This window comes from Candidatus Kapaibacterium sp. (genome assembly GCA_023957315.1).
GTDB lineage: Bacteria > Bacteroidota > Ignavibacteria > Kapaibacteriales > UBA2268 > PGYU01.
Genome location: JAMLHE010000008.1, coordinates 57,672 through 115,342, shown reverse-complemented (window position 1 = coordinate 115,342; position 57,671 = coordinate 57,672). Strand labels below are relative to the sequence as shown.

The 57,671-nt window shown below is 38.1% G+C and carries 47 protein-coding genes and 1 tRNA gene (2 of these 48 cut by a window edge); 38 read left to right on the top strand and 10 right to left on the bottom strand.

All coding sequences use genetic code 11. From position 1 onward, the window contains the following. Window positions 1-416, top strand: partial view of a phospho-N-acetylmuramoyl-pentapeptide-transferase gene (gene mraY, locus M9949_10030; GenBank protein ID MCO5251742.1) — the end only. It extends 715 nt beyond the left edge of the window; only the last 416 of its 1,131 coding nucleotides appear in the window; its start codon lies beyond the left edge, outside the window; the stop codon is at window positions 414-416. 17 nt (window positions 417-433) lie between these two features. On the opposite strand, the gene M9949_10025 is transcribed toward mraY, so the two are convergent. After that, on the bottom strand, window positions 434-1,267 hold the full coding sequence (locus M9949_10025) for an NlpC/P60 family protein (protein MCO5251741.1): 834 nt from the start codon (window positions 1,265-1,267) through the stop codon (window positions 434-436). 254 nt (window positions 1,268-1,521) lie between these two features. Between M9949_10025 and M9949_10020 the strand changes: the two genes are divergently transcribed. The 7 genes from M9949_10020 (at window position 1,522) to M9949_09990 (ending at window position 9,490) form a co-directional block, all read left to right on the top strand. Next, on the top strand, window positions 1,522-2,313 hold the full coding sequence (locus tag M9949_10020) for a carbon-nitrogen hydrolase (GenBank protein MCO5251740.1): 792 nt from the start codon (window positions 1,522-1,524) through the stop codon (window positions 2,311-2,313). Between the two features lie 15 nt (window positions 2,314-2,328). Further along, window positions 2,329-3,054 carry an ATP-binding cassette domain-containing protein gene (locus tag M9949_10015; protein ID MCO5251739.1) on the top strand — a complete coding sequence of 242 codons (726 nt, stop codon included), beginning with the start codon at window positions 2,329-2,331 and terminating at the stop codon, window positions 3,052-3,054. Next, the gene (locus tag M9949_10010; GenBank protein ID MCO5251738.1) at window positions 3,051-3,833 is read left to right on the top strand and encodes a hypothetical protein; all 783 of its coding nucleotides are present in this window, start codon (window positions 3,051-3,053) and stop codon (window positions 3,831-3,833) included. The genes M9949_10015 and M9949_10010 overlap by 4 nt, the downstream gene beginning before the upstream one ends. Beyond that, window positions 3,826-4,698 carry a hypothetical protein gene (locus tag M9949_10005; GenBank protein MCO5251737.1) on the top strand — a complete coding sequence of 291 codons (873 nt, stop codon included), beginning with the start codon at window positions 3,826-3,828 and terminating at the stop codon, window positions 4,696-4,698. The genes M9949_10010 and M9949_10005 overlap by 8 nt, the downstream gene beginning before the upstream one ends. Window positions 4,699-4,703: 5 nt before the next feature. Then, window positions 4,704-6,065, top strand: coding sequence for a UDP-N-acetylmuramate--L-alanine ligase (gene murC / locus M9949_10000; protein ID MCO5251736.1), 1,362 nt, complete (start codon window positions 4,704-4,706; stop codon window positions 6,063-6,065). Between the two features lie 93 nt (window positions 6,066-6,158). Next, the gene (locus M9949_09995) at window positions 6,159-8,198 is read left to right on the top strand and encodes a peptidylprolyl isomerase (protein MCO5251735.1); all 2,040 of its coding nucleotides are present in this window, start codon (window positions 6,159-6,161) and stop codon (window positions 8,196-8,198) included. Further along, on the top strand, window positions 8,195-9,490 hold the full coding sequence (locus tag M9949_09990; GenBank protein MCO5251734.1) for a peptidylprolyl isomerase: 1,296 nt from the start codon (window positions 8,195-8,197) through the stop codon (window positions 9,488-9,490). Before M9949_09995 ends, M9949_09990 begins: the two co-directional genes overlap by 4 nt. On the opposite strand, the gene M9949_09985 is transcribed toward M9949_09990, so the two are convergent. Beyond that, window positions 9,487-10,200, bottom strand: coding sequence for a hypothetical protein (locus M9949_09985; GenBank protein MCO5251733.1), 714 nt, complete (start codon window positions 10,198-10,200; stop codon window positions 9,487-9,489). The two genes, M9949_09990 and M9949_09985, sit on opposite strands and share 4 nt — an antisense overlap. Before the next feature lie 14 nt (window positions 10,201-10,214). Continuing rightward, a complete protein-coding gene (locus M9949_09980) occupies window positions 10,215-10,658 on the bottom strand; it encodes a DoxX family membrane protein (GenBank protein ID MCO5251732.1) in 444 nt (147 codons plus the stop codon). A gap of 132 nt (window positions 10,659-10,790) precedes the next feature. Here M9949_09980 and glmM point away from each other — a divergent pair, with 132 nt between their 5' ends. The 26 genes from glmM to M9949_09850 all read left to right on the top strand — a co-directional run bounded on the left by glmM (window position 10,791) and on the right by M9949_09850 (window position 36,451). After that, complete coding sequence (gene glmM, locus M9949_09975; GenBank protein ID MCO5251731.1) at window positions 10,791-12,155, top strand: phosphoglucosamine mutase; 1,365 nt, start codon at window positions 10,791-10,793, stop codon at window positions 12,153-12,155. Beyond that, window positions 12,152-14,569: a heavy metal translocating P-type ATPase metal-binding domain-containing protein gene (locus M9949_09970; protein MCO5251730.1), complete on the top strand. Its 2,418-nt coding sequence runs from the start codon at window positions 12,152-12,154 to the stop codon at window positions 14,567-14,569. The genes glmM and M9949_09970 overlap by 4 nt, the downstream gene beginning before the upstream one ends. 156 nt (window positions 14,570-14,725) lie before the next feature. Then, window positions 14,726-14,902, top strand: a complete 177-nt coding sequence (gene ccoS, locus M9949_09965; protein MCO5251729.1) for a cbb3-type cytochrome oxidase assembly protein CcoS — start codon at window positions 14,726-14,728, stop codon at window positions 14,900-14,902. Further along, the gene (gene ccoN / locus M9949_09960) at window positions 14,899-17,070 is read left to right on the top strand and encodes a cytochrome-c oxidase, cbb3-type subunit I (GenBank protein MCO5251728.1); all 2,172 of its coding nucleotides are present in this window, start codon (window positions 14,899-14,901) and stop codon (window positions 17,068-17,070) included. Before ccoS ends, ccoN begins: the two co-directional genes overlap by 4 nt. A 10-nt stretch (window positions 17,071-17,080) precedes the next feature. Beyond that, complete coding sequence (locus M9949_09955) at window positions 17,081-17,287, top strand: cytochrome C oxidase Cbb3 (GenBank protein MCO5251727.1); 207 nt, start codon at window positions 17,081-17,083, stop codon at window positions 17,285-17,287. Continuing rightward, a complete protein-coding gene (locus tag M9949_09950; protein ID MCO5251726.1) occupies window positions 17,274-17,840 on the top strand; it encodes a c-type cytochrome in 567 nt (188 codons plus the stop codon). The genes M9949_09955 and M9949_09950 overlap by 14 nt, the downstream gene beginning before the upstream one ends. A 25-nt stretch (window positions 17,841-17,865) precedes the next feature. Beyond that, window positions 17,866-19,332, top strand: coding sequence for a cytochrome c oxidase accessory protein CcoG (gene ccoG, locus M9949_09945; GenBank protein ID MCO5251725.1), 1,467 nt, complete (start codon window positions 17,866-17,868; stop codon window positions 19,330-19,332). A gap of 13 nt (window positions 19,333-19,345) precedes the next feature. Beyond that, a complete protein-coding gene (locus M9949_09940) occupies window positions 19,346-19,792 on the top strand; it encodes a FixH family protein (protein MCO5251724.1) in 447 nt (148 codons plus the stop codon). A 6-nt stretch (window positions 19,793-19,798) separates the two neighbouring features. Continuing rightward, entirely contained in the window at window positions 19,799-20,515 is a 717-nt protein-coding gene (locus tag M9949_09935) for a sulfite exporter TauE/SafE family protein (GenBank protein MCO5251723.1), read from the top strand. A gap of 309 nt (window positions 20,516-20,824) precedes the next feature. After that, on the top strand, window positions 20,825-21,397 hold the full coding sequence (locus tag M9949_09930) for a cytochrome c family protein (GenBank protein ID MCO5251722.1): 573 nt from the start codon (window positions 20,825-20,827) through the stop codon (window positions 21,395-21,397). Between the two features lie 31 nt (window positions 21,398-21,428). Next, a complete protein-coding gene (locus tag M9949_09925) occupies window positions 21,429-21,605 on the top strand; it encodes a hypothetical protein (protein ID MCO5251721.1) in 177 nt (58 codons plus the stop codon). After that, complete coding sequence (locus tag M9949_09920; protein MCO5251720.1) at window positions 21,605-22,267, top strand: TAT-variant-translocated molybdopterin oxidoreductase; 663 nt, start codon at window positions 21,605-21,607, stop codon at window positions 22,265-22,267. Before M9949_09925 ends, M9949_09920 begins: the two co-directional genes overlap by 1 nt. 100 nt (window positions 22,268-22,367) lie before the next feature. Further along, entirely contained in the window at window positions 22,368-24,815 is a 2,448-nt protein-coding gene (locus M9949_09915) for a 4Fe-4S dicluster domain-containing protein (protein MCO5251719.1), read from the top strand. 49 nt (window positions 24,816-24,864) lie between these two features. After that, entirely contained in the window at window positions 24,865-26,214 is a 1,350-nt protein-coding gene (gene nrfD, locus M9949_09910) for a polysulfide reductase NrfD (protein MCO5251718.1), read from the top strand. Beyond that, complete coding sequence (locus tag M9949_09905) at window positions 26,207-27,346, top strand: DUF3341 domain-containing protein (GenBank protein ID MCO5251717.1); 1,140 nt, start codon at window positions 26,207-26,209, stop codon at window positions 27,344-27,346. Before nrfD ends, M9949_09905 begins: the two co-directional genes overlap by 8 nt. Then, window positions 27,343-28,194: a hypothetical protein gene (locus tag M9949_09900; protein ID MCO5251716.1), complete on the top strand. Its 852-nt coding sequence runs from the start codon at window positions 27,343-27,345 to the stop codon at window positions 28,192-28,194. The genes M9949_09905 and M9949_09900 overlap by 4 nt, the downstream gene beginning before the upstream one ends. 15 nt (window positions 28,195-28,209) lie before the next feature. Beyond that, window positions 28,210-28,539, top strand: coding sequence for a hypothetical protein (locus tag M9949_09895; protein MCO5251715.1), 330 nt, complete (start codon window positions 28,210-28,212; stop codon window positions 28,537-28,539). 18 nt (window positions 28,540-28,557) lie between these two features. Continuing rightward, window positions 28,558-29,514 (top strand): cytochrome c, encoded by a 957-nt coding sequence (locus M9949_09890; protein MCO5251714.1) that lies wholly within the window; start codon window positions 28,558-28,560, stop codon window positions 29,512-29,514. After that, the gene (locus M9949_09885) at window positions 29,511-30,302 is read left to right on the top strand and encodes an SCO family protein (GenBank protein ID MCO5251713.1); all 792 of its coding nucleotides are present in this window, start codon (window positions 29,511-29,513) and stop codon (window positions 30,300-30,302) included. Before M9949_09890 ends, M9949_09885 begins: the two co-directional genes overlap by 4 nt. Beyond that, the gene (gene ctaD, locus M9949_09880; GenBank protein MCO5251712.1) at window positions 30,295-31,941 is read left to right on the top strand and encodes a cytochrome c oxidase subunit I; all 1,647 of its coding nucleotides are present in this window, start codon (window positions 30,295-30,297) and stop codon (window positions 31,939-31,941) included. Before M9949_09885 ends, ctaD begins: the two co-directional genes overlap by 8 nt. Continuing rightward, window positions 31,931-32,584 (top strand): cytochrome c oxidase subunit 3 family protein, encoded by a 654-nt coding sequence (locus tag M9949_09875; protein MCO5251711.1) that lies wholly within the window; start codon window positions 31,931-31,933, stop codon window positions 32,582-32,584. Before ctaD ends, M9949_09875 begins: the two co-directional genes overlap by 11 nt. Before the next feature lie 9 nt (window positions 32,585-32,593). Further along, a complete protein-coding gene (locus M9949_09870) occupies window positions 32,594-32,902 on the top strand; it encodes a cytochrome C oxidase subunit IV family protein (GenBank protein ID MCO5251710.1) in 309 nt (102 codons plus the stop codon). Window positions 32,903-32,912: 10 nt separating this feature from the next. After that, a complete protein-coding gene (coxB, locus tag M9949_09865) occupies window positions 32,913-33,599 on the top strand; it encodes a cytochrome c oxidase subunit II (protein MCO5251709.1) in 687 nt (228 codons plus the stop codon). Window positions 33,600-33,623: 24 nt separating this feature from the next. After that, complete coding sequence (locus M9949_09860) at window positions 33,624-34,523, top strand: protoheme IX farnesyltransferase (GenBank protein MCO5251708.1); 900 nt, start codon at window positions 33,624-33,626, stop codon at window positions 34,521-34,523. A 23-nt stretch (window positions 34,524-34,546) separates the two neighbouring features. After that, window positions 34,547-35,899, top strand: a complete 1,353-nt coding sequence (locus tag M9949_09855; GenBank protein MCO5251707.1) for a c-type cytochrome — start codon at window positions 34,547-34,549, stop codon at window positions 35,897-35,899. Between the two features lie 93 nt (window positions 35,900-35,992). Further along, window positions 35,993-36,451, top strand: a complete 459-nt coding sequence (locus M9949_09850) for a hypothetical protein (protein ID MCO5251706.1) — start codon at window positions 35,993-35,995, stop codon at window positions 36,449-36,451. Between the two features lie 72 nt (window positions 36,452-36,523). On the opposite strand, the gene M9949_09845 is transcribed toward M9949_09850, so the two are convergent. Beyond that, complete coding sequence (locus tag M9949_09845; GenBank protein ID MCO5251705.1) at window positions 36,524-37,642, bottom strand: isocitrate/isopropylmalate dehydrogenase family protein; 1,119 nt, start codon at window positions 37,640-37,642, stop codon at window positions 36,524-36,526. 165 nt (window positions 37,643-37,807) lie between these two features. Between M9949_09845 and M9949_09840 the strand changes: the two genes are divergently transcribed. Continuing rightward, a complete protein-coding gene (locus M9949_09840) occupies window positions 37,808-38,602 on the top strand; it encodes a DNA/RNA non-specific endonuclease (GenBank protein MCO5251704.1) in 795 nt (264 codons plus the stop codon). A 1-nt stretch (window position 38,603) separates the two neighbouring features. On the opposite strand, the gene M9949_09835 is transcribed toward M9949_09840, so the two are convergent. The 5 genes from M9949_09835 to recJ all read right to left on the bottom strand — a co-directional run bounded on the left by M9949_09835 (window position 38,604) and on the right by recJ (window position 51,638). Continuing rightward, entirely contained in the window at window positions 38,604-43,205 is a 4,602-nt protein-coding gene (locus M9949_09835) for a translocation/assembly module TamB domain-containing protein (GenBank protein ID MCO5251703.1), read from the bottom strand. 6 nt (window positions 43,206-43,211) lie between these two features. After that, entirely contained in the window at window positions 43,212-43,931 is a 720-nt protein-coding gene (locus M9949_09830) for a hypothetical protein (protein MCO5251702.1), read from the bottom strand. A gap of 96 nt (window positions 43,932-44,027) precedes the next feature. Then, window positions 44,028-46,520, bottom strand: coding sequence for a DNA gyrase subunit A (gene gyrA, locus M9949_09825; GenBank protein MCO5251701.1), 2,493 nt, complete (start codon window positions 46,518-46,520; stop codon window positions 44,028-44,030). A gap of 106 nt (window positions 46,521-46,626) precedes the next feature. Beyond that, the gene (locus M9949_09820) at window positions 46,627-49,929 is read right to left on the bottom strand and encodes an AAA domain-containing protein (protein ID MCO5251700.1); all 3,303 of its coding nucleotides are present in this window, start codon (window positions 49,927-49,929) and stop codon (window positions 46,627-46,629) included. A gap of 2 nt (window positions 49,930-49,931) precedes the next feature. Beyond that, window positions 49,932-51,638, bottom strand: a complete 1,707-nt coding sequence (recJ, locus tag M9949_09815) for a single-stranded-DNA-specific exonuclease RecJ (protein MCO5251699.1) — start codon at window positions 51,636-51,638, stop codon at window positions 49,932-49,934. 191 nt (window positions 51,639-51,829) lie between these two features. On the opposite strand from recJ, the gene rsgA reads away from it, so the two are divergent. Beyond that, on the top strand, window positions 51,830-52,798 hold the full coding sequence (gene rsgA / locus M9949_09810) for a ribosome small subunit-dependent GTPase A (GenBank protein ID MCO5251698.1): 969 nt from the start codon (window positions 51,830-51,832) through the stop codon (window positions 52,796-52,798). A 45-nt stretch (window positions 52,799-52,843) separates the two neighbouring features. Further along, window positions 52,844-52,930: transfer RNA gene (locus tag M9949_09805), tRNA-Ser, on the top strand. A gap of 75 nt (window positions 52,931-53,005) precedes the next feature. Here the strand turns inward: M9949_09805 and M9949_09800 are convergent. After that, complete coding sequence (locus M9949_09800; protein MCO5251697.1) at window positions 53,006-57,091, bottom strand: choice-of-anchor D domain-containing protein; 4,086 nt, start codon at window positions 57,089-57,091, stop codon at window positions 53,006-53,008. A 277-nt stretch (window positions 57,092-57,368) separates the two neighbouring features. Here M9949_09800 and M9949_09795 point away from each other — a divergent pair, with 277 nt between their 5' ends. Further along, window positions 57,369-57,671, top strand: partial view of a hypothetical protein gene (locus M9949_09795; protein MCO5251696.1) — the 5' portion only. Its footprint extends 117 nt past the window's final position; only the first 303 of its 420 coding nucleotides appear in the window; it begins with the start codon at window positions 57,369-57,371; its stop codon lies off the right edge, out of view.

Below are 57,671 nucleotides of genomic sequence, written 5' to 3'. Positions count from 1 at the left end.
ATGTAGTATATTTGCGAGAAACAGGGGAATTGACTGTTTTTGCAGTTGCATTAGTTGGGGCAGCACTCGGATTTCTTTGGTATAATTCATATCCGGCGCAAGTTTTTATGGGCGATACGGGTTCTTTGGCTCTTGGCGGAGCAATTGGTGGTCTTGCGATATTGATTAAGAAAGAATTTTTACTACCAATTATTGGCGGTATTTTCTTTGCTGAAGCCGTATCGGTAATTATCCAAGTTACTTATTTCAAATATACTAAGAAGAAATATGGTAAAGGGAAGCGACTATTTAAGATGGCACCGATTCATCATCATTTTGAAAAGAGTGGATGGCACGAATCAAAGATTGTAACAAGATTCTACATAATTGCGGTAATGCTCGCAATTATAACTCTTACAACATTTAAAGTGAGATAATAAGACGATTCTTAATCTTAAGGATTAACTTCTGCGTTGAGTACATCGGGTTTGTTTATGCTCAAATTCGCAACGTCTTTGGCTGTAATTCTTCTTCCACCGATGAAATTCTTCTTATAATAAGAAGATTCTAAAGATGATACAGTCACACCAAATCTTGAACTTGCATGAGCGAAAAGATTATCACCTAAGTAAATGCCAACGTGTGAAGCAAATTTGCGTGAGTAAGTATGGAAAAATACCATGTCGCCGAATTCAAGTTGATTTCTGGGGATTTTTCTGCCAATTTTGACTTGTTCACGGGCAACTCTAGGAATCAAAATGCTTGCTGAAGATAGGAATATTTTTTGTGTGAATGCCGAGCAATCAATGGCGCGTGTAGTTGTGCCGCCAAATCTGTAGGGAGTACCAAGCCATTCCATGATTTCGTCCATCAATTCATCTTTTCTGATACCGGATTCGATGTATGGCGATTGAATATGGTCGTCAATATACGATAACCAAAGCATTTTGAAAGAATCTATATCAACGATTACATCATCTTCATTTTGCAATTCATCAATGTCTTCGCCAAAATCACCAATTTCTTCACCCGAATCAAGGTCTTCGGCATGTTCCATTAGTTCGTTTTGGAGCTCTTCGTTGGCTTCTTCGACAATCGGGTCGAGTCCTGCTATTTCGCAGAGATGTTCTGAGCTTGACCTGATTATTTGAATCGCTTGTTCGCGTGTTTGCTTGGGGTTGTACTTTCGCCTTTTGCGTGCGGAAGCTTCATCTGTAAGACTTATAAATGTTATTAATGCTATTATAGTAAGAACAATTGATTTATTAATCAGTGTTTTCAATCTCATATTTCACCTATTTAATTCTCATTTTGAAACTTTTTAAGTTTTAGTGTGTTTATACTTAATTACAAATATAATTCTAAAATTATTACCAGTTTTCAAAAGTGTGTAAAAAATTTTACACTTTTAACAACTACAATTTAACACTTTTTTTCCAAATACACAAAATTATATAAAGTTTTTGCATTTTTTTATAACGTCTTTGCTCTTTCAATATTTTTTGTCATTTTTGTTTCTTGATTAATCAAAAAAGTACAAAAATGTTTATTTCAGTAGTACAATTCGAGCCTAAGTTTGGCGAAATCGAAGCAAATTTTTCAAGAGTTTTGGGTGCTGTCAAATCAGTCAAATCTGATGTAATCGTATTCCCGGAGCTTTGTCTGACCGGTTACGACTTCGTTTCGAGAGATGAGGCAATGGCGATGGCTTTGGCAGTTCAAGATTTAGTTTTCACCGAATTGAAAAATCTTGCAATCACGGTAAAGAAGATTATCGTAATCGGTTTCCCGGAAATCAGTAGTAATAAATTGTATAACTCCGCCGCAATACTGCTCCCAAATCCGCAATTGAACAATGTCTATCGTAAAACGCACTTGTTTTTCAGAGAAAGATTCATCTTCGACGAAGGAGACAAGGGCTTTTTTGTGATTGAAAGCATTGAGCCGGAAATCAAGATTGGCACTATGATTTGCTATGATTGGCGATTCCCGGAAGCCTCCCGAACTTTAGCTTTGAATGGTGCAGACCTCATCGTTTGCCCTTCAAATTTGGTTACCAATGTTTGGCATATCGCAACTCCTGCCAGAGCCTTAGAAAACAAAGTCTATTTGGCGGTAGCAAATCGGATTGGTACTGAAAACAGGAACGGACAGGAACTTTTATTCAACGGTAGCAGCCAAATTTACTCTTATAATGGTAGTGTTTTAAGCAAAGCACAGCCCGATACCGAAGAGATTATTTCTGCCGAAATTGACCCAATCATGACAAGAAACAAATCTTTTAACGAATTTAATGATATTTTTGCAGACCGACGTTCTCAATATTATTTATAAACACAAATTTTGAAAATGAAAGCAATTGAAATCACTAAATTAAACAAGACATTCAATAAAAAATCGAAAATGCCGACACGTGCTTTAATTGATTTTGACGTAGAAATTAATCCCGGCGAAGTTGTTGGGCTGATAGGTCCAAACGGAGCCGGCAAAACAACGCTAATCAGAATACTCATGGGATTTGATTTTGCTGATAGCGGGTCGGTATCTGTTTTCGGTATTGATAACCAAGATTTTAGATTCAAGCAACTTGTCGGATTTCAATCCGATAATCAATATCGCTCAAAGACTATGAAAACATTCGATTTTTTGATTTTGAATTCGATTTTAGCAGGATTCACAAATAACGATGAGCAAATCTATACTATGTTGGAGTATTTCAAACTTTCTCAAGCCGCAGATAAATCTCTCGTTAGTTTATCAAAGGGTATGAGGCAAAAAGTTGAATTGATTTCCTCGTTCATTGGCAATCCCAAATTAGTAGTTCTCGATGAACCAACTGCAGCACTTGACCCACCCTCTGTTTTTGAATTGCGGGATTTTATTTCCGAGCAAAAAAAATCAGGCATGACGATATTATTTAGTTCTCACCATTTGACCGAAGTAGAAAAGGTCTCAGACCGAATACTCTTTATTGATTCCGGCGAACTGAAAGGCAACGTATTGACATCTGAAGCAGGTCCGGGTTTTATCGAAGAAGCATTCCGAAGATACGAATCCGAAAGGAGATTTTTATGAAAACTCAACTACAAGCAATTCTCAAAGCTGAATTGCAAAGATACTTTACATTGCCCAAAATAATCATTCTTTCGCTTGTAACCGTATTTGGAGTTGTGATTGCAATGTTGCCCTCGTGGCTTGGCTTTTTTGATAGCGAAGCAGCAGGTTTTTTTGCGATTAAAGATGTTTTCACTTATGCTTTGAAAATAGTGATACCGTTTTCGATTTTCTTCATCACTCCCGGTATCATCGCAAATGATGTCAACAACTTTTGGTTCAGAACTGTTTTTTCACGACCAGTTCAACGTCAAACAGTTCTGGCATCAAAATATATTTACGCTGCACTATTACTATTGCTGTTCACTATTGCCTTTTGCTTGATTCCGTTGATTGTGTTTTCGTTTACTGCTACGGGAATTGAGTTTAACGTATTTTCCGTTTTGTCAATTTGGTTCTTTGCATATATGGAAGGCTTGCTATTCATAAGCATTGCGATTTGGTTTTCATGCTTCTTGAGCAAATTTTTCAATGTGCTATTGCTCGCAATATGGATGTTTGCCGATAGTGTAATTATCAATGGCGTGATTGCAAATTTCTTTTGGGATTCGCCAATTATGGGTGTTATCACCGAATTTTTCTTTCCAAATGGCTTTGCCAACGCAGCAAGTTACTACAGTTTGAAGGATTCTTTCCCCATCGAGCATTTTTTCTGGGGAATGGCAGCTCTAACATTTTTTGGTGCATTATCCTACTTGCATTTCAGTCTAATAAATATTGACAGGTCCGGCAATGATTAATCAACTTAAAGATAAAAACTTTCTTATTATATTATCAATCTCTCTTGTGTCGTTCATTATAGCAATGTTTTTCTATGTTCGCGAAATGAAAAGCGATATTGAATGGTTGACTTTTGAGAAAGCAAAGGTGCAAGCTGCTGCAACAGGTAAATTCATTTATGTCAACGTTTATTCGAGATGGGACGCAAATTCGAGGCTACGATATACAACTTTATTCAATAATGAGAATGTAACTGATTATCTCCAAAAAGATTTTATCCCTGTCAGATTCAATCTTGGCGATTTAAACGAGAAAGCCTCTTTATTGAATGATTTCGGCATCAGCACATCAAGATTCGATTTTGTGGCAGATAATCAAGGTAGAATATTGTCATTCATGTCCACAAGCACTTCGTATGAAAATTTCATATCAATGCTCGAAAATTTGGAGAAACTGAAAATAAACAAACTTCAAAGTTTAGAAAATGCCCTATCGGCATCAAAGCAAACCGGAAAATATGTTATGCTATTAGTCAGTAATTATCTGAATGACAATTTCTTTATACACGAATTGATGGACAATGACACGAATTTCAATTTTGCGAAGGCTAATCATGAAGTAGCGGTCGCAATGTCATACGATAAAAGTGATTTTGAGAAAATTAATTTTTTAGCTGATGCAACTAACGAAAATGACCCTTTGAAAGAATATCAGCCGCTTTCAGACAATATGTTTTCCGATAAGCGAACATTTTCAACACGTCCGGTATTATACATTCTCAATCCCGATGGGCAACTTGTCGGTAAGTTTGTCATGGAATATGACGTACTGAAACCGGATATTTTCATGGAAAAAGTAGAACAAATCACAAAAAAATCAAATTAGAAATCATGTTTAAAAGCGTAAATCGAATTCATTTTGTAGGAATTGGCGGTATTGGCATGAGCGGTATCGCAGAAATATTATTGCAACAGGGCTTTTCAATTAGTGGCTCGGATATGAACGAATCAGATAATGTTCGCGAACTTCGTTCCAAAGGTGCTGAAATTTATATCGGACATAAATCGGAAAATATTCAAAACTCTGAAGTAGTGGTATATTCGAGCGCTGTGAATCCATTTACAAATCCTGAAACTGTTCATGCTACCGATATGGGCATACCTATTATCAGACGTGCCGAAATGCTTGCTGAAGTTTCCAGATTGAACTACTGCGTAGCTGTCGCCGGAACTCACGGCAAAACTACGACTACATCAATGATTGCGTTAATTGCTATCAATGCAGGTATTGACCCGACTGTAATTGTAGGTGGCAGATTGCGAGACTTCGGCGGTACAAATGCTCGACTCGGAAAAGGAGAATGGACAATCGTTGAAGCCGATGAATACGACAGGTCTTTTTTGCAATTACAACCGACAATTGCTATTATCAACAACATCGAAGCGGAACATCTTGACATCTACGCCGATATTGAAGACATAAGAAAAACTTTTACAGAGTTTGCTAATAAAGTTCCATTTTATGGTCTTGTCGTGCTTGGTTGTGATGATATTGGAGTACAAAAAATAACGGATGATTTGAAACGCAAAGCTGTTACTTTCGGAATAGGCGAGGACTCGTATTATCGTGCGACAAACATAGTTGAAAGCCCAAGTGGTGCACGATTCGACCTTATTTGCAATGAAACCGAGATTTGTAATATCCATCTGAAGGTTCCCGGAATTCACAACATAAAAAACGCACTTGCTGCAATTACAGTTACTAATAAGATGGGAATTGATTTCGAGATTATCAAGCAATCACTCGAGGCATTCAATGGTGTTTACCGAAGATTTGATATACGAGGTGAATTTGGTGGAGTACTTGTCATTGATGATTATGCCCATCACCCAACGGAAGTGAGAGCAACACTGAATGCTGCCAAATCTTATGGCAGACGCGTTGTAGCGGCTTTCCAACCACATACTTACACCAGAACTCAAGCAATGTATCGCGAATTTGCCGAATCCTTTGATGATGCAGATGTAGTGATTATAACTGAAATTTATCCTGCTCGAGAACAGCCCATAGAAGGTGTTACGGGTAAATTGATTGCTGATAAACTGATAGAAAGCGGGAAGAAAAATGTCCGGTTCGTACAAACTTTGGACGAAGTAAGAGCCGAAATTTTCGAAATTCTTCAGCCCGGTGACGTTTTTCTGACTATTGGCGCCGGCAATGTTTGCGATTTGATAGATTGTTTCGATGCTTAACGTCTTACAATTTTATTCGTCTTATGTGAAATAACAATTTGTTTTTTTTGTCTTATTGTCAATATGTATGTTCAACTTAACATAAATTATATCATGAAATTTACTTTTTTACTGACAACAGTTTTTTTTCTAACATTTCAAGCCATTCTATCATCTCCGAATGAAGCATATTTAAAAAGCCGAATAGTTGCCGAAGTAGGCAAAGAAAAGCTCAGTGCCTTCGATATAGACAAAGCATACCGCAAAAGCATTAACCGTAGCGATAAACCGATTTTCGATTCCGGTCGTGATAGTGTTATGGATTTCCTGAATTTATACACCGGTTTCAGACTCAAAGTAAACGATGCATACAGTCGTGGCTTCGACAAAGATTCTTCAGTTGTGGCAGACATCAACCAAAACCGCAAAATATTAGCTGAATCATTCTATTATGACCAAATGCTTATCAATCCTGCCATAGACCGATTTCTTGAAATGAGAAAAAAGGAATATCAAGTGGGAATTATTCTTATCAGACATATCCCCGAGGATGACACCCAAACTCTAACTCCAGAGAGAAAAGTGGAAATAGTAACCCAAAAACTAAGAGCCGGAGAAAGTTTTGAAGAATTAGCCAAAACTTATTCAGACGATAAAAGAACTGGTAACTTAGGCGGATTAATCCAAAATTATGTCACTTCGGGCAAGGTTCAACGTCCAATCGAAAATGCAATTTACAAAACCGGCAAAGGTCAGGTATATCCCGAACCTGTTGTAACAGATTTCGGTTATTTCTTTATAAAAGTTTTCGATGTTGCTGATAGAATCATCACCAAACCACGTCATCTTTTAATTACAGTCAATGATAATCGAACTGATGAAGAAGCTCGCAAAAAAGCAGACAGCCTTTATAAATTGCTTCAAAAAGGTGCCGATTTCGACAAATTGGTTTTAGAAAATTCTGATGATATTGCTTCTGCCGAAAAAGGCGGTGATTTGGGTGGTTACTATTCACGTTCTACAGGATTGCAAGAAAGTGAATTGCCATTAGTTGCCGAATTCGAGAATGCAGTTTACAAAATGAAAAAAGGCGAAATTTCAGAACCTGTCAAAACTGCTTTCGGTTATCATATTATTTATCTTGAAGATGCAATAGAGCCAATATTTGAAGCCGAAATTGACGGTTTGAAAAATTTGTACAAAACTTTGTACTACACACCCGATAAAAATGATTTGATGGATTCACTCAAATTAGCTTATGGTTATAAGTTATATGATGACGTTCTAATTGAAATGCTCAATTATCTTGATACAAACAAGACCAATATGGAACGTGAATGGGACAAGAATATACCGCAAAATATTCAAAAAAAGACTTTATATGAGATTTTGAAAAAGAAGACAACGGTTGCTGATTTTATTTATATATTGAACAATGACGGTTCGATGCGTGGCGCTGCACTAAATGAAGCCGGAATCAGGAAAGCGATAGTCTATAAAGCCGACAATGCTGCATTTGACGAAGCTACCAAAAATCTTGAGAAAGATTACCCCGAATTTGCTTCACTGATGAAAGAATTTCGTGATGGAATTATGCTTTTTAAAGTTGAAGCTATTGAAGTTTGGGATAAATTAAACAGCGAAGATTTGGCATTAGCACGTGCTTATTATGATTCGACAAAAACCAATTATTTCACAGACCTTTCCTACGACATATCTGAAATTTACGTGATGAAAGAAGATGATGCTAATGCTATTTATCAAAGGGCTAAAAGCGGGGAAGATTTCGGGCAAATTGCAAGTGTCGAAACCCAAAGAGCCGGTTATAGAGAAAGAAATGGAAATTGGGGAATAGTGACAACCGCTAACAATCTATTTGCTCAAAAAGCAAATGAGTTGAACGTTCAATCAGGTGGTTTAATTCCACCATTCCAGAATGAACGCGGTTATTCGATAGTGAAAGTTAATGAAGTATTTCTGCCACGTCAAATGACATTCGAAGAAGCCAAAAGCAGATTCGCTCCAAGAATTCAAGAGATTCGCCAAAAAAATCTGAACTCTGAATGGTTAGCAAAGCTTAGTAAGAAATTCAACGTAAAAATTCACGACAAAGTAATTGAAGAAGTAATAAACCAATATAAAAGCGGAAAATGAGATTAATTGTCCTAAACATTGTTTTTCTGACGTTGATGATGAATGTCGCTAACGCCCAACCCAAAGCAGGCGAAAGCCTTGACCGTATCGTCGCCATAGTTGGTGATGATGTTGTGATGAAATCCGACATTGACGGTCAGATTGGCGCTCTTATGCAGTATGACAAGAATCTTGACGTCAACGATAAAGCACTCAGAAAGCAAATTCTTGATGGGCTGATAGACCAATTCCTAATGGTTTATAAAGCCAAGCAAGATTCAATCGTTATTTCCGACGAGGAAGTTACGCAAAGGATGGAAATGCATCTCCAGACGGAAGTCCGAAGATTTGGCTCCGAGCAGCGTGTAGAGCAAGTTTATGGTATGTCTATACCCAGAATCAAAAATGAAATCAAAGAGAAGATTCGCCAAAGCTTGTTGGTACAAAATTTATTGTCTGTTAAGTTTAGCGACGTGAAAGTATCTCAAAAAGAAGTCCAAGATTTTTATGCCAATAATAGTGATTCAATCCCGGAAATGCCGGCTGCTTATGAATTATATCATATTGTAAAGAATGTCAAATCGGATGATGACACTAAGAAAACCTCATTTGAATTCGCAATCAAATTGCGTGATTCACTCTTGAATGGTGCAGATTTCGCAGATTTTGCTAAACGTTACAGCGGTGATCCGGGCACTTCCCAAGACGGTGGTGAGCTTGGTTGGTTCGAACGTGGCAAATTATTTCCTGAATTTGAACAGGCAGCTTTCAGATTAGCAGTCAATGAAATTTCTTTACCTATTGAGACTCCTTTTGGTTTTCACATTATCCAAACGCTTGATAAGCGTACCGATGCTGTAAAAACGCGCCATATCTTACTTAAATTTGCACAATCAAGCGAAGATAAGCAAAGAGCTATTGACTTTTTGAATGATTTGAAGAAAAAAGTCGAAAGCGGTTCCGATTTCGAAGAGTTAGCCAAATTACATTCAGATGACAAGGACAGTCGCGGTTTTGGTGGTTTTCTCGGCAAATTGCCTTATGAAGATATCCCCGATAAACTCCGTTCGATTGTAACTGCACTCCCTGACGGTGGTTTGAGCGAACCTATGCTATATGTATCAGACCCATCAAAAGAGTCGTATCACATAATTTACAAAAAGAAATTCCATGTGGTTCACAAAGCAAATTTGAAAGATGATTTTAACGAAATCGAACAATATGCTATTGAAAGCAAAAAGCGAAAATTATATTCTGAATTCCTCCAAAATCTACGCAAAGATATGCACTGGGAAATAGTCAGCGATTATTAGGCAATTGCTAAAGTTGCACAATCGCAACGCTCGGCACCAGCCGATTTGAGGCTTTTTGCAAGTGAGTTAATTGTCGAACCCGTAGTCAGAACATCATCAACTAAAAGAATTCGGCTCCCTTTGGGGTCGAATTCTTTGTTTAGTTCAAATATATTCCCAACATTGCGTTTTCGTTGCTCTTTACTGAGTGCAGTTTGAGTTATAGTATATTGATTCCTTTTGACGAAATCATCAGACATTTCACCCGCTACTAATTCAAGCAATCCTAAAGATATGTGATATGATTGGTTATAGCCGCGTTCGCGATATTTTACTTTGTGGATGGGCACGGGAATGATATAGTCGTAATCGGTCATGCCGTCAATTTGCATTCTCCTTCCCAAGAGCTTTCCGTATTCATAAGCCAATAGCGACAATCCTGCGTATTTGAATTTGTGAATAGCTTCCAAATACTGAGCATTCTCCTTCAGAGAAATAAGTGCAGTAGCGCCATCAATTGCCACCTTATCTTCGCTGAAATGCTCAAAAAAACGATTGCGAATTATATTGGGTGATGGGGCATAAGGTATAGAGTTGAGGCAAGCGTTGCAAAGCATTTTGAATTGAGCAGAATGTGGCTTGATGTGTTTATTACAAATGGCACAATGCTCGGGAGCGACAAAATCAAAGAGATTGTCTCGGATTGCCTTTATAAACGTAGTATTTATCAATTACCACTCTTATTTTATTCAAACTTATCTAATGAAAATCTGCTTTTTGGAAAATATATATTGAAAATTGAAATCGCTAAAAGAGCCAAATTTTCAATCAACTTCGGAAATCCAACTTTTTGCGGATTTGTACTCGAACACCCACAATTGATGTCAAGTCCGCGCGCCATAGCCGCAATTACGGCAAATACAAATACAAACATCATTGATGCTGTGATATATGAATTTGCTTTTACTTTTACACCTGTGATGAGCAGTACCCCGCAAATGGTTTCGACCCAAGGCAATATCATTGCAATCATGTTCAGCGAAAAGTTCGGAACCAAATCATAATTCGCAATTTCGGAGACAAAAAGCGTAGGATTGGCAATCTTGCCGATTCCGTATGACAAAAAAATGTAACCTACGATAATTCTTGCAATTGTAGTCGGTATTCCTGATTCGAGTATCTTTTTCATCTAATTTGAGTCGTTGATTTTAATAATTATTATTAACTACTAAAACAACTCATTATTTTACCTTCTTCATTGTCACGCTCAAAATCAATATATTTGTGACAGTCAAAATTTGAAAATTCAAAAAAGTATAAAATGTCTTTTGTAAGGTCAATTTCAGGAATCCGAGCAACTTTGGGAGATGATATGACTCCCGAGATGGTCAAACAATATGTTGCGGCATTCGCCAAAGCAACAAATTCAAAAAAAATTGCGGTCGGCAGAGACGGCAGACCCTCAGGCGATTGGATAGAAAAAATCCTTTCTTCTACTCTTTCTTCAATCGGCGTAGAATGCGATATTCTGGGCATTGTCCCAACTCCGACAGTCCAATTAATGGTCGAAAAATTCGATTATGACGCAGGAATTGTTATCACAGCATCGCATAATCCCGAACAATGGAACGGATTGAAATTTTTGAATTCAAGCGGTGTTTTTTTAAATGAAGCTGAAAATCAAAAAGTATGGGATATAGTTGATTCGGGTGTGGTTGAATGTGATTTTGAAAATCATGCTGAAATAAAATTCTCCGAAATTGAACCGATTGACTTCCATATCAAATCAGTCACAAATAGCGATTTCATCGCTGAACGATTGGAAATTATCAAATCACGCAAATTTAAAGTGGTCGTTGACGCAGTAAACGCTTCTGGCAGTGTTATCATCCCGAAACTGTTGGAATATCTTGGCTGCGAAGTAATCGCTATCAATTGCGAAGGCAACGGAGAATTTCCTCATGTTCCGGAACCGCTGCCTCAATATTTGACTGAGCTTTCATCTAAAGTAGCCGAAGTGGGTGCTGATGTAGGTTTTGCTGTTGACCCCGATGCTGATAGATTAGTCCTTGTGGACGAAAGCGGCACCTGCGTAAGCGAGGAAAAGACAATTGCATTGGCGATTCAATCTGTGATGAGTAGCTCGATTGCCGAAGCGAAGAAAATTGCAGTTGTCAATCTTTCGACATCATCATATTCCGAATGGGCTGCACGTCAATTCGGGGGGATTGTTGCACGATGCCCCGTGGGTGAAATCAACGTCGTCAGTAAAATGAAAGAAATTGGTGCAATCATCGGTGGGGAAGGTAGTGGTGGTGTAATTTTGCCCAATTGCCATTACGGACGTGATTCCCTTGTTGGAATTTGCTTGATTTTGGGCTTAATGGCTCAATCAAATCGCTCGTTATCCGAATTGTCAAACGACTTCCCCAACTACGAAATGAACAAATTGAAATTTGATTTCGCTGGAAATTTTGAAAATTTGAAATCTCGAATAATTCAAGAAATTTCTTCTGAAAATGTCAATTTGGAAGATGGACTGAGAATTGATTCGGACGGCTTTTGGATTCATATCCGCAAGTCCAACACGGAGCCTATTATCCGGCTGATTTACGAAAAATTGAATAATTCAAATATTGATGAAACGATTGACAAAATCAAAAGCATCATTGCGGATACCAAATGAAGCCTGATGAATTGATTTGCTTTCATTGTGGGGACGTTTGTCCGGACGACACTATTAGAATCGACAATAAATACTTTTGCTGCAACGGTTGCAAAACTGTTCACATTCTGCTGTCCGACAATGATTTGACAAAAATTTACGAGGAAGCACGAATTGGTTCGGATTCAAAATCAAAATTTGATAAAGATGAGTTTTCATTCCTCGATGACAATTCAATTGTCGAAAAACTATTGAAATATAATATCGAAAATCGCTCCAAAGTAATTTTCTATCTGCCTCAAATCTATTGCAGTGCCTGTTTGTACCTGATTGAAAACATTCACCTTCTGGAAAATGGTGTGCTCGAATCGAAAGTGAATTTCTTGCGGAAAGAAGTCAGCATCACATTTGATAACCAAAAAACTTCACTTCGCAAGATTGTTGAATTGCTCACATTATTAGGCTATCGCCCAACTTTGAATCTATCGGATATCGAACAACCCCGAAAGATTGCTCACAACAGGTCATTATATATCAAATTGGGAATTGCGGGCTTTGCTTTTGGAAATATCATGTTGATGGCAATTCCGGAATATTTATCCGGTGGAACTATCCAAAGCGATATTCGCACATACATGGGCTACATCTCGATTTTGCTGAGTATTCCGGTTATGTATGCCGCCAGCGATTATTTCAAGGGCGCTTGGCACGGATTGAAGATGAAAACTGTAAATATTGATGTACCTTTGAGTTTGGGGATTTTGGTGCTATTTTTACGCAGTGTTTACGATATTTTGTTCACAACTGATTCGGGTTTCATTGATTCGCTCACAGGTTTAGTTTTTTTCCTCTTATTGGGGAAATTGTTCCAACAGAAAACTTATCACAATTTATCATTCAATCGCGATTTCAAATCCTATTTTCCTCTTTCGGTAATTAAATCCGATAAGGAAAATGATGTGCCAATACCCGTCAATCAAATCGTGCCGGGTGATTTGCTGTCTATAAGGCATGATGAGCTCATTCCTGCGGATTCAATTCTGGAAAGTGAATCAGCATTGATTGACTATAGTTTTGTCACAGGAGAATCATCACCGATTACTGCTATGAAAAGTGACAAGATTTACGCCGGCGGCAAACACAAGGGTAGCGTAATCAAAATCCGAGTGATGAAGAAGTTTTCGAGTAGCTATTTGACCGAACTTTGGAATTCCAAACTATTTGAAAAGCAGAAAGAATCAACAATTTCAAATTTGTCCAATACTGCTGCGAAATATTTTACTGCAATTGTACTATTGATTGCAATCGCTACCGCTATTTATTGGATTCCCAAGGATATGACTATCGCCATGAATTCGATTACCGCTGTATTAATCATTGCTTGCCCGTGTGCAATAGCACTTTCGATTCCCTTTTCATATGGCACTACCATGCGATTGCTCGGAAAGAGGAAAATGTTCTTAAAAACGGACAAAATTGTCGAATACATGAGTTCCGCTGATGTAATTGTATTTGATAAAACCGGAACACTGACTGAACTTAACAAGTCGGAAATCAGCTTCAACGGCTCACCACTTGATAAAGACAAGCAAATCGCAATAAAATCTATAGTCAAAAACTCAACTCACCCTTTGAGCAACATGATATACAATCATCTAAATTGCGGAACTGTCATAGTTGATGATTACGATGAAGTATCAGGCAAAGGGCTGATGGCATTTGTAGGAACTAATTCGATTTTGCTCGGCAGCAAATCCTGGCTAATTGAAAATAATATAAAAATTGATACTGAATCAGGCGGCAATTCGGGCGAGTTCAATGCCGAATCGCGTGTTTATGTAGCTTTTAATGGCGCATTCTCAGGATTTTTTGCCATAAATTCATCGTACAGACAGGGATTGAAGTTACTATTTGACGAACTTCTGAAAAAGCATGAAATTTATATTTTATCAGGCGATAATGATTCTGAGAGAAATTATCTGCAAACCCTGACTTCCGACAAAGCTAAAATGCAATTCAATATGCTGCCCGCAGATAAATTGGAATATATCTCTAAGCTTCAGCAATCCGGCAAAAAGGTGATTATGATTGGTGATGGTTTGAACGATGCCGGAGCTTTGAACCAAAGCGATGTCGGTATTGCAGTTTCGGAGCAACATTCAAACTTTACACCGGGCTCTGACGCTATTTTGATAGCTGATGAACTCCCCAAACTCACAAAATTATTAGCTCTCGCCAAAAATGGTGTCACCACTGTGAAGTTGAGCTATATTTTGTCCTTTGTTTATCATAGCATCGGCTTCTTTTTTGCTGTTCAAGGGCTTCTGTCGCCCCTGATAGCAGCTATTTTGATGCCCGTCAGTTCGATAAGTGTAATAGCATTGACTGTTGGGTCTTCTTATTTGAAGGAATTTAGATTATCTCGCAAGACTTAGTCATTTCTAAAATATTTTTACATTTTGGTTACAAATTTATAAAACAAAATTGCACAATTCATCTGAAAATGATACATTTAAAAATTGAAAATTTGCATTGTGCTTTATTGTATTTGCATTACGATTTTTGAAAGTATAAAATTATAAAGGTTTGTAATGTCAGTTGTAATAATTTTGATGAGCGCTTCACTATTTGTTGCCATAATTTTTTTGGTATCCTTTCTATGGGCAGTCAAAAACGAACAATTTGATGACACTTACACTCCGTCGCTACGCATTTTAAATGATGACAACAATAATAATGTAAAATTAAAAGATGGAGTAGGTGAATGAGCATTGATTCTACCGGTTCAGTTAACCCCAAAGACCTCGAAACCTTCAGCTATGATAATGTGATTGTCCGAAATTTTGCTTGGGCAACTATTATCTGGGGCATCGTCGGTTTCCTTGTTGGCTTGATTATAGCAATTCAAATGTTTGCTCCGGCATATTTCCCATTCTTAGATTTGGGAATTTCCTATATTTCCTTTGGAAGACTTCGCCCTTTGCATACAAATGCAGTAATTTTTGCATTTGTCGGTAACGCAATTTTCATGGGTGTCTATTATTCATTACCTCGACTTGCCAAAGCTCCGATGTGGAGCATCTTGCTAAGCAAATTGCATTTTTGGGGTTGGCAATTGATAATTGTCTCTGCCGCAATTACATTTCCTTTGGGACTAACACAAGGCAAAGAATATGCCGAATTAATATGGCCCATAGATGTCGCTGTTGCTGTTGTTTGGGTAATTTTCGGTATCAATATGTTGATGACATTAGTCAAAAGGCGCGAACGCCACATGTATGTTGCAATCTGGTTTTATATTGCATCGTGGGTAACAGTTGCAGTTTTGCATATAGTCAATTCATTAGTTATTCCTTATTCAATACTCGAGAGCTATCCAATTTATACAGGAGTTCAAGACGCTTTGGTTCAGTGGTGGTATGGTCATAATGCTGTTGCATTTTTCTTGACAACTCCATTTTTGGGGCTTATGTATTATTTTCTTCCCAAAGCTGCTAACCGACCGGTATATTCATATAGACTTTCCATTATTCATTTCTGGTCTTTGATTTTCTTATATATTTGGGCAGGTCCTCACCATTTGCTTTATTCATCAACTCCGGATTGGGTTCAATCACTCGGTACAGTCTTTTCCATTATGCTTATCGCACCGTCATGGGGCGGGATGATTAATGGCTTGCTCACGCTCCGAGGAGCTTGGGACAAAGTACGCGAAGACCCTGTTCTAAAATTCATGGTAGTAGCAATCACAGCGTATGGTATGGCTGTATTCGAAGGTCCAATGCTTTCGATTAAAAGTTTCAATGCGCTTTCGCACTTTACTGATTGGACTATTGCTCACGTTCATGTCGGAGCTTTAGGGTGGAACGGTATGCTGACTTTCGGTATTTTGTATTGGATAATACCGAAGATGTGGAAAACCGAACTGCATTCAAAAAAACTTGCAAACTTGCACTTCTGGATTGCATTTCTGGGCATTTTGATATATGCTGCACCACTCTATTGGGCAGGTATCACACAAGGCTTGATGTGGAAACAATTCTCTCCTGACGGTTTTTTGATGTATCGCAACTTCCTCGAAACTGTGACTCATTTAGTTCCGATGTATGCTATAAGAGCATTAGGCGGCAGCTTATTCTTGGCAGGTTCAATTGTCATGTTGTATAATTTAATCATGACTATGAAACGCGGTTCTTTTATGGCTACGGAAACATTCAAGGCTCCTGCTATGGCATCTATTCATAAAGAAAAGGTAAACCACAGATGGTTGGAAGGCAAGCCAATGCCATTTTTGATTGCATCGCTTGTCGTAATTTTAGTAGGAGGGATATTTGAAATTGTACCAATGCAGGTTATCAAATCGAATGTTCCGACGATTACCAGCGTTAAACCATATACTCCTCTCGAATTGCACGGTCGGGATATTTACATCCGAGAAGGCTGTTATTTGTGCCATTCGCAAATGATTCGTCCATTCAGAAGCGAGACAGAACGTTACGGTGAGTATTCTAAAGCAGGTGAATTTGTTTACGATGCACCATTCCAATGGGGTTCGAAACGTACAGGACCTGACTTGCACAGAATTGGCGGCAAATACCCTCATGCTTGGCACTACCAGCATATGTATGACCCGCAATCAATTGCACCGGGCTCGATTATGCCGCGCTATCCGTGGTTACTCGAAAACACTTTAGATACGTCTCTTACATCAAATAAAATCAGAGCACTTATGACTCTCAACTTCCCGTATCCTCCGGGATATGATAATGTTGCATATATTGATGTCCATACACAAGCTCTCGAAATTGTTGAAGAGCTGAAAGTTACGGGAATCGAAACTACATACGATAAGGAAATCATTGCTCTGATTGCATATTTGCAAAGATTGGGCACTGATATCAAGGGCGAAAGTAAACCAATTTTCAACAAACCATAAGGAGGGCGTGATGTTCAGACAAATTTTTCAAAATATTCAAGGTATAGAACTACTTCCTACCTTTACTTTATTATTCTTTTTTACTTTTTTTGTAGTTGTTTTTATAATGGCTTACAAATTAGACAAAAAATTCATAAACTACATGGGCTTATTACCCCTTGATTCTGATGATACCTTAAATGAAAAAAAATCAGGAGATGAAAATGTCACAAACTGAAGACAAATTATTAGAACATAATTATGACGGTATTCTCGAATACGACAATCCTTTGCCTAAATGGTGGGTTTGGCTATTTATCATAACTGTAATTTGGGGAATCGGCTATTTTTTCTATTATAATATTGCCGAAATTGGACCCAGCCAACATGAAGAGTATCTTGCAGAGTTCAACACCGGCTCTGATGATGCTATGCGTCTAATCCAGCAAATGAATGAAAAATGGGCTGCTATTGCGTATGTACCAATTACCGATAATGATGCTTTAGAACAAGGCAAAACAATTTATTTGGAAAATTGCGTTTCTTGCCATGGTACAAATGCCGAAGGCGGCATCGGTCCAAATATGACAGATGATTATTATATTCATGGCGGTGGAATCGAAAATACGATGAACGTCATTATTAACGGTGTCCCCGAAAAAGGGATGATTTCTTGGAAACCATTGCTTACTCCTGAAGAAGTTCAATTGGTCGCAAGTTACATTCTAACATTGAAAGGTACACAACCGGCAAATGCTAAAGCTCCACAAGGTGAACTTTGGGAGCAATAGTCGCTATTTATAAAGAAGCAAAAAAATGAGTGATTTTAAAGAGTTGAAACAAGTCGGCAATGAAGCGATTAATCCCGACGATACGGATAAACTCATAACTGAAACAGGCGTTTCCTTTCGGGATAGAGTATCAAATATTGATAAAAAAGGAAACCGCATTTGGATTTATCCCAAAAAGCCCAAAGGCGACTATACTAAATGGCGCTCGGTCGTAGCTGTCGTTTTATTAGTGTTTATGTTTGTGCTGCCATTTATAAAAGTAGATGGCAGACCTTTCGTGTTACTTGATATTTTTCAACGCAAATTTATCATTTTCGGTATCGTTTTTTGGCCCCAAGATTTTTATATTTTCGCTCTTGCATTTCTGGCTTTCATTGTGTTTGTTGTCCTCTTTACCGCTGTTTACGGGCGAATATGGTGCGGGTGGGCATGCCCTCAGACAATATTCATGGAGATGGTTTTTCGTAAAATCGAATATTGGATAGAAGGCGATTACAAGCAACAAATGGCACTTTCGCGCTCTGAATGGAATGCAAACAAAATCTTCAAAAGGGGGCTGAAGAAGACTATCTTCATTTTGCTTTCCTTCATCATCAGTAATTTATTTTTAGCATACATAATTGGTATTGATGAGTTACAAAAATATATGACCGAAGGACCGGCGGAGCATATGACTTCATTTGTATTCGTTATATTTTTCGCGGGTTCTTTCTACTTCATTTTTTCGTGGTTTCGTGAGCAAGCCTGTACATTTATTTGCCCATACGGCAGACTCCAAACCGTGCTTTTGGACAAAAATTCAATCGTAGTCGCATATGATTTCAAACGTGGCGAGCCGCGAATGAAATTCAAGAAAAATATGCCTGAAGATGCCGGTGATTGCGTTGATTGCGGTGCTTGTGTCAGAGTTTGCCCGACGGGAATTGACATCCGAAACGGCACCCAACTTGAATGTATCAATTGTACTGCTTGTATTGATGCTTGTGACGAAGTGATGTTGAAGGTCAATAAACCAAAGAATCTGATTCGCTATGCTTCTGAACTGCAAATTACTGAAGGCACAAAGTTCAAATTTACTCCACGAATTATGGCTTATAGCGTTGTGCTGCTGTTATTATCAGGCTTAGTAGCATATTTGATGCTCAACAGAAGCGATATCGAAGCCACAATTTTGAAAGTCAAAGGTACGATGTACCAAAATACTGAAACAGGAGTTGCCAACGTTTACACTGCGACTATTATCAACAAGACTTTCAAACCTATGGATTTTTCGTTGAAATTAATGGATATTCCCGGAACGATTCAAATTATTGGGAAAGACCATCTGCACGTCCCTGCTGAAGGGCTGACCGATGCAACTTTTATTTTGGAATTACCCCGAAAATATGTTACCGGCACTCGGAATAACATCCAAATCGGAGTTTACTCCGGCGACAAACTAATTCAAACTGTAAATACAGGCTTTACTGGACCGGCACCCGGCATGAAATGAGGAATAAGAAAATATGAAAATATATGGAAATTGGGCTTTCGCAATTACGGCTTTTTACATCACTTTTGTGGTGCTACTTGTGTCATTAGTGGTTTATGTTTCGCAAGATAAAGTTGATTTGGTGGTCGAAAATTATTATGACCATGACCTTGTTTTCCAGCAACAAATTGACAAAGTAATGCGAACAAAAGCACTCAAAGAGCAAATCACTATATCGAATATCGAAAATAAAGTTGTCCTGAAATATCCCGATTCATTGGAATATCCTATTTCAGGCTCGATTTTGATGTTTCGACCGGATAATTCTAAGCTCGATGTTAAAATTCCAATTCAACCTAATAATGAAATGATGCAAATCATAAATACCGCATCATTCAACAAAGGACTTTGGAAAGTAAAAGTTGATTGGACTATGAACGACACTAACTATTACAACGAACAAATAATCATTTTTAATTGATAGACTATGGATTGGACTCTAATCGGCGCCGGATTGATGCTTGGTGTGCTTGGTAGTATGCACTGTATTGGTATGTGCGGACCAATTGCTTTGGCTATCCCGCATAAAGGAACAACAAAATTTTCAATTTTTTCCGAAGGATTCATCTACAATTTCGGACGAGTGATAACTTATTCAATCATGGGGCTAATACTTGGTTTAGCGGGGGCTTCGTTTAAACTTGGGGGCTTCCAAGAGCAACTTTCATTGGTCGTTGGAACTTTAATTTTGCTTGGAGTAATAATTCCAAGAAAATATTATTCAAGATTGAACGACACTAAAAAAATTAGTTATTTTGTTTCAACTATAAAACTCAAATTCCAGAAGCTATTGAAATCTAAAAGCCTAATATCTTTGCTCTTTATCGGAATCCTTAATGGGCTCTTGCCGTGCGGCTTGGTTTATATCGCATTGGCAGGCTCCTTTGCAGCTGGCGACGTCGTCACATCTACGTTTTATATGGCTGCATTTGGCTTCGGGACTCTTCCCGTAATGGCTGCAATCTTCATTTCAAAAAACCTCATCTCGATCAATATAAGACAAAAAATAAATAAATTGATTCCATACGGAGTCGCTTTAGTGGCAATTCTAATGATTCTTCGTGGATTGGCTCTCGATATTCCATATATAAGTCCGGTACTCCCGGAAACAGTTTTATCGGGCGAAGCATCTTGTTGTCATTAAATTTGATTATTGTGGAAAAGTTTTTTATGTTTGAAATTGGTTTTTGGTCTATTCACAAAATCTTTATTTTATACTGTGTTACAGTGTTATTTATGACTAAGAACATATGGATATGAAAAATAAATTTAAAATTAGTCTTGTTTAAAATAATTTTGTGTCTTATTTTGCATGTCAAAGTTTGTTAAAAAAGGAAAAAGTTTTGGAATTTGTTACGAAAATGAAAGAAGTTGTCACTAAAATGTTCTTTATCGGACATGTTGAAACCGATTCCAAACCTAATTATTCATCACTAATAATAGCAGGCGAGTAGTGAAAAAGACTGTACTTGATTATGCACTGAAAGTAAAATTACCGTTTACGGTATTCATTATACTTACATCATTTGCCGTTACGTATTTTGTGGCTAAGCCCGAAAGAGACGGCGTCGGTTATGCTCCGGAACAACCCATAAAATTCTCACACAGAGTACATGCCGGCGATATGGCGATTGATTGCCAATATTGCCACACAAGTGTCGAGACGTCTCGTCATGCTACAATACCATCAGCTGATGTATGTATGAATTGCCATGCAGTCGCAAAAACTGATAGCCCGGAAATTGTGAAGTTAACCCAATATTATAAAGACGGTAAACCCATTCCATGGAAAAGAATCCATAGAGTGCCGGAATACGCCTATTTCAACCATGCTTCGCATGTTGTCAATGGTATAGATTGCGCTAATTGCCATGGCGATGTTCGCGAAATGGATGTAATAAGCCAAGTTCATTCCTTCACGATGGGCTCTTGTTTGGATTGCCATCGCGAACCGGAAAAACGTATGCCACAAATGACCGGATTTGTAAATAAAGGACCTGATAATTGTAATGCTTGTCATCGTTAATGATTGTAAAATTTTTTAAGAATCGGGAAATATGAGTAACACAAGAAGAAAATTTTTCAACTCTATAGGTGTAAGCGCTCTTGGCGTTTTTGCACTTAATGTTTTACCCGTGAAATTTATTAAAAACGGCAAAACGGAAACTCAACCCAATCCTAAGGTTGTAATTCATCCTCTTGCTGTAAACAGAAACATAAAAGGGGATGGTTGATGGATAATAATGCTACTAAACCTCGATTTTGGAAAAGTCTGAATCTATTGGCTAATAAACCCGAAAGTATCGAAAGCACTCGCCACGAATTCCAAAAGGGAGTCACGGACGATTTCGATTTGAATGCACTCCCCGATAAATCAAGGAGAAAGTTCCTTGCTGTGCTTGGTGCTTCTGCGGCTTTTGCGGCTACTGCTTGTACAGACTATCCTGATAAAGGCGAAATCATTTCGTATAATAAAAAACCGTCGGGAGTGGTGTATGGTCATGCTAATTATTACGCATCATCTCTCAACAGCGGGCTCGGTATTTTAATCAAAACGAGAGAAGGTCGCCCTATTAAAGTGGACGGCAATCCTCAGCATCCTATTAATGCGGGCAAAGTTGATGCTATTGCTCAAGCTGCAATGCTCGACTTGTACGACCCGGGAAGAGTGCGTTATCCGGTCAAAAAATCAGATAGCAAGCTGATTCTCAACAAAGATGAGATGCCCAAAACTGATTGGGAACGCATTGATAAAGATATTACCGAAAAATTGAAAGCTGCGTCTCAATCGGGCAAGGAAATTGCCATTATTGCACATTCGGTCAAATCTCCTTCGCAAGAAAAATTGTTCAATGAATTTGTACTGAAATATCCAACTGCTAAGTTTAACTTATGAAGTGTTTGGTAATCAAAACAAATTGAGTGCTTGGGAGAAAATGCTACGGCAATACAAATCTTCCCGTCATTGCTTGGGATAAAGCTGATGTAATCGTAGCTTGGAATGTGATTTCCTCGGCACAGAAGGAATTACAGTCGAACAAATCAAAAAATATACTTCAAGACGCGATTTTGATAATGCTAAAAATTTCAATAAGCTATATACTGTTGAAGCAAATTACAGTCTAACAGGTGCAAATTCAGACTATCGTTTGAAACTCTCTCCAGAGTATCAGTATGATTTTATCATGGCTTTGATTAATGAAATTGCAGTCAAAAAATCGCAATCTTCAGCAAATTTAGACGATTCGGCAATGTCAAAAATTCGACAGTATAATCTTTCTGATTTTGCTTCAAAATATGGTTTACATGCTGATAAGTTGGCTTCGATGGTTGATGACATTTTACATCACCCAACTAAGACACTTGTCGTCTGTGGAAACAGCCTTCCTGAAGAGTGTCATATAGCAGCGAATTTGCTGAACGAAGTTCTTGGAAGCGTCGCAAACGTTTATTCGGACAAATACGAAGTTTTGCACAGACCTACTAACACGATTGCAGATTTTGCACAATTAAGTGCTAAAATGAAATCCGGAAATGTCGGTGTTTTGATTCATTTTGATTCAAATCCTGCATATCATTTGCCTCGTGAACTTGGTTACACAGACGCATTGAAAAGCGTTGAGACAGTGGTTTCGATGATTCACCTCGAAAATGAATCTTCTGAAGGCAGTCACTACATTTTGCCTGTCAATCACGAATTCGAATCTTGGGGTGATTTCATGCTCCGCAATGGTGTGTTGAGCACTCAGCAACCTGTTATCGCACCGATATTCGATTCTCGCCAAAAAGAAGCAATCCTGCTCAACTGGATGGCAGATGATTATTCGCAATACCATCATGATATTTATCATCAATTTATCAAAGCACATTGGCAGCAAAAAGTTTTCCCAAGTGCCAATACTTTCAGCTCATATGATGAATTTTGGTATTCATGTTTGCACGATGGCATTTTCACTTGGGATGAAGTTGGAATTCCTCGTGCCGTTTTCAATGCAGCTACATTATCGGCTACTCAAAATTCCTTGAGCAAATCAGGCTTTACGGTTATTTTGACTAAGCCACATTATCTGGGCGACGGTCAATATGCTAATAATGGCTGGTTGCAAGAAGTGCCGCATCCGATTACAAAGGTCGTTTGGGACAATTGCGCAATGATGTCACCAGCAACTGCAAAAAAACTTGATGTAGCCTACGGTTTGGACAAATTGGATAAAATCTCCGATATGATTGACTTAACCGTGAATGGCAAAACACTCAGACTTCCAATAATGCCTCAACCGGGAATGGTTGATGATGTGATTGCCGTTGACCTTGGTTACGGCAGAACAAGAGGCGGAGAAGTTGGGACAGGTGTCGGTTTTGATGCTTATACTTTGATGAATAAAAGCGGAAATAAAATCTATTCCGGTGCATCAGTTGCTAAAGCCGGCGAAAAATATGAATTGATTTCCAGCCAAGAGCATCATTCGCTTGATGAAGAATTCGTAAAGGATTTCCATTACAAGCGCCATATAATTCAAGAATATACAGTTCCATTTTATGTGGAATTTGAAGATAAGCTCGAAGAAGCAAAAACGCGACTCAAAAATGAATTCGGTGACGACCGCGAAGCTTACGAAAAAGCATTAAAAACAGAGAAAACCCATCTTTTGGGACATCACGAATACCAAAGCCATAGCATGTACCCCGATAGAGAATATACGGGTGTTAAATGGGCAATGGCTATTGACATGAACAAATGTACGGCATGTAGTGCTTGTGTTACAGCTTGTAATGTCGAAAATAATATTCCGATTGTGGGCAAAGAAGAATGCGGCAAAGGTCGCGAAATGCACTGGATGCGGATTGATACCTATTTCAGCGGCACTCCTGATGAGCCGATTACAAGTGTGCAACCTATGCTTTGCCAACATTGCGATAACGCTCCATGCGAAAACGTTTGCCCGGTAGTTGCTACTACTCACAGCCCCGAAGGTTTGAACCAAATGACTTATAATCGTTGTGTCGGTACGAGATATTGTGCCAACAACTGCCCGTATAAAGTTAGAAGATATAATTTCTTTGATTTCCGTAACGATTTCAAAGACGGCTACTATCGCAAGGACACACTCGAATTATTGAATAATCCCGAAGTGACAGTCCGCTCGCGTGGTGTGATGGAAAAATGTACATTCTGCTCGCAAAGAATCGAAGAGGCTCGTTCTGCAGCAAATATTAAGGGCAAGAAAATTCAAGGCTCTGATGTAGTGACAGCTTGTCAAGAAGCATGTCCTTCAGATGCAATTATATTCGGAGATATGAATGACCCGAATTCTAAAGTATCGAAATTACGCAATCATAGTTTGGGCTACCACGTTCTCGAAACGATAATGGTCAAACCCAACGTTACTTACATTTCAAGATTGAGGAACACAAACATGGAGGATACACACAGTGGCCACTGATATTACTCATGAAGTTTCTGTAATAGAAGGTAAGCCTACACTCAAAGAGATTGATGCTACCATCATCAAGCCAATGGATGAGATGCCGAATATTAAGTTTTTTATTGCAATCGGCTTCACTCTTACATTGCTTATGATTGGTGTTATTTCGTTAGCAGTCGCATTTTATCGAGGTTTAGGCGTATGGGGTGTTAACAATCCCGTAGGTTGGGGCTTCGCTATCATCAATTTCGTATTTTGGGTGGGTATCGGTCATGCCGGTACGCTTATTTCTGCGATTTTGTTCCTCTTCCGCCAAAAATGGAGAACAGGTATAGCTCGATTTGCCGAAGGTATGACGATTTTTGCGGTCATGACGGCAGGGCTTTTCCCGCTTCTTCACGTCGGACGCCCTTGGTTAGATGGCTATTTGATGCCACACCCCAATCAACATAATTTGTGGGTGAATTTCACTTCACCATTGTTATGGGACGTTTTTGCTGTTTCAACTTATTTTACTGTTTCATTTGTCTTTTGGTATATGGGCTTGGTTCCTGATTTCGCTACAATGCGTGACAGACTCAAAAACAGCACAGTCGTATCAAAAATCAAAAAGGCAATTTACTCAGTTCTATCTTTAGGTTGGAGATTTTCAAATCGCCATTGGTCACATTACGAAATGATGTATCTCGTGCTTGCCGGATTTGCAACGCCACTTGTGCTCTCGGTTCACACGATTGTATCATTCGACTTTGCCGTTTCGATTGTCCCGGGTTGGCATACAACTATATTCCCGCCATATTTCGTTGCGGGTGCGGTATTTTCGGGCTTTGCAATGGTTCAAAATGCTTTGATTATTATCCGAAAAGTGTTCAATATGGAACATATCGTAACGCTTGATACACTCGAAAAAATGAACAAAGTAATCATCGTCACAGGTATGATGGTCGGCTATGCTTATGGTATGGAATTCTTCATAGCATGGTATAGCGGTCACGAAGTCGAATCATTCGCCTTTTTGAATAGAGCCTTCGGTCCATATACTTGGGCTTACTGGATAATGGTAAGTTGCAACGTTATTTTCCCTCAATTTTTCTGGATAAAGAAACTAAGAAGAAATATTCCATTCATGTTTGTAGTAGCAATATTAGTAAACGTTGGTATGTGGTTCGAGAGATTCGTAATTACGGTTACCTCACTTTCTCGCGATTATTTGCCATCGAGCTGGGCATATTACGTCCCAACAATTTATGATATTGGCTTGTTAATCGGCAGCTTTGGATTCTTCTTTACATTATTACTATTATTCACACGAACTATGCCTGTTATATCAATCGCTGAAGTAAAAAGTGTTGTTGCCGGTTCTCAACCTACTCGACATAAATTAGGTCATCACGAGGAGGACGAGCATAATGGATAATAAAATTTTACATTCGGTAACTGCGATTTTCCATTCTCCGGACGATATTATCAAAGCTGCAAAAGCTGTAGTCAAGGAAGGATATAAGAAATTCGATGTGCATACTCCATATCCGGTTCACGGTATGGACCAAGCTATGAAATTGAAGCGTTCTCCTTTGGGCTATTTTGCTTTCGTACTTGGAGTAATTGGTGCTGCTTCTGGATTATTGCTGATGTATTGGACTATGTCGGTAGATTATCCTCTTAATATTGGCGGCAAACCTACTTTTCCATTGCCTGCATTTATTCCGGTTACTTTCGAAATAACTGTATTACTTGCGTCGGTTGCAACTGTTGTGGCTATGATTGTTATATTTTTCAAATTTCCTAATAACAGTCACCCTCTGCACGATACTGAGTATATGAAACAAGTATCGTCGGATAAATATGGCGTAACCATCGAAGCTGCCGACCCTAATTTTGATTTGGAAAAAGTTAAAGCGTTCCTTGCAAGCCTTGGCGGTACAAATGTTGAAGCGATTTATTTCGATAATGATGAAATTAATGCAAAACTGACTTTGTTGGAACCCAAATTCTTGACAGGATTGGCAGTAATCTCAGTGTTAGTAATTACGATTACTTATTTCACTCTGAATAAATTGATGTTCATGCAACCATTCAATTGGATGATGGACCAACAAAAAATTACAGCGATGAAAGTCTCTACATTTTTTGATGACGGATTCTCGATGAGACCTCCTGTCGAAGGAACTGTGGCTCGCGGATTCAAACCATATCCTTATAAAGATAGTGTTGAGCTTGCTTCAAGATTCCTTGTGAATCCAATGGAATTTAGCACCGAAAACCTTGAAAACGGAAAACGTAAATACAATACATTCTGTAGTCCTTGTCACGATTATCATGGCAACGGGGTTGCTCGTTTGAACGGTCAATTCCCCAATCCGCCAAGTTTGCATACAGACAGGGTTAGAGATTGGACTGACGGGCATTTGTATCATATTATAAAAGTAGGGCAAAACACTATGCCTTCATACGATAAACAACTAACCGAAGATGAAAAATGGCAAATCGTACTGTATGTCAGGGCTTTACAAAGAGCTTTGAATGCTCAGGAGGGTGATTTACAATGAGTAACGATAATATAGTTTTATACGAAAGAAAGCCTTTGCCGGCTAAACTACCAATAATTGGTTGGTCATTATTATTGATTGGTGTTGCTCTGACAGTTTTAGCTTTTTCAATCGACAATGTACGCGCTTCATACAATTTGATAATTGTTTTAATGATGGTATTCAGCATTGGATTTGGTTCGCTATTCCTTATTGCACTCGAGCATATCGTGGGTGCTGATTGGAGCGTGCCATTCCGAAGACTAACGGAAATTATTGCAGCAGTTTTGTTCGCAACTCCATTGATAGCATTGCCATTATTTTTGAACCTTGACCAAGTATTTGCTTGGCTAAATCCTGTAGTTATGGATTCCGACAAATATATCAAAAATAAGTCTCCATACTTGAATGAGTCATTTTTCGTCATTAGAAATATAGTTGTCTTTTTGTTCATGTTTTTATTCTACTTCCTACTTGTAGGACGTTCGTTGAAACAGGACAAAACGGGCAATCCCGATGTGAAAAAATGGTCAACCAAGATTTCAGCTATCTTTTTGCCAATTTTCGCCATTTTGATTACAGTTGTGGCGATGGATTGGTTGATGAGCTTGGAGCCAAAGTGGTTCTCGACAATTTTTGGTGTATATTACTTTGCCGGCTCTGTGCTTGCAGCACTCGCAGTTCTGACTTTCATAGCTATAACATTAGCCGAAAACGGATATTTGAGCAAGTATTTAAACGAAGACCATTATTACAACTTTGGTGCTTTGATGTTTGCGTTTACTAATTTTTGGGCTTATATTGCATTCAGCCAGTTCATGTTGATATGGTATGCAAATATTCCCGATGAAACTATGTGGTATTTGTAACGCAGTGGCGATTGGATGACAATTTCTCTCGGATTGATTTTCATCAGATTTTTAATTCCTTATATGGCTCTTGTCACAAGACCTTCAAAGAGCAATCCTTTCCGCCTGAAAATCATTGCTGTGTGGGTATTCATTGCTCATTATTATGATTTGTATTGGGTGATTATGCCCGAATATACTAAGAAAACTGAACTTCACGCACCGGTTTATAGTTGGTTTGAGTTTACAGTGCCGATTTTGGTACTTGGTGTAATAATAGTTGTATTCAGCCTTGTTGCGGGTAAAAAGAATCTCATGCCAATTGGCGACCCGAAATTCAGAAAAGGTTTGGAATTTCATCTTTAATTAATTAGGAAATAAAAAATGGAAAATAAATTCAGACCCGAAGATGAGATAAATTACAAGGATTTCTTGAAAAATCCTTTAAGATTGTTTGCTATTGTTTATCCTTATTTAATTATGCTGATTATTGTCGTCGGAATGTATTGGGTATTCAATCTTGACCATGCTTTCTTAAATACTCAACAAAAACAACTGCTTGCTCGCGATACTGTTGCACCTGAAATTGCGATTCAAAAAGGTGCGATGATGGAAGGCGTAAATGTTAAGGAAATCAGTGTTCCCAATGCCGAAATGATTGCCAAAGGAGCCGAATTATACAAAGCAAATTGCTCGTCGTGTCATGGAAATGAAGGCAAAGGCGATGGAATTGCGGGTGCAGGATTGAATCCAAAACCTCGTAACTTAGTTGATTTGCAAGGATGGAAAAATGGTGCTAAACTATCGCAAATGTGGAAGACTTTGGAAGAAGGAATCCCCGGTACAGGAATGGTATCGTATAATTATTTGACGGTTATGGATAGGTTTGCTCTAATTCATTATATGCACTCCTTGATGACTGATTTTCCTAAGGATTCCGATTCAGATTTGGAAACTTTAGATTTGACTTATTCTCTTTCCGAAGGCAAAGTTACATCAAACCAAATTTCGGTTTCGATGGCTATGACCAAAATGAACGAGGAATATAGTAACAATAAGACTAAAATTGAACAATTGACTAACGAATTGAATACTGTTGAAGGCGATATGGCTACTTTATTAGATAAAGTAATAAGCAATAAGGAAAAAGCATCAACTACACTTGTTAATGGCAAAAATTGGCAAAGTGGAACCGGTGCATTTATCAAAGAAATTAGCTCTACAATTAACGACAATGGTTTCAGACCAACGACATTGAGACTGACTAAAGACGAACTTACAACATTGCATTCATTCTTATTAAACGCCCGTAACAGGCTTAATCTACAGTCACAATCATGAAATATTTTTTAGCATTTTTAATAGCTGTATTGCCTTTGAGCTTGACTTCTGCAGTAGAAGACAAAATCGAAGTCGGTATAGAGCATGAAAAGAAACTCGACACTTATCTACCATTGGATTTGGAGTTTGTTGATTCGGAAGGATACAAGCGAACTTTGAAAGATTTGATAGACAAACCGGTAGTTCTATCATTAGTTTATTATCATTGCCCGGGGATTTGCAGTCCTTTGCTCAATAGTCTCGGCGAAGTCATTGACAAATCGGCTATTGAACCCGGCAAAGATTACAAAGTATTGACAATTAGTTTCGACCCGCGTGAAAATCACGAGGACGCCAAAAAATGGAAAGCGAATTATATAGCAGGTATGACTCGTCCGATTTCACCGGATGATTGGATTTTTATGGCAGGAGACAGCACTAATATTGCAAAAATCACCGATGCAGTCGGTTTCAGATATATACCTGACGGCGAAGACGATTTCGTTCATGCCGGTGCATTGATAATGATTGCACCTGATGGCAAAATTACACGATATTTATTGGGTACTGACTATTCGCCTTTTGATTTTAAATTAGCTGTTATCGAAGCATCAAAGGGCATATCAGCCCCACCGATTTCTAAGATGCTTGCATATTGCTTCAGCTATGACCCTGAGGGCAGGACTTATGTTTTCAATTTTAACAAGGTTGCCGGTACTGTGATTTTTCTTGGGGTAGGTATTTTCTTCGTGGTTTTATTAGTAAAAGGAAGAACAAAAAAAGTAAGTAAAGGAGAAGAGAATGTCTGATTCGACAGTAAACACCAGTGGTGATTATGTGAATTTTTATCAGTACAAAGGGAAGCATTCCGGTATTTTGGGTTGGTTGCTTTCCGTTGACCACAAAAGAATTGGTCTATTGTATCTTGGTTCGATGGTTTTATTTTTCCTTGTCGGCATGACGCTTGGTTTCTTCATGCGACTTGAAATGTGGAATCCCGGGCAAGACGTTATGGGACCGCAAACATATAATGCTCTGTTTACATTGCATGGCATTATAATGATATTTTTGGTAATTATCCCCGGTATTCCTGCCGGATTTGGAAACTTTTTTCTCCCGATTCAGATTGGGGCAGAGGACGTGTCATTTCCGCGTCTGAATCTATTTTCGTGGTATCTCTACACAATCGGCGGATTATTGGCAGTTGCTTCACTATTTTTGAGTGGCGGACCTATTGATACAGGTTGGACTTTTTACGCACCATATAGTTTGCGAACCGGAACAGAAGTAATTATGCCGCTAATGGCTGCATTTATTCTGGGATTCTCGTCAATTTTAACAGGTGTGAACTTTGTAACTACTGTGCATAGATTGAGAGCTCCCGGTATGACTTTCTTCAAAATGCCACTTTTTATTTGGTCTTTGTATTCAACTGCTTGGATTCAAATTATCGGAACTCCGATTATCGGTATTACAATTTTATTGGTTGTTGTAGAAAGAATGTTCGGTGTTGGATTGTTCGACCCTGCTATGGGCGGTGACCCGATTTTGTTTCAGCACTTATTCTGGATTTATTCCCACCCGGCTGTATATATTATGATTTTGCCGGCGATGGGTGTAGTATCTGAAATTATTCCTACATTTGCTCGAAAAACAATATTCGGCTATGGTGCAATCGCTGTATCGTCTATTGCCATTGCATTTGTCGGTACTTTAGTATGGGGACATCATATGTTCACATCGGGTATGAGCGACGAATCGCGGTGGGTTTATTCATTCCTGACATTCATTGTGGCATTGCCTTCGGGCGTTAAAATTTTCAATTGGGTCGCTACTATGTACAAAGGCTCGATTAAGGCAGAAACACCATTTCTATATGTGATGGCATTCATTTTCTTATTTTCAATTGGTGGTCTGACCGGATTAGTACTCGGTTCATTAGCTACAGATGTCCATTTGCATGATACATATTTTGTTGTTGCCCATTTCCATTACGTTATGTTTGGCGGAACGATATTTATTTTCTTTGCAGCTTTGCATTATTGGTTCCCGAAAATGTTTGGCAAAATGTATAATACTAAAATCGCCAATATTGCACTTGCAATAATGGTGGTTGGATTCAATATGTTATATTTTACGTTTTTCATACTCGGATATTTAGGAATGCCTCGAAGGTATTATGACTATTTGCCCGAATTTCAAGGAATGCACCAGTTTGCGACAGTTGGTTCGTGGGTGCTGATAGCAGGTATTTTACTCATGTTTATCAATTTGTTCCTTGGACTGAAAAACGGCAAGAAATCCGGAAATAATCCCTGGGGTGGAATGACTTTGGAATGGACAGTACCTTCGCCACCTCCATTATTGAATTTTAAGAAAATCCCAACTGTGAAATATGGTCCTTACGAATACGAACATTATGATGAGGTAACTAAGAATGTCAACTAATAGCACTACAAATGCAACCCACGGAGAGGAACACGGACACGAGCATGTTCATGACTTGAGAGACGACTACGGCTCCAAGCTTGGTATGTGGCTGTTCCTTTTTACCGAACTTATTTTATTCGGCGGATTGTTTTTGCTCTATATGGCTTATAGATATCAGTATTTTCCGGAATTTCAGCTTTCAGCAAAAAGCCTAAAGATATGGATGGGCGGCTTAAATACTATCATTCTGCTTACAAGTAGTTTGACTATGGTATTGTCCATCGTAGCTTTGCAACGTCGCAAAATTAAAGCATCAATTTATTGGCTAATTACGACGATAGTTTTTGCTTTTGGATTCCTTGTGGTGAAATATTTTGAGTGGTCCGATAAATTTGCACACGGAATTTTCCCGGGTGGCGAAGAGTTAGCACTCAAATCGCAAGGCGAGAAAGTTTTTTACGGATTATACTTTACTATGACAGGCTTGCATGGGCTTCACGTTATTATTGGGATGATTATTCTTGGATTTATTTTGGTTTTCATTGTCAAAGGCAAGGTCAGCCCCGATAGATTTGCTCTCATCGAAAACGGTGGACTTTATTGGCACCTTGTTGACTTAATTTGGATTTTCCTTTTCCCATTATTTTATTTATTGCACTAAGAGGTACAAATGTCATATACAGATACAAATGAAGGCAAAATAGCTCACGCTCATGACCCAAGATATGGAATCAATGTTATGATTTGGATTACTCTACTTTCGTTGACGGTAATCACAATTGCGATTGCAGGATTAGATTTGGGGAATTACACTCTTTTGGTTGCAATGTTTATAGCTGCAATCAAATCCGGTTTCGTAATCAACTACTTCATGCACATTAAGTTTGAAGATTTGTTATTTAAGTTGTTTATTGCCGGAGTGATTATGGTTCTTTTAGTGATTTTTGTTTTGACAGCATTGGACGTATTCTTAAGATAAGGAACAAAACATGTTAGAAACTGCATCAGATTATGCTCAAAATGTAGATTTTGTAATGCTTTTGATTGTTGGCATCTCAGTTGTGCTATTATTAGGCATTACCTTTGCCATGATTTATTTTGTTTTTCGCTACAGTAGAAAAAGAAATCCTGTTGCCAAACAAATTCATGGGCACGTATTACTCGAAATTATTTGGATTGTTATACCTACTATTATTGTTATGATAATGTTTTGGTATGGTTACGAAGGTTACCAAAAACTTCGAGCCGATTCGGAGGGCGCTTACGAAGTAAAAGTTTATGGTTTTATGTGGGGATGGAATTTCGAATATCCTAATGGCAAAAAAACCGACACCTTATACATTCCTTTGAGCCAAAAAACTAAGCTTGTAATGACTTCGAGAGATGTTTTGCACAGTTTATATATTCCGGCTTTCAGGCTCAAAGAGGACCTTATAGGCGGGATAAGCACATTCATTATACTCGAGCCTTCCAAAACAGGGTCCTTCGACATTGCTTGCGCCGAATATTGCGGTTTGAATCATTCCAGAATGTACACTAAGCTGCACGTTCTCGAGGATAGCGAATTCGACAAATGGCTTCTGATTGGAATGCCTGAAGAAGAAATTAAAGATGAAACTGAAACAGATTCCGTTACACCGCAAGATTCTGTTAAAGCAGAAGTTATTGCAAAATAGTTTTTAAAAATTAAAATAAAATCAATGTCTAAAGAAGAAATAAATAATATAAGCGGAATCATTAGGTCGAAAATCGAAATTCTTGCCGAATTGAGCAAAGTTAAGATAACCTTTTTTGTTGCCATATCCGGCACGGTAGGTTATATACTTGCAGGTGGCTCGGTAGGATTTGAAATGCTCATGACTTTGCTTGGCATTTTCATTCTCTCTTGTGGTTCATCAGCTTTTAACCATGTGCAAGAAGTCAAAACTGATGCTCTGATGATTCGAACTAAGAATCGTCCTTTGCCTCAGCAAAAAATGAGTGTCAGCGAATCTGCTGCATGGGCTTTAGCTATGGTGATGTCAGGATTATTGATTTTGATTGTCTTCACAAATCCTCTGGCGACTCTTCTTGGCATAGCGGCACTTATTTCTTACAATCTCATGTACACACCGCTCAAAAAGCTGACCGCATTTGCAATTTTCCCGGGTTCGATTGTTGGAGCATTGCCTCCTGCAATTGGCTGGGTTGCAGCAGGTGGCGGCATTGCTGACCCCAAGTTAATGTCATTGATGGTCTTTTTCTTTGTGTGGCAAATTCCGCATTTTTGGTTCTTGATGCTCATTTATGATAATGATTATCGCCGAGCGGGATTTCCGACTCCATCGAGATATTTTTCTAATGAGCAATTAAAGCGCATTACCTTTGTTTGGATTGGAGCATTGGCTGCATCGTGCATGATGATACCATTCTTTGGTGTTACTCATAGCGTATTTACAAATTTGCTTTTGCTTTTAGCGGGTGGAATTTTGCTCTGGAGAACTCGCTCACTTGTTGTAAAATTGGAAAAGCAATTCAATTTAAAACTTGCTTTTGTTGATATAAATGTTTATGTATTATTTGTAGTTGTTTTACTTTCAGTTGATAAATTCATTAATTGAAAATCTAATTCGAGGCTGATAAAATGGAATTTTTGGACAAACTTGTTATACCGCAACCCGATTATAATTTGAACCTATTGAATTATTTTCTGATTCTCGGGTTGACGATTTTTCTTGCTTATTCGGGAGTCTTATTCGGCAGCATGACATTGTCGGTATATTTCCGAAACAAGAGTAAAAAAGCAACTGATAATAATGCAAAATTATCGCGTGATTATGCAGATTTGATAACCGATAACTGGATTTATTCCTTCGGTCTCGGGATTGTTCCGCTATTATCAATCATTTTCATTTATACTCAATTGCTTCATAAGCAACCTGTGGCAATCGTCACATATCTGGCATTGGCATTCTTGTTTTATCTAATATCGGTATTACTGGTTCATAAATATAAAAAATCGTTACATCTGAGCCTATTATTTTCAGCTTTGAAAAATAAAGTTGGCGAAAGTGACGAAGTGTCTGCCGAGATTGAATCTTTGAATCATTCCACTAACACTACCAAAGGAATGACAGGCACATGGTCAGTGGTATTGTTGTTTATTAGCATGTGGATATTTGTCGGAGCAGTTACATTTGCTATGAATCCTGATTCGTGGTGGTATGGAAACTCATTGACAGTATTATTTTCGACAGCATCAATTTTGAAATTTTTACAATTTATTACTGCGGCTTTAGCATTTACCGCAGTTTCATTTGTCTTCAGAAATTTATATTGGGATGCCGAAAGAAAGAATTACGCAGAAGAATATGCCGAGTATGCTAAGAATTTTAATCTATGGTTAGCATTAGTAGCCGGATTGATTTTGCCACTTTTCATTGTTGCATCATTATTCATTATACCCAAAACTTCGCTAAATCCGCAAATATTTGCTGCTATTTTATTGAGCCTTCTACTATTGTTGGTAATCCTCCAACAAATTTACTTAGTCCTAAAAGGCAATAAGAATAGCTACATCAGATATGCATTTTATTCATTCATAGTCGTATTTTTCTTGATGGCATTTATTGACAAAGCTGCTTTCAGCGTAGGAAATAGAGCACACGTACTTGTTCTTGACAAAGAGTACAAAGTGCATAAAGAAGAATTTCTGGCAAGTCTCGGAATCGAAGCTGCACCGATTGATGGCGAGGAAATTTATACCGGAAGATGTGCCGCGTGCCATCGCGAGGAGGATTCTCCTTTAGCTCCGGCTCATAAGAGTATCATTCAAAAATATTTAGACCAAGCTGACCCTTTGGCAGCATTGGTGCAATTTATACAAAATCCTAAGCCTGTCAATCCGCAATGGCCCCCGATGCCAAATCAAGGTTTGACGCCGCAGGAAGCCAAAGCTGTTTCTGAATATTTGCTCGAGAAGTATTCAACTAAGTAATTATATTTTGTAATAAGTATTTATACTGGGTGATTTAAAAGAAAATTTCTTATCTTTGTATCAAACATTTTCTCATTTTTATAAAGGTGATTTATGAAATATTTACTTTTAATCTTATTAGTTCTTGCTTTTGTGTTTTCCGGTTGCGAACAAAACTCAACCAAATGGCAAGATAACAATGACAGACCGTCAGTAGTTTATGATGGCGATGATGATTGGGGTGATGACGACGACGAAGAAGAAGTCGTGCCTGAAGACCCTTGTCCGACTGATAACGAACAATGGAATGTATTCTTAGCCGATGTTGAAGCTGCACTTGGTATTGATTTGAGTGAAGTTCTTGTGAACGGCGAACCAATCAGCTGCTCTATATTAGCTTGTCTCGAAGAAAATTACAACAATCATGGCAAATTTGTTAGCTGTATTGCTCACTTGACAAATGATATGGTGAAAGCCGGAATTATCACCGGAAAACAAAAAGGTGTAATTCAAAGTATCGCAGGTGCTTCTGATATTGGCAAACCAGCCCAATCAAAAGGCAAAAAGAAATAAGTTGCTTTTTTAACGAAAAAGTGTCATTCCGAGAAATCGTAATGACACTTTTTTTTTGTTTAAATGTGTGTTTTAGATGCAATCAGCAATTGCGTGCGCCATTTCTAATGTAGTTGCACTGCCACCCATATCATAAGTCCGTACTTTGCCTTCTTCGACTACTTGTGCGACAGCTTTTTCGACTTTGGCTGCCATATCCTTTTCGCCTAACCAATCAAGCATTAATTTCGCCGCTAAAATTGTAGCAATTGGGTTTACTTTGTACTCACCCGCATATTTAGGAGCCGAACCGTGAGTTGGCTCGAATACTGCTAATTTTTTCCCGATATTTCCCGAACATGCAAAGCCTAATCCGCCAACCATTTGAGCGCACAAGTCGGAAATTATATCACCGTAAAGATTGGGTGCAACGAGCACGTCATATCTTTCTGGGTTTTTTAGCAACCACATAGTCATTGCGTCTATGTTGCCCTCGTCAAATTGAATCTCAGGATATTCGGCTGCAATTTTTTTTCCCATTTCCAAAAACATGCCGTCAGTTGCACGAACAACATTTGCTTTGTGAACGACAGTTACTTTTTTGCGTCCGTGTTCTTTAGCAAATTCAAATGCTGTTCTGATGATTTTTTCGCAACCGTTTTTTGTGTTGATTTTACATGAAATTGCGTAATCGTCGCCATCCAAATGGGCAAAAGCCGAAAATGCTTTGCTCAACTTTTGTAAAGTATCTGAAAGTTCTTTCGGTACAGGGCTAAATTCAACGCCGGCGTACAAATCCTCTGTGTTTTCCCGGAAGACAACGATGTCAATATCGTCTTTGAAATTCAGTGGATTGCCTTTGTAAGCTTTAGTAGGGCGGAAGCAATTAAACAGGTCGAAAGTTTGTCTCATGCGGACAATCGGCGACCTGTAAACCAATCCTGTGTTGCGTAATTCGGGAACTAATTCTTGTTCGGCTTCTTTGACCGGTTTCGAGGTAATTGCTCCAAACATTGCGGCGTCGACATTTCCGAGCAAATCAATTGTACGTTTGGGTAATGCATCTCCTTCGGAACGCCAAAATTCCCATCCAATATCTCCGTGGATATACTCAGCAGGGAAATTCAATTTGTCTAAGACCATTTTCGTGGCTTCTAACACTTCTATACCGATGCCATCGCCCGGTAACCATGCTATTTTGTAAGTTTTCATCTTACTTCTCCATTTTTCAAATTATTATAAAAACTTTTTCGTAAATTGCATAAAATGCAAGTGCAATATATCGGTTTATTTTTGGATATTAAAGTGAAATCGTATCATTAGTAAGCGTTCTAGCATTTTAAAACATGAATTTTTGTTCAAATAAACACTAATCAAATGTCGAAATTATCAATTTTAACAGCATGTTTTTTCATTTTGGCTTTCGTCAAACTTCAGTCACAATATTACGAGATTCATTGCAAGCATTTCATATATGGTTATCCGATTGGGTCGCCAATTACAAATGATTTAATTATCCGAGATTCTTACGCACTCAGTAGTAACGATTCAACAAAATTTGCCGATTGGGTGTGCTACTATCTTGATTCGGCTACAATTAACGGCAATGTTTCAACTTCGCGGGTTTGGAAAGCTGACCCTTGGCTCGATGATGTTGAAACACTCGAACCTGATGATTACAAAGGTGCGAATGCAGCATTGAAGACTGATAGGGGACACCAAGCTCCACTTGCCAATTTCAAAGGGAACCGAGATTGGCATACTACTAATTATTTATCTAATATTACTCCACAAAATTCTAAGTTGAATCAGGGTATTTGGAAAAATCTTGAAGAATTGGAAAGAAGAATTGTTGCAGATTTCAAAGAAATCTATGTCATGACCGGACCGCTTTACGAGCGACAAATGCCCAAATTGCCACATGCCGATGAAGAGCACGTAATACCAAGCGGCTATTGGAAAATCATAACCAGCTTTGATTCAAATGATAACATATTAGTTGCGGCTTTTATATTTGACCAAATAAATAATCCATCACAAAATTTAGCCGATTATTGTGTCAGTGTACGTGAAATTGAAGCTCGCTCAGGGTTAGATTTTTATAATCTATTGGATTATCATTTGCAAGAAATGATTGAGAATCCAAATAATTGCGATTGGATATTCAGATGATTTACCAACTATTTCCAAACTTGATTTTGACTTCCCAGTTTTTGGCATCTTGAGTAATTATGGTAGTATTTTGAGTAGTAGCCTTGGTAACTTGCAATATAAAATTAGACCAAAAAGGATTGGAAAGGAATTCGGAAGCGGGAATATCAATAGAAATTTCATTATTTGCAGACAAATCAGCGATTGTACCACCAATAGTCCAACTGATACCTCCGAGAATTTGACCTGAAATTCTCAAATTCGCTTGTTCGAAACTCGCAGAGTTACCTGCGAAATCAAGCTCGGCGCTACTGATTACTCCGGTAGTCATTAACATTTCGGTCAGCGCCTTATTTGCAAAATTTGTAAAACTCGAAGTCATTCCTTCAGTCAGCAAGTCGTTGGAAGCGGCATCAGTGCCGGTCTTAGTTCGTCCCATTACAAGCAGAAACAAGGCATTTTCATTGATTTGTTCTTCCGAACCAGTGGCTTCCACACCATCAACAAAATATGTAAATTTGATAATGGGTAAATCTTTCGTTCCGGTTATTTTCATCCTTACCTCAAATCTGCGGTTATCACCGTCTTCAATCATAGTGCCCGAATGTGATGCTTCCAAATTAAGCGATGGATTTTCAATCGAACCTGTAGGGAATTGTATTGACCCTGATGTTCTGAATTGTTTGAAAAACTTTAAGGTCGAATTCTCTTTTACAATAACGTCTCCATATAGTCTTGCTTCGTCGGAATCTCTATTTTTTTGATATATTAATTGAGTATTTCGGTCGCGAGTTCCAACTTCGGCATATAATTCACCCAACAAATTCATATCCATGAGTACAGTAAATTGCCCCAAGATTTTAATGCGCAAATCATAATTGATTAAATCAGCTATGCTTTGTTCGGAAACAGAACCTATTTTTTGGAAGTCGCTTTCTACTACTTCTTCTACTGTCATAGTATCAGGTCTGGTTATGGTACGAATACGATGAACACTATCAATCACTTCATATTCCAATTGAGTACGTACTTTTTGTTTTTTTTCTAACAATGGCATAGACAATTCTGCATATATGACATTTATATCGCCCGAGAGATTTGGTTTTTGTAATGTACCTGAGAAATGAATCGGGTTTGCATCTGTCGAAATAATGAAATCACCGTACAAATCAGGCATGCTCAATGATGTATTGTCGTTTAGCACGAGCAATCTATCGGCAGTTATCGAAACGTCTATCATCGTTGGCTGGAATTTATCGTCTAAATCTATAAATCCCAATACTTCGGCTTTGCCGAGCCTACCGAATCTGGCATCATAATTAACGTTCTGCAGCTTCAAGTCAACTATCGAAATTCGCGAATTATCTATATAAATCTCAGTCATAGCGTTATATTCCATATTAATGGCATCTACTCTGAATCTGATTGCTTTGGTCTTAATTTTACCCGAATAAACAGGTTTTTCATGCAAAATGCCTCCAAGTTTTAAATTGATGTCGGCTCTACCGCGTATATCGCTCAAACCCGGGACAAAAGGCGATAAAAATTCTAATGGGAATGATTGCGTCGTAAGAACAATATCACTTTTCTTTTGCCTTTGCTGTTCGCCGGTTAATGAATCGAGTCCTATGTATATCGGTAAATAATTGATTTGCAAATTCATTAACTCTATTGGTTCGTCGCCTAATTCATGAAATAATTGTGCTGTTCCTGTGATGTTGTCTTTGTCATACAGGAAATCACCCTTGAGAGTTCCTATATATTGATTATTAATCGATATGCTGTCACTATATAGTTCAGTTTTGATTATAGGGCTGAAAACATCATTGGTGATGCTAATTCTCATCGAATCTATATTGAATTTCAAGGTTGAAAACTGTTGTTTCATATCAGCATCAGCAAACATCATAATGTCTTGGACAGGGAAATTAAATACTGTAATCATGATATTGTCTAAATCATCACCTTTTTTAGCTCCTACAATTTCAATGTGTTCAGCTTCGCCACGCCCGATGACAAACTTTTTTATATCAATAGTATTTTCATAAGTTTCAATCACAATAGGTTCTTTAGAATGCCAAGAGAATGTATTTTCGTAAAAGAATTGCAATGAATCAATACTAAATCTCAACCTTTCATCCGCTATTGCAATTTTACCATTCGACACAACACCCATGTTGCCATTTATAGCCGTCAAAACTTTAAAGTTTATATCTTCTCCATCGAATCTCAAATCAACATTGAACCTGTCAATTGTAATATCACTCATCTTGCTGATGCCATTTTGTCTTACTTTCAAATCAAAATATTCAAATACCGGAAGTGAATCTTTCAAGTTTGACACAAGCCGCCCATCCATTTCTATGTCACGTAAGTTGATATTTATTTCGGGCAAATTTATGTCTAAATAATCAATTTTCAAAGTGTCAATAAATACTGAAAGAGATGAATCTGACGACATTACCTGCATGTTTATTTCCATTTTTGAGAAGAGATTCATGTCTTGGATAAATGCATTCATCGGAGAAATATCCTTTACAACGGCGTTAAATCTACCGTTAATAGTCGGGAATGAAGCAATTTTTTCTAATTCAAAAATCATCGTTGTGTCTTGCACCTCTCGCAAATCAGGGTCTAATGACATAACTTTAGCGTTGATAAAATCACCCAAGTAAGTGCCTTGATATGCTAAAACATCAATTAGTTCACCCAGATTATATTGCCCTGAAAAAGTTGCATCGAAAAAATCGGAGTTCAATACCAACTCATTGCGGTCTTCGTATTTGTTGATTTCCAAATCAATTCCGAATGGCATTAGTGCTCTGTCCGTAAAAAGAATTTCATTTAATTGGATATTATATTTCCCGGCTAATGAATCTGGATGAATGCCTATGCCTTCAATTGTAGCAGTTCCGGTTAAATGTGTTGGCAATGTAGGATTATCCATTAATTTCGCGAAGCTCAAGGACTCAAATTTGGCATCCAACTTGTAGGATGGATTGTCAATATTCGACAAATTTACTGAACCTGTTGCAGTAACATGCATAAAGCTGTCATCAAAAATATCAAATTCACTAAAATCATCACTTGAAATCGAGGAGCGATGCAAATTCGCCTGAAGATTTTCAATTACAATCTGACTATTTCCATCGGCATTAAATTTCAAAGCAAGGTCTTTAATATCGTTGCCCAAGAACTTAGATTGCCCCAGTTGCATATCTCCGGTAGCCCAAATAGTAGATATTTCAGTGCCTCTGCCGGTAACTTTTGCGCTTCCATTCAAATCACTCAAATATTGGGGATTATTCAAAATTTTAGCTAAATTCAGATGTGTAAACTGAACATTTGCTGAATAGATTAAAGCTCTCGCGAAATTTAAACCGGCACTGCCTTTCACATTTCCCAAATTTGATTTAAGATTCATATTTGCAAAAACGCTGTCAGCACTGCCTTTCACAAATAACTCGTCAAATTGGACTATCCCAAATTGTGGAAGTTCGGAAAGAGCCATATCGGGCAACATCTGAATCAAATTGGCTCTTTGAATCATGGAATTGTCAAGATTCAATTCGTATGCGAAATTATCAGAGTCTATCAACCCATATAAAGTCCCACTTGCATTGATATTTGATTCGCCATTGTCATAATACAAATTTGCGATTTTCAGATTATTCAGATTCCCCGTTGATTCGATATTAATATCTTGTTTACCTGTGATTGTTATTGGTAATTCCGAAAAATATTCGATGAATCTTTGGTCAATTTGCTTAACTTCAATATCAATGTCAAAATGTGCCGAATCTAAAATCGGTTCTTCAATACCGAATACATTATAATTTGTCATTTTCAAATCACCATCAATTTTATATTCAGCTGATTTGAAATCCAAATTATCTATAGTTAGTTCATCGGGTGAGACTTTTGCATCGAAAGCAAGATTTTCGAATGTTAATCCGCTAAATAATTCTTTCGCCGACATTGATTTCATTTTCAATCGGAAAGTGTTCTTATCCAAAATTGCTTCTGCGCGAGCCTCCATATTCAAAGATTCGTATGCCATATGGTTGAAATCAATCTTTTTGCCTGTGTCTTCTACTAAAGTAGAATCGTACATAATAAAGAAGGCGTTTTCCATGATTAACTTATCTACGCTAATGTGCCAATTGCTTGGTGTGGTATCAGATGGTGTGTCAGATGGCTTGGCGATTTTGTCATAATTCCAAAGGCTGTCCTTCGAATTACGTAGTAGTTTGATTGTTGGGTTGGTCAACTTGAGATAATTTACGGAAACTTTGCTCTGGAGCAAAGATGATATATCGAACTTAAGGTTGATTTCATCTACGTATGCTAATGTATCGCCATCAGTATAAAGCGACGCCGAATATATCGTCAATCCCTTTGTCAGACTTATTCTCAAGTCTTTCGCATGGATTTCGGCTATCAGTTCATCATTCACATATCCCAGAATAGTCTTTAGGGCATAAGAACGAAAAAACTCGAATTGTGCTAATGTGATAATTGTGATAGGCACAATAATTATAAACAACAAAAAGATTAGAATTATCCGTTTCACGTATGTGCCGAATTTACCTTTTGGTTTTTTATCTATAGTTTTATCTACCATCACTGATTAAGACGTTTCAAAGTAAGATTTATCTATTAATATTGGAGTCACAGGACTTTCATTTGAATTTTCGATAAATAATGGCATCCCCGAAAAATAATAAAAACCTTCGGGAACTTCGGAAAGATTGAGCAGTTCAAATATAACTGCTTTTTTGAAAATTGTATCGTGAATAGGGCGAGTGGGCGATTTGGGCTGATAATCAGTAGATTTCCACGTTGTCCCGAATAGATGAAATCCGGGTAAGCTGATCATATATTCGGCTGCTTCGACATCCAAAACAAGAATGTAATTTTCGGCATGAAAACCATTTTCATTTTTGGGATAATTTTCGGTGGTAAGCAATATTTTCGGTGGGATTGCCTTCCCCTTGCAAAGCTCGTTAATTTTACTTTCAATTTCGCTTCGACTTATGATTTTGATATAAGTATTTTCAGTTCCGTCTATCTGAACGTAATCATTGGGAAATTTTAGCACCAAGGCTTCACCAAAGAAAAAATCAGGAGAATTCTCGATGTAACGGTGAAGTGGTTTGCCGTCATTATTGGTGTGCAATGGCGATTCCGCATGTGTCAGACTATGTGGTTTGAGTGTATGCTCATCATAATTGACAGGTGGCAAAGTGTTTGCTTGCTTGGAGTAGATATTTCTTTTGGAATAGGGTGTACCTTCGTTCCAAAATCCTGACATTTCAGCTTTTATTTTATTTCCGATAACATATATCATAATCAACTAAAATAGTAAATAAAAAAATGCCTCGAAATTATTTTATTACAATTTATGTAATTCCAAAACATTTCGAGGCAATGTATCTAAAAATGCTTAAAGCAATTGGTCTTGCTCGGGTGCATCAATTATGTTATCATTTAGATTGTCTTGGTCATCGTCATGCACGACTGTGATAATATCGGCAATCGAATCGCCCTCGTCCAATCTAATCAGTCTGACACCTTGAGTATTTCTGCCAATTGTCCTGATAGCTTTTATGCTTTGTCTGATTACAATGCCATTGACTGTCATTACGACCAAGTCATCATTATCAACTGCAGGTAAAATACCGACAACTTTTCCGGTCTTTGGAGTGACGTTCATAGAAATCACGCCTTTGGCACCGCGACGAGTAAGACGGAAATCTTCAAATTTAGTACGCTTACCATAGCCGTTTTCGCTGACTACCATTACTTGTGCATCTTGGCGCTTGATAATTATCATCGCCACGACTGAATCGCTTTTCGATAATGATATACCGCGAACACCAGTTGCAGTTCTGCCCATCGAACGGACATCAGATTCTCTGAATCTACATGCAATACCGTTGCGAGTGCCGATAATTATATCTGCATTTCCATCGCTGATACCTGCTGTCATCAATTTGTCGTCATCGTTCAATCCGATAGCAATGATACCGTTTTGGCGGACGTTTGCAAATTTGGATAATTCTGTCTTTTTGATGACGCCTTTTTGTGTACACATGATTACAAATTCATCATCAACGAATTCCTTCACCGGCATCAAAGCGGTAACTTTTTCATTTGCTTCTTTAGCAATCACATTAGCAAGCGACCTACCTTTCGCTGTACGACTGCCTTCGGGCAAATCATAAACTTTGATTCGGTAAACTTTGCCTGCATCTGTGAAGAATAGCAAATAATGATGAGTCGAAGCTTGATAGATAAATTCGATAAAGTCATCATCATAAGTAGTCGAGCCGCTGGCGCCTCTGCCACCTTTGTTCTGGCGACGATAGCTACTCAATGGCGTACGCTTGATGAATCCTTTATGCGAAATCGTCACTATGACGTCTTCATCGGCAATCATATCTTCGATAGTGAATTCTTTGGCATCGCGAACTACTTCAGTTCTACGAGCATCGCCGAATTTTTCGCGAATTTCGATTAATTCAGTTTTGATGATTTCCATTTGCAAATCATTACTTGCCAAAATTGCTTTTAATTTTTCGATTAATTGGATTAATTCGCGATATTCTTTTTCGATTTTGTCTCTTTCAAGTCCTGTCAATCTTTGCAAACGCATATCGAGGATAGCTTTTGCCTGAATTTCGCTTAACCCGAATGTTTCTTGCAATCCCATAGATGCAGTAGCAGCATCGCGAGAAGCACGAATCAATTTGATAACGGCATCAATATTGTCCAAAGCAATTTTGAAGCCTTCCAAGATATGAGCACGTTTCTCGGCGGTGTCTAATTCAAATTTAGTTCTACGAATGATAACTTCATTTCTGAACTCGATGAAATATTTCATCATATCGCGTAAAGTCAGTACACGCGGTCTGCCTTTGACAAGCGACAACATGATTGAACCGAAAGTTACTTGCATCTGAGTATGTTTGTACAAATTATTCAAGACTACTTCCGGGCTGCCGTCACGTTTCAAATCTATGACAATTCGCATTCCATCACGGTCGGATTCGTCATTCAAGCCTGAAATATCTTCCAATACTTTTGCACGAACCAAATCTGCAATTTTTTCAATCAAACTTGCTTTATTTACTTGATAGGGGAGCTCTGTTACGATGATTGATTGTCTTGAGCCGGTTTTATTTTCTTCAAAAGCGACTTTGGCTCTAACAATAATTTTGCCTCTACCTGTCCTATAAGTTTCTCTAACGCCTTCGTAACCATAGATTATACCACCTGTAGGGAAATCCGGTGCCGGAACATATTCCATCAATTCCTCGATAGTAATGTCGCGGTTTTCGATATATGCTACGAGCCCGTTGACAATTTCAGTCAAATTGTGAGGCGGAATATTTGTCGCCATACCAACAGCAATACCACTCGCACCATTGATGAGCAAGGTTGGCAACACAGTTGGAAGCACAGTCGGTTCTTTCAGAGATTCGTCAAAGTTCGGCTGAAAATCAACAGTATTTTTATCAATATCCCGTAGAGTTTGATTGGCAATTTGGGCTAATCTTGTTTCGGTGTAACGCATTGCCGCCGGTGGGTCGCCGTCAACAGAGCCGTAGTTGCCCTGACCGTCAACCAATGGGTAACGCATACTCCAATCTTGGGCAAGCCTTACCATTGCGTCATAAACCGATGAATCGCCGTGCGGGTGGTACTTACCAAGCACTTCACCCACAAGTCTTGCGGACTTTTTGTAGGCGCGGTTTGGCAATAATCCTAATTCTTGCATTGCGTACAGAATCCTTCGGTGCACGGGCTTTAAGCCATCCCTTACGTCAGGTAATGCTCTTGATACTATTACAGACATTGAATAATCAAGGTATGAGCTTTTCATCTCATCTTCTAACAGCGTCTGTACTATCGTTTCGTAATTCAAATGTGACATTTTATGATGATATATAATTTAATAATAATTGTCCATATACAAACTCACAAATTTACGCATTTTTAGCGTCATATCATAAGATTTGTTAAAAAAACTACACTAAAATCTACATTAAATCACTACTTTCGAAATATGCCTGCTCATTTCGGAGTTCCTCGAGCAACTTTGCATAAATAGGTGAGTTTTGGAGGATTTTCGCATTGCCAATAAAAATGAAATGTGATTTTGCTCTCGTCATTGCGACGTTGAGTTTGCGGTCGATTGGAATGTCATCAAAATATGATATGTTTGACATTGAAGTGAGCAATTGCTCGTAATTTGTAGCAGTTGACAGAATGATAAATTCGCGCTGGCTGCCTTGGTAGCGTTCTACTGTATCAACATTCACCGTGTCGCCGAACTCCTCAGTCAGATAACTTTTCACCAAGGAGCATTGTACTCGATACGGAGCGATTACACCAATCGTCTCATTATTGAAATGATGTTTGACAGCTTGCTTGATAGTTTGGCAAATATCCAACACCATCTTGGCTTCAATTTCGGACTCCTTGAACCCCAAGCCGTGCATACAATTTATGAATACGAATCTTTTTGTGGCAAGAATTCGCTCCATCGGATTGCTCGAATTGGCAGAGAAATGCTTGATTTTTTCCTTTTGGTTCAGCCCGAATATTTGCAAAGCATTATTGTAAAAAAGCATATTTGGGAAATTCTGAATATCCTCGTGCATACGAGCTTGAAAAATCAATGTGTCGAAGGCTTTCGCCCAATCATTCATTTTGCAAACGCGCAATAATCGGTCGAAAAGCGAGATTGACAAATTCGTCATGCAAATATCCGCAAGTAACTCATTTTCAATATGATAATATTGAGGCGATTGGCTGATAATTGCAGGAAGCTGTTTTTCATCGCCGATAAGTATGAATTTTTTGGCTCGAGTTAATAATCCTGCTAATTGGAATTCCGGAATTTGCGACGCTTCATCGGTAATTATTATATCAAAAGATTTCAACCCGAAAATCGAATCATTGCTCAAAGCCGAAGCCACAGTGGAAATATATACATTTGAGTCTATGACTTCCTTATATAGCTCTTTCAAGCTGATTTTATCCGCCAAATCTCCAACTAATCTGTTCGACTTTTTCTTAGATGCTTTCGAGCCTAAGCGCAAGAATTTAATATCCGGCTCGATTGATGAAATCACAGATTCGATTTCATCCACTGCACGATTTGTATATGCCAACACCAAAACGGATTTTTGCTCTACATTTGTGAAATAATCCACAAGTGCACGCAGCATATACGAGGTTTTACCTGTGCCCGGAGGTCCTTGAACAATGAAATAATTCTTAGCATTTATACATTTTACATATACTTCATTTTGCTTTGAATTAAGGTAAGTTATTTTCTCGATTTGTTTATCTTCAAATTCGGGTTCTCTAATTCCTAAAATAAAATCAGTGACTTTTTTATCAGAACTTAATAATTTATAAATTGAATTAAGATTTGATTTGTTTGTAGATTCGAGCCTGTCTGATGTTATTGCCCATTCAATATTTATATTCAGACTATTTCTGGGCAATGTTTTATTACGCAAAGAAATAATTAAAAAATCTATTCCTGTCGAAATTATCGAACCACGTAGCAATTGGTCTTTATGCGGCAGACATTCACCTGTCGGGTCAGAATGAAACAATACAACAATGTCGCCTTGCCTGAGAGAAGTATATTGCATGCTCCTTTTATCCACTTCAAAATACAAATGCAATTGTTGCGGATTGCTTAGTTGCAGATTTAACTTCATATCAGTCAACACATTACTGCTATAATTCAAATCAAATTTATTTAGTTTCCACAAATTAGAATATGACATAAATGAATCTGCGCCGTAAAAGCCAATTTTTCCGGTAATAATTTCACGATAAACAAATGAAATTTGCTCTCTAAACCATTCTCGCAATACCGGAGAGGCAATATTGTAAAATGCATAAAACCTCGATAAAAGTTCACTCGTGATATAATTAGTAATGCTTTCAGTCAACTCCGAATTGGAATCAATCAATTTGAAGCGTCTCGCTGCAAGTGCAAATTCAGCTCCGACAATATAATTACGATGCGAAATTATTAGGCGCTTATAATGAAATGTATTTGGCACATTTCGTATCGGATTATCCAAATCCTGAGCATACAAAATTGCCGAAACTCCAAAGCGTTCCTTATTTATTTCATCAATTAACAAATTATATCCCGTTACTTGGGCAAGGTGCTGCGCCCAAACTCCGCTCTGAATATACTTGCCGTCATCGCCCAGCATTGTAAGCTTTTGGCTTGGAGGTTTGCCGGATTTTAATTCGAGTATATTCACTTCCGAATAATCTTCAGATTTAATTTCCGCAATATCCAATCGCCCCTGCAGCCCATAAGTAGGAGATATGAACGAAGGTTCAACAATCGGGTCAACGTATTCAATTCTCGGTAATATTTCCAATAAATTATTAATTATTTTCCGAATCTGTTCTTTTAATTTGCCAAATTCATTTTTATTATTTTCAAAAAAGTCGAAAAAGGAGAGTGGGTCTTGCTTTAGTGCAATTTCAAAAAGCGAATCAAAATCAGCATTTGGCTCTTGGATAATTTCGTCAAATATTGTATTTACGATTTTCCCAATTTGCAGATGAATACTATTCGGAAAATCGGAGATTTTCTTGATGAAATTAACATAATAATCAGGTCCTGATGATTGGAAACTATTTGCAATTTCCGTTACATCTACCAAATAGTCAGGTTCCAACACTATAATCGAACGTGCGGCAGTTTCAAACTTAGTGTCAGACATTCGGTTTACGTCAATCGCATTAATATGACAACCCTTTGACATATATTTATAAATATCATTCCAAGGCTTATTGAATGTGATACTTACTTTTTCATCTTCATCAAGAAATTCAATAAGACAATAATCATCGTGTTTCTTTATTATTTTTACAATCAATAAATCAATCAAATCAACAATTGCAGACTTTTTGTATTTAAATGAATTAAAATATTTACCGTAATCAGTATTATCGAAATCAATTAATTCATTTGTATATATATAATTAATAATATCATTAACTAATGCTATGCAATTATTGACAGTTATATCAGTAATATCATGATTATGTGCATTTTTAGATATAATTATTAATTTATTAAAATAATTCTTTAAATCCGGCGGAAATTTGAATCGCTCATGAATGTATGAATTTATTGCATACGAACTTGGGAAGCTCTGACTGGCTAAATCAGCTATATCGCGATAGTAAGACTTTAGTATAGAAACTAATTTCTTTAATCGTTTAGCATGATTTGACTTTCCATCATCACCAATAGAATTAATTAATTCAAGGTATTTATCAGGCTGAATCATTGTTAATTGAAATCCGGTCTGATATCCTTGATATTTAATTGTGGTGTTTTATTTCCACTAAAATTCGAAAACTCTAAACTATAAACAATAGAAAATGATTTGTTATTATTGCACAAATTCACTTTTTTGGCTAAATTTATCCCAATCGCATCAATTGCAAAATTATTCTGAATCGCTCTAAAGCGGATATTGCTATTGCCAATGATTTTAATTCCATTTTGGGATTTGACACCATTTGAAACAAAAACCGGCTTGTAGTTGGCATATCCGTAAGGTGCAAAAATATTCAATGTGTCGAGAAAAGTGGGTGAGAGTTCGTTAAATTGCAATTCGGCATCAATCAAAATTTCCGGTGTCAACATTTCCGTCGTTATCTTCAATTTGGCTAAGTCGTCAAATCTTTTTCTAAACTCCGGCACATTTTCGATTTTCAGTGATAATCCGGCAGCATGTTTATGCCCCCCGAATTCGAGCAGCAAATCTTCGCAAATTTTGAGAGCAGTGTGAACATCAAAATCGTTGATGCTGCGGGCTGAACCCTTGGCAACTCCGTCAATATTTGTAAGCAAAATTGAAGGTAGATTGTATCTATCAACGAGTCTCGAAGCTACGATTCCAATCACTCCGGCGTGCCATTTATCGCCGTAAATCACCAATGAGTGCGGTGCAGTCGTTTTGATTAGCTCATCAGCAATCGGGATTGCTTCCTCAAAAGCATGCTGGTCAAACAATCTGCGTTTGCGATTCTCATCTTCGAGAATTTGTGCAATTCGGAACGCCACGTTTTCATCTTTTTGCATCATCATTTCAACCGAGCGCTTCGCATCGCCCAATCTTCCGGCTGCATTTATCAAAGGAGCAATGGCATAAACAATATTAGATGCCGTTATATGCCCCAATTTAAGCCCTGTACAATGAATTAAGCCCTTCAAGCCGGGTCGTGGGTTGCTATTGAGTAACTTCAAGCCATAGTGGACTAATATGCGGTTTTCGCCAAGTAGCGGAACCATATCCGCAGCAGATGAAATTGCTACGTAGTCAAGAAATTCAATCGCCTTAGAGCTAATGCCTAACTCGTGCGAAATTGCCTGAACGAGCTTGAATGCCACGCCACATGCAGAAAGCGATTTGAAAGGATAGGGGCAACCCGGCATCAATGGGTCCAGGATTGCTACTACTTTTGGTATATGCGGACCGGGCTCGTGGTGGTCGCAAATGATTGTATCAACATTTTTAGAGGTTGCGTATTCGATTTGTTCGTATGATGTAATCCCTACGTCAACAGTCAACAACAATGACGCACCACGGCTAATGCCGAGGTCAATACTCTTTTCTGATAGTCCGTACCCATCCTCGAATCGGTCGGGGATATAGTAATCCACACGCCCTCCGATTTCCGTAAGGAACTGACATACCATTGATGTACTCGCTGTACCGTCAACATCGTAATCTCCGTGAACCCAGATTAACTCTTGCCTTCTTATCGCCAGCAGTATCCTATCTACTGCCTTTTGCATATCCTCCATAATGAATGGATTATGCAATTCGTTCAACGATGGCTTAAAAAAACCTGCCGCATCATCTTGGTCAGTCAAACCACGTGATGCCAGCACCTCAGCCAAGCTTTTGGGTATTTTTAGAAATTTCGCTATTCTTTGTACAGTCTCTTCATCATTATTTTGTCTGATTGTCCACCGATAGTTCAACATAAAACCTATAACATTTATATAATTAATGCAAAATTATACATAATTTTGTAATTATCAAAATAAAGTGTGGAAAAAATTTCACAGTTTGTAAAAAAAAAGTAAAGTTGGACATGAAATTTGATGAAAATGAAGAGCTCTCGAAAAGCTCACCAATCAGGAAACATAAGGTTTCCAAGCGAAAGGAGTAGTTCGTGAATCCGGCGATTTGCCCGAAAATTCCGAACTTGGACTCGTTGTTGCGCAGTGCAAATACCGTCATCGTCGAATCGGATTTTGATGGCAAAGTCGAATATATTGATTGCAAAGTTTCAGGGAAAATTATCACGCCGCATTCTCAGTCAAATTTGGTCGCTGTGGGCGACAAAATTCAATTCTTACGGAGCAATTCCATCGCCGAAGACTCGGGCTTGGTAACCGGACGTATCGTGGCTGTTGAGCAACGAGAGACTTATTTCTCCCGAAAAGCAGCAGGGCGAGCCACCCGAGAACACGTTATAGCAGCCAATTGTGACAAATTGTTGATTCTTTCATCATTAGCCGACCCGATTTATAACCGAAGATTTATAGATAGAGTTTTACTCGCAGCCGAATTTGGCGATGTTCAACCCGCCATTTGTGTCAACAAGACGGATTTGTTCGACGACATCAGTGCTTTTGAAGAAGATTTTGAAGCATACCCCAAAATGGGAATTGAAGTTTTCTTTGTGAGCGCTCTAAACCAAGATGGCTTGAACGATATTATCGAGTTCACGAAAGACAGCACCACCTTACTATTCGGACCATCCGGAGTCGGGAAATCTACTTTGCTCAATGATTTGGTCGGTCAGGAAGTGCAAGAAGTAGCTGAAATCAGCGAGCGAACCGGCAAAGGTCAACACACAACAAGCGCCGTGCGAATGTTCAAACTTAGCGACACGACACGCCTGATAGATTCGCCCGGAGTTCGGGAATTTGCACTTTGGAACGTCAATAGGGAAGAGCTACCTCTATATTTTCGTGATTTCGTAAAATTCATGCACGATTGCAAATTCACGCCTTGTACACACATGCACGAGCCGGGTTGCGCAGTCCTTGCCGCTGTGGACCGTGGCGATATAGACGCAGAAAGATACCAAAGTTACATCAATTTAGTAGAATCAACAGACGAAATTAGTTTTTAATTTTTTGGCTTGGCAAAATTTTCATACTTTTGCATTGACAGTTTGGGAGAGGTGGCAGAGTGGTTGAATGTGGCGGTCTCGAAAACCGTTGTACGGGCAACTGTACCGAGGGTTCGAATCCCTCCCTCTCCGCTGAGTGAAATCATAAGCCCTTGTAATACATAATGTTACATGGGCTTGTTTTTTGTTTCCAACATATTACCAAAGCTACTTCACAATTTTTATAATCTGATTTTCTATGTGAGTTGGAGTTCGCAACTGCAAATAATATTGTCCGGTGCTGAGTAATTTTGTGTCTAAATTATAATATTGGATGCCACTTGGGGGAGAGCTTGTGCTGAACACAGTTGAAATCTTTTCGCCCATAGTGTTGTAAATTGATAGCTCAGTCATTCCGCTTTCAATTAATGAGACAACAATATCGAGATTATCATCTGCGGGATTTGGCGCTATGCTTAAAATTCCAGCTTTTGAATATGGATTTAACAGTCGCGTACCGCCTTCGTAGCAGACTCCCAATAATCTGAAATGTCCACTTTGGAGCGATATATCTGCATCGCCACCATTAGAAATAGGGTTGATTAACGTAATATCGCACGTTTCGGAATTCCCTAAACCTACGATGAATGCAACTTCTCCCAATACTTCACCGGCGGATTTATTTGCGGGTAAATCTTTAATTAATATTTTTGCGAGATTATTATTAATTATTTCCATATTTAAATCTTGCGGATAAAGCAGGGTCGGATTAAACTGCATCTCAACATCTATCGTATTTACTGAGGATAAACTCAAATCCACTTCAAAATCCAAAATTATTGGAATATTAATTAAATCTCCTGCATAAGCTTCAATTTCGATAGTTTTTAATTGTGCAGAAGCCATTCCCATAAACTTGCCTTCGCCAAATAATTGCACCACAGCCGGGCTGCCGACTCCATCATAATGAAATTCGAGAGTACCGCTTGTCCTGCCGGGTGAATTTGCTGTAAATCTCAAATCCATTAATGCTTCCTGCCCGGGCTGAAGTATGAAATTCCCACCACCACTAAGTGTCGAAAAATCAACAGCATTCGGGTAATTATGTTTAGTTTCTGTAATCATTATTGGATTTGTGCCAATATTTTTAATTGTAGCCGCTTGTATTGTGTCCTTAAATTGCCCTAAATCGACAATTCCAAAATCAATTATTTCAGCAATCGTTTCAAGCCTTGGCTCAACGCCTTCACCAATAATGTTTTGTACAATTGTCTCGGCTTGAGTTACAATTACGATTTCAGCTGAATGGAGACCGACTCTGTTTGGAACAAATCTGAACTCCCCAAAATAGCTATCATTTGGCTCAATTGTATATTGAGGAAATCCCGCTACGAGCGAAAAAGCCGAAGCATCTGCTCCTTGGATATAGATGGAATCCACTCTGAATTTCCAAGTGCCGACATTACTCACAAATTCGTTCACAACAGAATCTTTAGCAGTTCCGACTAATACTTTGAGCATATCAATATCTCTCGATGCTGCAATTGGCTCAACTATGGAAAAAACTGCATCAGAAACATCAGATTGCAATATAGTTCCATTACTCGCAAGTTTTATCACCCAAACGTCAGACCAGCCCTTATATTCTTTAATATCACCGTCTTTTGAATGTGTACTTCCTGCTATGATATATCTACCATCATTAGTTTCAGTTATGGATGCTGCACGATCACTTGAGCTTCCACCCCATGTCTTTTGCCATTCAATACTCCCGTCATTAATTAATTTTAATACCCATATATCTTCCCCACCTTTATTCTCAGTTAAATTACCGTCAACTGAGTTAGTAAATCCTGCTACTATGAAGCCCCCATCAATCGTCTCTTGAATAACCGTTGCCATATCGCTTTTTCTGCCACCATAAGTCTTTTGCCATTCAATACTTCCATCAATACTAAGTTTCAATACCCATATGTCCGAAGAACCCTTGTTCTCTTTTACATCACCGTCTGCGGAGTAAGTATATGCTGCAACTATAAAACCCCCTTCTCTTGACATTTGGATGGAATAAGTCCTTTCAATTCCACTACCTCCAAAAGTCTTTTGCCATTCAATCTCACCATCATTACTTAATTTTAAAACCCACAAGTCACTTTGACCCTTATTCACTAAAATATCGCCATCTTTGGATTCTGTTTCACCTGCAACTATATAACCACCATCACTAGTCTCCTGGATGGAATATGCCATCTCGTTTAGACTTCCCCCATATGTTTTTTGCCATTCGATATTTCCTTCAATATTTAATTTTAAAACCCACGCATCTGTTCCTCCTTTGTTCTCAGTAACATCTCCGTCAATAGATTCAGTAACACCTGCAACAATAAACCCACCATCATTAGTCTCCCGGATAGAATATACCCTCTCGCTTAAACTTCCCCCATACGTTTTTTGCCATTCGATATTTCCTTCAATATTTAATTTTAAAACCCACGCATCTGTTTCACCTTTGTTCTCAGTAATATCGGTGTTATTTGAATTCGTAGAACCTGCGACTATATAACCACCGTCTCTTGTTTCTTGAATAGAATTCGCTGTTTCAAAATAGCTACCACCATATGTTTTTTGCCATTCAATATTTCCATCAAACCGTATTTTTAATACCCAAACGTCTGCTTCACCATTGTTCTCAGATATATCGCCGTCATTTGATTGAGTCCACCCAGCTAAAACAAATCCACCATCACTCGTCTCTTGAATTTTTATTGCAATATCATTTTCACTTCCCCCGTATGTTCTTTGCCATTCAATTTTGGGAGTGGAGTTATTAGGATTTGCATCCCTTTGACTAACTCTTATCAAGCATTGACTACTTACAGGTCGGGGAATATTCGTCCAATTGTGACTCAATCCGCTTGCATTATTAGTAATTGTTTGCCAATTTTGTCCATTATCTGTACTGTATTCTAAAAGAACTTTGTCTGAAGGAGGAATACCCTCCCAAGTGATTATAGTATCACTCCCAACAATAAAGGCTTCGCTACCGTTAGGGTTTGTCAGTTTCAAAGTTTGAATTTTTGATTTTTTACCTCTATAACCACCACTTACATAATATGCTGTAGGACACACATCATTTTCAATCTCAAACCTACAGTAGTTATAACCACTGTCTGCAGGCAAATAACTAACAGTTAATTCTATACTCTGTCCTGAATTCAATACAAAATTGATAGGTTTAATAGTAAATGCTGCGTTGTTTCCTATAATATTTGTAACATTAAAATCAGCATTTCTTGCAGTTACTATTACTTTTTCTTCTACTAGAAAACTTATTTTAGGATTTAGAAACTTTACAAATGTCGGACTAAATTCTAATTTTCCAACAGCTGTATCAGGAATTTGGTAGCTCGCTGTAGCTTTTAATCCTAAATTCTTAAGTTGTAATTCTACAATTGTAACTTCTGGTATGCAAGATATTCCACTTTCCCATTCTATTTCACAAGGGGCTCCGCTTTGTGCTGCAAGTTGTAATTTCCTGGCAATTTCTTTTGCATCAACTGCTACGGTAACATTTTTATATAAAATACCATCTGTAAAATCAGCTAATTCTTGAAGGGATTTTTTTATACCATTTGAATTAGCTGCAAACCTTGTATTTGTAACTGCAAAAAAAGTAATATTATATTTGGAACATGTATCTTTACATTGCTGTAGCTCTTGTTGTGTGAGGGTATGCCACAGAGCATCAGTATATAATACTGCTACACGCTTATTTTTCCCGGTTTTCGCAACATTCAATAAACCCGTTTGTTCATTTAATAAATGTTCAACAAAATCCTTCCAATTACTGGCTTTTATTGGATCGATAGAAGATAAAATTTGGGATTTATTTGTTGAAAAATCGTGAATAATTTTTCCTTTATCATTACAAGTTAGTAAAGCAAATTCTGAGGGTGGCATTGCAATAGTATAACATAATTCTTTAGCAAATGTTTTCCCCAGTTCTATAGGAATGTCACTATCAGGGCTTGCTGCCATGGATACGGCATTATCTATACTCATAGCAATGGAAACCGTCTGTGGTAACTTTGATGTGGGACAACTAACAAAAGATACAGTCCTGTTTACACCATTTTCCAATAATTCAAAATCGGAAGCGGCAAGATTTAAAATCAATTTCCCTTCCGCATCAAAAGCATAGAACTTTGCACGGATTGTCGGAAAATTGGACGCATCCACATCAAAAATAGTTAGAGACTGCGAAAGCAATATCCCGGGGATGAAAAAGATTATGAGTAGTAAATATTTTTTCATTATTCTGACTCAAAAAAAATGCAAATTACAAAAAAAATTTGATTGAACAAAATAAACATAGAGAAATTTGACTTCCGAAGTCTTTAGGGTTACGGAATATTAGACTTCGGAAGTCTTAATACACAATATTTGTAAAATAAATTTGGAATAATCCTTAGCTTTTCTTAATTTAAACTTTATGTTTGGTGCAATTTATAATTTAATTTGATGGAACTAAGTTCTCGAGTATTCTTATGTTGCTAATGGAGTTATTTTTAAACTTTTAAGGGTAAATACAATGAGAGATGTGATGTTGATAGTGCATTTTATTGGCTTGGCTATGGGTATCGGGACAAGCTTTGCTTTTATGTTTCTGGGTATCGCAAGTGCCAAAATGGAAAAAAGCGAAGCTCTGAAATTCAGTATTAATTCGCTCGCTTTGAGCAGGATGGGACACATCGGCTTGGCGCTTTTGATTGTTTCCGGCGGCTATCTGATGACGCCATATTGGAGCGTGCTATCTACAATGCCCTTGCTGATGGCGAAATTAGGCTTTGTGCTTGTTTTAATCCTGCTAATCGTTATCTTATCGATGTATGCG

Bases quoted from the DNA above. Each gene is read 5' to 3' on its own strand.
- M9949_10025 (MCO5251741.1), bottom strand. From the start codon at position 1,267: ATGAGATTGAAAACACTGATTAATAAATCAATTGTTCTTACTATAATA.
- M9949_10020 (MCO5251740.1), top strand. From the start codon at position 1,522: ATGTTTATTTCAGTAGTACAATTCGAGCCTAAGTTTGGCGAAATCGAA.
- M9949_10015 (MCO5251739.1), top strand. From the start codon at position 2,329: ATGAAAGCAATTGAAATCACTAAATTAAACAAGACATTCAATAAAAAA.
- M9949_10010 (MCO5251738.1), top strand. From the start codon at position 3,051: ATGAAAACTCAACTACAAGCAATTCTCAAAGCTGAATTGCAAAGATAC.
- M9949_10005 (MCO5251737.1), top strand. From the start codon at position 3,826: ATGATTAATCAACTTAAAGATAAAAACTTTCTTATTATATTATCAATC.
- murC (MCO5251736.1), top strand. From the start codon at position 4,704: ATGTTTAAAAGCGTAAATCGAATTCATTTTGTAGGAATTGGCGGTATT.
- M9949_09995 (MCO5251735.1), top strand. From the start codon at position 6,159: ATGAAATTTACTTTTTTACTGACAACAGTTTTTTTTCTAACATTTCAA.
- M9949_09990 (MCO5251734.1), top strand. From the start codon at position 8,195: ATGAGATTAATTGTCCTAAACATTGTTTTTCTGACGTTGATGATGAAT.
- M9949_09980 (MCO5251732.1), bottom strand. From the start codon at position 10,658: ATGAAAAAGATACTCGAATCAGGAATACCGACTACAATTGCAAGAATT.
- glmM (MCO5251731.1), top strand. From the start codon at position 10,791: ATGTCTTTTGTAAGGTCAATTTCAGGAATCCGAGCAACTTTGGGAGAT.
- M9949_09970 (MCO5251730.1), top strand. From the start codon at position 12,152: ATGAAGCCTGATGAATTGATTTGCTTTCATTGTGGGGACGTTTGTCCG.
- ccoS (MCO5251729.1), top strand. From the start codon at position 14,726: ATGTCAGTTGTAATAATTTTGATGAGCGCTTCACTATTTGTTGCCATA.
- ccoN (MCO5251728.1), top strand. From the start codon at position 14,899: ATGAGCATTGATTCTACCGGTTCAGTTAACCCCAAAGACCTCGAAACC.
- M9949_09955 (MCO5251727.1), top strand. From the start codon at position 17,081: ATGTTCAGACAAATTTTTCAAAATATTCAAGGTATAGAACTACTTCCT.
- M9949_09950 (MCO5251726.1), top strand. From the start codon at position 17,274: ATGTCACAAACTGAAGACAAATTATTAGAACATAATTATGACGGTATT.
- ccoG (MCO5251725.1), top strand. From the start codon at position 17,866: ATGAGTGATTTTAAAGAGTTGAAACAAGTCGGCAATGAAGCGATTAAT.
- M9949_09940 (MCO5251724.1), top strand. From the start codon at position 19,346: ATGAAAATATATGGAAATTGGGCTTTCGCAATTACGGCTTTTTACATC.
- M9949_09935 (MCO5251723.1), top strand. From the start codon at position 19,799: ATGGATTGGACTCTAATCGGCGCCGGATTGATGCTTGGTGTGCTTGGT.
- M9949_09925 (MCO5251721.1), top strand. From the start codon at position 21,429: ATGAGTAACACAAGAAGAAAATTTTTCAACTCTATAGGTGTAAGCGCT.
- M9949_09920 (MCO5251720.1), top strand. From the start codon at position 21,605: ATGGATAATAATGCTACTAAACCTCGATTTTGGAAAAGTCTGAATCTA.
- M9949_09905 (MCO5251717.1), top strand. From the start codon at position 26,207: ATGGATAATAAAATTTTACATTCGGTAACTGCGATTTTCCATTCTCCG.
- M9949_09900 (MCO5251716.1), top strand. From the start codon at position 27,343: ATGAGTAACGATAATATAGTTTTATACGAAAGAAAGCCTTTGCCGGCT.
- M9949_09895 (MCO5251715.1), top strand. From the start codon at position 28,210: ATGACAATTTCTCTCGGATTGATTTTCATCAGATTTTTAATTCCTTAT.
- M9949_09890 (MCO5251714.1), top strand. From the start codon at position 28,558: ATGGAAAATAAATTCAGACCCGAAGATGAGATAAATTACAAGGATTTC.
- M9949_09885 (MCO5251713.1), top strand. From the start codon at position 29,511: ATGAAATATTTTTTAGCATTTTTAATAGCTGTATTGCCTTTGAGCTTG.
- ctaD (MCO5251712.1), top strand. From the start codon at position 30,295: ATGTCTGATTCGACAGTAAACACCAGTGGTGATTATGTGAATTTTTAT.
- M9949_09875 (MCO5251711.1), top strand. From the start codon at position 31,931: ATGTCAACTAATAGCACTACAAATGCAACCCACGGAGAGGAACACGGA.
- M9949_09870 (MCO5251710.1), top strand. From the start codon at position 32,594: ATGTCATATACAGATACAAATGAAGGCAAAATAGCTCACGCTCATGAC.
- coxB (MCO5251709.1), top strand. From the start codon at position 32,913: ATGTTAGAAACTGCATCAGATTATGCTCAAAATGTAGATTTTGTAATG.
- M9949_09860 (MCO5251708.1), top strand. From the start codon at position 33,624: ATGTCTAAAGAAGAAATAAATAATATAAGCGGAATCATTAGGTCGAAA.
- M9949_09855 (MCO5251707.1), top strand. From the start codon at position 34,547: ATGGAATTTTTGGACAAACTTGTTATACCGCAACCCGATTATAATTTG.
- M9949_09850 (MCO5251706.1), top strand. From the start codon at position 35,993: ATGAAATATTTACTTTTAATCTTATTAGTTCTTGCTTTTGTGTTTTCC.
- M9949_09845 (MCO5251705.1), bottom strand. From the start codon at position 37,642: ATGAAAACTTACAAAATAGCATGGTTACCGGGCGATGGCATCGGTATA.
- M9949_09840 (MCO5251704.1), top strand. From the start codon at position 37,808: ATGTCGAAATTATCAATTTTAACAGCATGTTTTTTCATTTTGGCTTTC.
- M9949_09835 (MCO5251703.1), bottom strand. From the start codon at position 43,205: ATGGTAGATAAAACTATAGATAAAAAACCAAAAGGTAAATTCGGCACA.
- M9949_09830 (MCO5251702.1), bottom strand. From the start codon at position 43,931: ATGATATATGTTATCGGAAATAAAATAAAAGCTGAAATGTCAGGATTT.
- gyrA (MCO5251701.1), bottom strand. From the start codon at position 46,520: ATGTCACATTTGAATTACGAAACGATAGTACAGACGCTGTTAGAAGAT.
- M9949_09820 (MCO5251700.1), bottom strand. From the start codon at position 49,929: ATGATTCAGCCTGATAAATACCTTGAATTAATTAATTCTATTGGTGAT.
- recJ (MCO5251699.1), bottom strand. From the start codon at position 51,638: ATGTTGAACTATCGGTGGACAATCAGACAAAATAATGATGAAGAGACT.
- M9949_09800 (MCO5251697.1), bottom strand. From the start codon at position 57,091: ATGAAAAAATATTTACTACTCATAATCTTTTTCATCCCCGGGATATTG.